The sequence below is a fragment of the Pseudomonas sp. NPDC089401 genome (assembly GCF_044749485.1).
In the GTDB taxonomy this organism is placed as follows: domain Bacteria; phylum Pseudomonadota; class Gammaproteobacteria; order Pseudomonadales; family Pseudomonadaceae; genus Aquipseudomonas.
Genome location: NZ_JBIVIA010000012.1, coordinates 30604 through 86569, shown reverse-complemented (window position 1 = coordinate 86569; position 55966 = coordinate 30604). Strand labels below are relative to the sequence as shown.

Annotated in this window: 52 protein-coding genes, 4 tRNA genes and 1 pseudogene (1 of these 57 cut by a window edge); 24 read left to right on the top strand and 33 right to left on the bottom strand. The window is 63.5% G+C overall.

All coding sequences use genetic code 11. From position 1 onward, the window contains the following. Positions 1-20: the 5' portion of a D-Ala-D-Ala carboxypeptidase family metallohydrolase gene (locus ACIP21_RS23755; protein WP_400692864.1), read on the bottom strand. Its footprint begins 598 nt before the window's first position; only the first 20 of its 618 coding nucleotides appear in the window; its start codon is at positions 18-20; the stop codon falls past the left edge of the window. A gap of 66 nt (positions 21-86) precedes the next feature. Between ACIP21_RS23755 and ACIP21_RS23750 the strand changes: the two genes are divergently transcribed. After that, on the top strand, positions 87-1244 hold the full coding sequence (locus ACIP21_RS23750) for a hypothetical protein (RefSeq protein ID WP_400692862.1): 1158 nt from the start codon (positions 87-89) through the stop codon (positions 1242-1244). Positions 1245-1345: 101 nt separating this feature from the next. Here ACIP21_RS23750 and rimI read toward each other — a convergent pair whose 3' ends face one another. Both rimI and ACIP21_RS23740 read right to left on the bottom strand, forming a co-directional pair. Next, the gene (gene rimI / locus ACIP21_RS23745) at positions 1346-1801 is read right to left on the bottom strand and encodes a ribosomal protein S18-alanine N-acetyltransferase (protein ID WP_400692859.1); all 456 of its coding nucleotides are present in this window, start codon (positions 1799-1801) and stop codon (positions 1346-1348) included. Then, entirely contained in the window at positions 1798-2586 is a 789-nt protein-coding gene (locus ACIP21_RS23740) for an energy transducer TonB (protein ID WP_400692856.1), read from the bottom strand. The genes rimI and ACIP21_RS23740 overlap by 4 nt, the downstream gene beginning before the upstream one ends. A 243-nt stretch (positions 2587-2829) precedes the next feature. Between ACIP21_RS23740 and mksB the strand changes: the two genes are divergently transcribed. From mksB to mksF, 3 genes are read left to right on the top strand one after another with little or no spacing between them, the layout of a single operon-like run. After that, positions 2830-4107, top strand: coding sequence for an Mks condensin complex protein MksB (gene mksB, locus ACIP21_RS23735; protein WP_400692853.1), 1278 nt, complete (start codon positions 2830-2832; stop codon positions 4105-4107). Continuing rightward, positions 4097-4804 carry an Mks condensin complex protein MksE gene (gene mksE, locus ACIP21_RS23730; RefSeq protein ID WP_400692850.1) on the top strand — a complete coding sequence of 236 codons (708 nt, stop codon included), beginning with the start codon at positions 4097-4099 and terminating at the stop codon, positions 4802-4804. Before mksB ends, mksE begins: the two co-directional genes overlap by 11 nt. Next, positions 4801-7632 (top strand): Mks condensin complex protein MksF, encoded by a 2832-nt coding sequence (mksF, locus tag ACIP21_RS23725; protein WP_400692848.1) that lies wholly within the window; start codon positions 4801-4803, stop codon positions 7630-7632. Before mksE ends, mksF begins: the two co-directional genes overlap by 4 nt. Positions 7633-7773: 141 nt before the next feature. Here mksF and ACIP21_RS23720 read toward each other — a convergent pair whose 3' ends face one another. The 5 genes from ACIP21_RS23720 to rplU form a co-directional block, all read right to left on the bottom strand. Beyond that, positions 7774-8235 carry a CreA family protein gene (locus ACIP21_RS23720; RefSeq protein WP_400692845.1) on the bottom strand — a complete coding sequence of 154 codons (462 nt, stop codon included), beginning with the start codon at positions 8233-8235 and terminating at the stop codon, positions 7774-7776. Further along, positions 8232-9350, bottom strand: a complete 1119-nt coding sequence (proB, locus tag ACIP21_RS23715; protein WP_400692843.1) for a glutamate 5-kinase — start codon at positions 9348-9350, stop codon at positions 8232-8234. The genes ACIP21_RS23720 and proB overlap by 4 nt, the downstream gene beginning before the upstream one ends. Before the next feature lie 85 nt (positions 9351-9435). Next, the gene (gene cgtA, locus ACIP21_RS23710) at positions 9436-10665 is read right to left on the bottom strand and encodes an Obg family GTPase CgtA (protein WP_400692841.1); all 1230 of its coding nucleotides are present in this window, start codon (positions 10663-10665) and stop codon (positions 9436-9438) included. 188 nt (positions 10666-10853) lie between these two features. Beyond that, positions 10854-11111, bottom strand: coding sequence for a 50S ribosomal protein L27 (rpmA, locus tag ACIP21_RS23705; RefSeq protein ID WP_003247464.1), 258 nt, complete (start codon positions 11109-11111; stop codon positions 10854-10856). A gap of 37 nt (positions 11112-11148) precedes the next feature. Further along, on the bottom strand, positions 11149-11463 hold the full coding sequence (gene rplU, locus ACIP21_RS23700; RefSeq protein WP_003247466.1) for a 50S ribosomal protein L21: 315 nt from the start codon (positions 11461-11463) through the stop codon (positions 11149-11151). 244 nt (positions 11464-11707) lie between these two features. Between rplU and ACIP21_RS23695 the strand changes: the two genes are divergently transcribed. The 3 genes from ACIP21_RS23695 to ACIP21_RS23685 all read left to right on the top strand — a co-directional run bounded on the left by ACIP21_RS23695 (position 11708) and on the right by ACIP21_RS23685 (position 13512). Next, positions 11708-12676 (top strand): polyprenyl synthetase family protein, encoded by a 969-nt coding sequence (locus tag ACIP21_RS23695; RefSeq protein ID WP_400692840.1) that lies wholly within the window; start codon positions 11708-11710, stop codon positions 12674-12676. A gap of 166 nt (positions 12677-12842) precedes the next feature. Continuing rightward, entirely contained in the window at positions 12843-13184 is a 342-nt protein-coding gene (locus tag ACIP21_RS23690) for a zinc ribbon domain-containing protein YjdM (protein WP_400692839.1), read from the top strand. Positions 13185-13266: 82 nt separating this feature from the next. After that, the gene (locus tag ACIP21_RS23685) at positions 13267-13512 is read left to right on the top strand and encodes a hypothetical protein (protein ID WP_400692837.1); all 246 of its coding nucleotides are present in this window, start codon (positions 13267-13269) and stop codon (positions 13510-13512) included. 99 nt (positions 13513-13611) lie between these two features. Here ACIP21_RS23685 and ACIP21_RS23680 read toward each other — a convergent pair whose 3' ends face one another. The 5 genes from ACIP21_RS23680 to ACIP21_RS23660 all read right to left on the bottom strand — a co-directional run bounded on the left by ACIP21_RS23680 (position 13612) and on the right by ACIP21_RS23660 (position 18354). Next, entirely contained in the window at positions 13612-14229 is a 618-nt protein-coding gene (locus ACIP21_RS23680; protein WP_400692835.1) for an FKBP-type peptidyl-prolyl cis-trans isomerase, read from the bottom strand. Between the two features lie 86 nt (positions 14230-14315). Beyond that, positions 14316-14621 carry a DUF6482 family protein gene (locus ACIP21_RS23675; protein WP_400692832.1) on the bottom strand — a complete coding sequence of 102 codons (306 nt, stop codon included), beginning with the start codon at positions 14619-14621 and terminating at the stop codon, positions 14316-14318. A 206-nt stretch (positions 14622-14827) separates the two neighbouring features. Beyond that, a complete protein-coding gene (locus tag ACIP21_RS23670) occupies positions 14828-15316 on the bottom strand; it encodes a TIGR00645 family protein (protein ID WP_003247486.1) in 489 nt (162 codons plus the stop codon). Between the two features lie 97 nt (positions 15317-15413). Continuing rightward, the gene (locus ACIP21_RS23665; RefSeq protein ID WP_400692830.1) at positions 15414-15752 is read right to left on the bottom strand and encodes a hypothetical protein; all 339 of its coding nucleotides are present in this window, start codon (positions 15750-15752) and stop codon (positions 15414-15416) included. A 163-nt stretch (positions 15753-15915) separates the two neighbouring features. Next, complete coding sequence (locus ACIP21_RS23660) at positions 15916-18354, bottom strand: Lon protease family protein (protein WP_400692828.1); 2439 nt, start codon at positions 18352-18354, stop codon at positions 15916-15918. Between the two features lie 254 nt (positions 18355-18608). Between ACIP21_RS23660 and ACIP21_RS23655 the strand changes: the two genes are divergently transcribed. The 4 genes from ACIP21_RS23655 to ACIP21_RS23640 all read left to right on the top strand — a co-directional run bounded on the left by ACIP21_RS23655 (position 18609) and on the right by ACIP21_RS23640 (position 22203). After that, entirely contained in the window at positions 18609-19097 is a 489-nt protein-coding gene (locus tag ACIP21_RS23655; RefSeq protein ID WP_054887210.1) for a DUF3015 domain-containing protein, read from the top strand. 75 nt (positions 19098-19172) lie between these two features. Continuing rightward, a complete protein-coding gene (locus tag ACIP21_RS23650) occupies positions 19173-21026 on the top strand; it encodes a DUF4105 domain-containing protein (RefSeq protein WP_400692825.1) in 1854 nt (617 codons plus the stop codon). Between the two features lie 256 nt (positions 21027-21282). After that, complete coding sequence (locus ACIP21_RS23645; RefSeq protein ID WP_400692823.1) at positions 21283-21639, top strand: hypothetical protein; 357 nt, start codon at positions 21283-21285, stop codon at positions 21637-21639. Positions 21640-21705: 66 nt separating this feature from the next. Beyond that, positions 21706-22203: a GreA/GreB family elongation factor gene (locus tag ACIP21_RS23640; protein ID WP_400692821.1), complete on the top strand. Its 498-nt coding sequence runs from the start codon at positions 21706-21708 to the stop codon at positions 22201-22203. 117 nt (positions 22204-22320) lie between these two features. Here the strand turns inward: ACIP21_RS23640 and gdhA are convergent, their stop codons facing one another. The 3 genes from gdhA to ACIP21_RS23625 form a co-directional block, all read right to left on the bottom strand. Then, entirely contained in the window at positions 22321-23661 is a 1341-nt protein-coding gene (gene gdhA, locus ACIP21_RS23635; protein ID WP_400692818.1) for an NADP-specific glutamate dehydrogenase, read from the bottom strand. Between the two features lie 316 nt (positions 23662-23977). Then, positions 23978-25645 carry an energy-dependent translational throttle protein EttA gene (gene ettA / locus ACIP21_RS23630; protein ID WP_400692815.1) on the bottom strand — a complete coding sequence of 556 codons (1668 nt, stop codon included), beginning with the start codon at positions 25643-25645 and terminating at the stop codon, positions 23978-23980. Between the two features lie 278 nt (positions 25646-25923). Further along, on the bottom strand, positions 25924-26328 hold the full coding sequence (locus tag ACIP21_RS23625) for a hypothetical protein (protein WP_400692813.1): 405 nt from the start codon (positions 26326-26328) through the stop codon (positions 25924-25926). Positions 26329-26567: 239 nt separating this feature from the next. On the opposite strand from ACIP21_RS23625, the gene ACIP21_RS23620 reads away from it, so the two are divergent. The 3 genes from ACIP21_RS23620 (at position 26568) to ACIP21_RS23610 (ending at position 33183) form a co-directional block, all read left to right on the top strand. After that, the gene (locus ACIP21_RS23620; RefSeq protein ID WP_400692810.1) at positions 26568-30398 is read left to right on the top strand and encodes an EAL domain-containing protein; all 3831 of its coding nucleotides are present in this window, start codon (positions 26568-26570) and stop codon (positions 30396-30398) included. 308 nt (positions 30399-30706) lie between these two features. Beyond that, positions 30707-31960, top strand: coding sequence for a serine hydroxymethyltransferase (glyA, locus tag ACIP21_RS23615; protein WP_400692808.1), 1254 nt, complete (start codon positions 30707-30709; stop codon positions 31958-31960). A gap of 257 nt (positions 31961-32217) precedes the next feature. Continuing rightward, positions 32218-33183 (top strand): arsenic resistance protein, encoded by a 966-nt coding sequence (locus ACIP21_RS23610; RefSeq protein ID WP_400692806.1) that lies wholly within the window; start codon positions 32218-32220, stop codon positions 33181-33183. 87 nt (positions 33184-33270) lie between these two features. Here the strand turns inward: ACIP21_RS23610 and ACIP21_RS23605 are convergent, their stop codons facing one another. Beyond that, on the bottom strand, positions 33271-34200 hold the full coding sequence (locus tag ACIP21_RS23605) for a malate dehydrogenase (RefSeq protein ID WP_400692803.1): 930 nt from the start codon (positions 34198-34200) through the stop codon (positions 33271-33273). Between the two features lie 419 nt (positions 34201-34619). On the opposite strand from ACIP21_RS23605, the gene ACIP21_RS23600 reads away from it, so the two are divergent. Next, on the top strand, positions 34620-34988 hold the full coding sequence (locus ACIP21_RS23600) for a hypothetical protein (RefSeq protein WP_400692801.1): 369 nt from the start codon (positions 34620-34622) through the stop codon (positions 34986-34988). A 502-nt stretch (positions 34989-35490) separates the two neighbouring features. Then, the gene (locus tag ACIP21_RS23595) at positions 35491-36876 is read left to right on the top strand and encodes a GntP family permease (protein ID WP_400692798.1); all 1386 of its coding nucleotides are present in this window, start codon (positions 35491-35493) and stop codon (positions 36874-36876) included. Between the two features lie 22 nt (positions 36877-36898). On the opposite strand, the gene ACIP21_RS23590 is transcribed toward ACIP21_RS23595, so the two are convergent. The 10 genes and pseudogenes from ACIP21_RS23590 to ACIP21_RS23545 form a co-directional block, all read right to left on the bottom strand. Beyond that, the gene (locus ACIP21_RS23590; RefSeq protein ID WP_400692795.1) at positions 36899-37699 is read right to left on the bottom strand and encodes a class I SAM-dependent methyltransferase; all 801 of its coding nucleotides are present in this window, start codon (positions 37697-37699) and stop codon (positions 36899-36901) included. Between the two features lie 55 nt (positions 37700-37754). Further along, positions 37755-38372 carry a LysE family translocator gene (locus ACIP21_RS23585; RefSeq protein ID WP_400692792.1) on the bottom strand — a complete coding sequence of 206 codons (618 nt, stop codon included), beginning with the start codon at positions 38370-38372 and terminating at the stop codon, positions 37755-37757. Between the two features lie 25 nt (positions 38373-38397). Next, on the bottom strand, positions 38398-39030 hold the full coding sequence (locus tag ACIP21_RS23580) for an alanyl-tRNA editing protein (protein WP_400692790.1): 633 nt from the start codon (positions 39028-39030) through the stop codon (positions 38398-38400). A 103-nt stretch (positions 39031-39133) separates the two neighbouring features. Next, positions 39134-39943 carry an AraC family transcriptional regulator gene (locus ACIP21_RS23575; RefSeq protein WP_400692787.1) on the bottom strand — a complete coding sequence of 270 codons (810 nt, stop codon included), beginning with the start codon at positions 39941-39943 and terminating at the stop codon, positions 39134-39136. Positions 39944-40068: 125 nt separating this feature from the next. Beyond that, a complete protein-coding gene (locus ACIP21_RS23570; RefSeq protein WP_400692785.1) occupies positions 40069-40293 on the bottom strand; it encodes a hypothetical protein in 225 nt (74 codons plus the stop codon). 496 nt (positions 40294-40789) lie between these two features. Continuing rightward, a complete protein-coding gene (locus ACIP21_RS23565) occupies positions 40790-43306 on the bottom strand; it encodes a TonB-dependent siderophore receptor (protein ID WP_400692783.1) in 2517 nt (838 codons plus the stop codon). Positions 43307-43404: 98 nt separating this feature from the next. After that, positions 43405-44388, bottom strand: a complete 984-nt coding sequence (locus ACIP21_RS23560) for a FecR domain-containing protein (protein ID WP_400692781.1) — start codon at positions 44386-44388, stop codon at positions 43405-43407. Beyond that, entirely contained in the window at positions 44385-44900 is a 516-nt protein-coding gene (locus tag ACIP21_RS23555) for a sigma-70 family RNA polymerase sigma factor (RefSeq protein WP_400692779.1), read from the bottom strand. Before ACIP21_RS23555 ends, ACIP21_RS23560 begins: the two co-directional genes overlap by 4 nt. A 158-nt stretch (positions 44901-45058) precedes the next feature. Then, positions 45059-45334, bottom strand: a complete 276-nt coding sequence (locus ACIP21_RS23550) for a hypothetical protein (protein WP_400692778.1) — start codon at positions 45332-45334, stop codon at positions 45059-45061. Beyond that, a pseudogene (locus ACIP21_RS23545) lies at positions 45331-45579 on the bottom strand (integrase); the annotation flags it as partial. The gene ACIP21_RS23550 and the pseudogene ACIP21_RS23545, both read right to left, overlap by 4 nt. 1958 nt (positions 45580-47537) lie before the next feature. Between ACIP21_RS23545 and ACIP21_RS23540 the strand changes: the two are divergent. Further along, on the top strand, positions 47538-48188 hold the full coding sequence (locus ACIP21_RS23540; protein WP_400692775.1) for a hypothetical protein: 651 nt from the start codon (positions 47538-47540) through the stop codon (positions 48186-48188). A gap of 298 nt (positions 48189-48486) precedes the next feature. Here the strand turns inward: ACIP21_RS23540 and ACIP21_RS23535 are convergent. Together ACIP21_RS23535 and ACIP21_RS23530 are read right to left on the bottom strand one after the other, a co-directional pair. After that, a tRNA-Thr gene (locus ACIP21_RS23535) sits at positions 48487-48562 on the bottom strand. A 69-nt stretch (positions 48563-48631) separates the two neighbouring features. Beyond that, positions 48632-49042: a pilin gene (locus ACIP21_RS23530; protein ID WP_400692773.1), complete on the bottom strand. Its 411-nt coding sequence runs from the start codon at positions 49040-49042 to the stop codon at positions 48632-48634. A gap of 216 nt (positions 49043-49258) precedes the next feature. Here ACIP21_RS23530 and ACIP21_RS23525 point away from each other — a divergent pair, with 216 nt between their 5' ends. Genes ACIP21_RS23525 through yacG form a run of 4 tightly spaced genes read left to right on the top strand, consistent with a single transcriptional unit; the run spans position 49259 to position 52156 of the window. Beyond that, the gene (locus ACIP21_RS23525) at positions 49259-50467 is read left to right on the top strand and encodes a type II secretion system F family protein (RefSeq protein ID WP_400692771.1); all 1209 of its coding nucleotides are present in this window, start codon (positions 49259-49261) and stop codon (positions 50465-50467) included. Between the two features lie 2 nt (positions 50468-50469). Then, complete coding sequence (locus ACIP21_RS23520; protein ID WP_400692769.1) at positions 50470-51336, top strand: prepilin peptidase; 867 nt, start codon at positions 50470-50472, stop codon at positions 51334-51336. Further along, entirely contained in the window at positions 51336-51959 is a 624-nt protein-coding gene (gene coaE / locus ACIP21_RS23515) for a dephospho-CoA kinase (RefSeq protein ID WP_400692766.1), read from the top strand. Before ACIP21_RS23520 ends, coaE begins: the two co-directional genes overlap by 1 nt. After that, the gene (gene yacG / locus ACIP21_RS23510; RefSeq protein WP_167059234.1) at positions 51956-52156 is read left to right on the top strand and encodes a DNA gyrase inhibitor YacG; all 201 of its coding nucleotides are present in this window, start codon (positions 51956-51958) and stop codon (positions 52154-52156) included. Before coaE ends, yacG begins: the two co-directional genes overlap by 4 nt. Positions 52157-52361: 205 nt before the next feature. Here yacG and ACIP21_RS23505 read toward each other — a convergent pair whose 3' ends face one another. Next, complete coding sequence (locus tag ACIP21_RS23505) at positions 52362-53045, bottom strand: energy-coupling factor ABC transporter permease (protein WP_400692764.1); 684 nt, start codon at positions 53043-53045, stop codon at positions 52362-52364. Positions 53046-53156: 111 nt separating this feature from the next. Between ACIP21_RS23505 and ACIP21_RS23500 the strand changes: the two genes are divergently transcribed. From ACIP21_RS23500 to ACIP21_RS23490, 3 genes are all read left to right on the top strand, one after another. Next, the gene (locus ACIP21_RS23500; protein WP_400692761.1) at positions 53157-53786 is read left to right on the top strand and encodes a DUF1780 domain-containing protein; all 630 of its coding nucleotides are present in this window, start codon (positions 53157-53159) and stop codon (positions 53784-53786) included. 132 nt (positions 53787-53918) lie between these two features. Beyond that, positions 53919-54092 (top strand): DUF3094 domain-containing protein, encoded by a 174-nt coding sequence (locus tag ACIP21_RS23495; protein WP_008091951.1) that lies wholly within the window; start codon positions 53919-53921, stop codon positions 54090-54092. 84 nt (positions 54093-54176) lie between these two features. Further along, positions 54177-55472, top strand: coding sequence for an NAD(P)/FAD-dependent oxidoreductase (locus tag ACIP21_RS23490; RefSeq protein WP_400692758.1), 1296 nt, complete (start codon positions 54177-54179; stop codon positions 55470-55472). Positions 55473-55665: 193 nt separating this feature from the next. Here the strand turns inward: ACIP21_RS23490 and ACIP21_RS23485 are convergent. The 3 genes from ACIP21_RS23485 to ACIP21_RS23475 form a co-directional block, all read right to left on the bottom strand. Next, positions 55666-55741: transfer RNA gene (locus ACIP21_RS23485), tRNA-Lys, on the bottom strand. A gap of 6 nt (positions 55742-55747) precedes the next feature. Further along, positions 55748-55824: transfer RNA gene (locus ACIP21_RS23480), tRNA-Pro, on the bottom strand. 49 nt (positions 55825-55873) lie between these two features. Next, positions 55874-55949, bottom strand: a tRNA-Lys gene (locus tag ACIP21_RS23475). Between the last annotated feature and the right edge of the window lie 17 nt (positions 55950-55966).

The window sequence follows — 55966 nt, the reverse complement described above, 5'->3', positions numbered from 1 at the left end:
AGCCTTTTCGCGCTTCTCATCCCCATGCCCCCTGCCCCACTATGAACACGGCCGCCGACCCTGGCGGCCCTTACAAGGAGTTAAGCATGCACAAGGTTGCCTTATCGGGCCTCGCCGCCCTCGCCTTCAGCGGCCTGGCCGCCGCCGATGCGCACATCGACCTGGGCGACGCCCAGCGCGTCACCCGCCTGTTCGCCTTCCCCAACAACTGCCACGTGATCTGTTACCGCGACTGGACCCTGGAGCAGACCGTCGAGCACTACCTGACCCAGAGCGTGCAGCGCGACGGCCACGCCACCGCCAAGGTCAAGGTCAGCCGCGAACACGACCGCCTGCACGCCACCATCAGCGACGTCCCGGCCAGCTATGCCGAGCCCCTGCGCAAGCTGCTCGACAGCGGCGAGCTGGCCTACGAGGGTGCCACCCGGCTGAACAAGGACGGCAAGTGGTCCTTTGACTGGTACCTGTTCCTGCCCTTGGGCATGGCCCTGGAGAACCGCCGCAGCATCGAGCTGCTGCACTTCCCACCGGACTATTCGCTGACCCAGGCCCAGGACTACCTGCGCTCCAACACCACCGACCGCTGGGCCGAGCTGCTGACCTCCAACGGCGTCGATGCCAGCCAGACCCCGGCCTACCAGACCATCATCGACATCGCCCCGATCGCCGCCCCGGCCAGCGCCGGCGCAACCCTGACCGACACCTACAGCTACTTCCAGGATTACCAGCTGCGCATGGTCCGCGAGATGACCCTGGAGAGCGCCGCCAAGCCCTTGCCGATGGTCGCCTTCGGCGCGCCGGTGCGCAGCTGGGTCCAGCAACAGTACGGGCCAAAGGTCGACGTGCTGGGCCTGGCCAGCATCAGCCCGCAGCCCGGCAAGCAGGTGCCGGTGCTGGGCTCCAACCACCCCAGCGCAATCTGGTATGCGGCGGACAAGGAAAGCCATGGCGGCGATCAGGACGCCGCCGATACGGCGGGCTTGAAGATGATGGGCCAGGACCTGACGGCGGCCTGCTGGCAGGCGGGGATGGGGCGTAACCCGGCGGCGGATCCGAAGGGCACGCTGCAGGCCTGCTCGACCAAGTGGCAAGTGACGCAGAAGAAGCAGACCTGCGAGCTGTTCTTCCGCACGATCCGCAAGTACACGCCGGAGCAGGCGGCGGCCAAGTGCAATACCGGAGAGATGACCCGTAGCCTGCGGGATCTGAAGAAGCCGGTCGAGGTCACGCCGCGCGAACTGTGATCGCCCTGCCGGCCTCTTCGCGGGTGAACCCGCTCCCACAGGATCTCCACGCAATACCTGTGGGAGCGGGTTTACCCGCGAAAGGGCCGGTACAGGTTCACTCAGTCTTCAAGAAGTGTACAAGCCATCACGAGGGCATCCTCACGCCCCCCGGCAACCGGGTAGTAATCACGCCGCCGACCGATCTCGTTGAAGCCATACCGCTCATACAACCGATACGCCGACTGATTGCTGGCCCGCACTTCGAGGAAGCACTCCCGGCCATTGAGCTGATACGCCCGCGCCATCAGGTGCTCGAGCAGCTTGAGCCCCAACCCGCAGCCCTGGTTCTCCGGCTTGACCGTGATGTTGAGCAGGTGCGCCTCGTCGATGATCACGTTGATCACCCCATGCCCCACCTGCTGCTGGCCATCGAACATCAACCACACTTCGTAGGACTTGAGCGCGTCCTGGAAGATGCCGCGGGTCCAGGGGTGGCTGAAGGCGGCATATTCGACCTTCAGCACGGCATCCAGATCCGCCTCGGTCATCGGGCGGAAACTGATCGAGTCACTCATTCAACGCTCTTCCAGCGCGCCATCAGCTGGCGCATCGCTTGCCAGACGTCCGCCTTGCGCTGCGGCTCGTCCATCAACAGTTCAAGGCCCGGCAGCGCCCAGGCATCGCCCAGGCCATCGACCTCGAGCACTTGGTAATAGGCGCCGTCGTCGGCGTTGGCCGCGAAGCGCAGGGCCGGCAGCCCGACCAGCCAGAGCACGCTGCTGGGCACTTCTTCCAGGCGGGCCTGGATGAAGCCCTGGACGAAGTCGCGTGCGGCGTCCGGGCCCTGGTCCATGTTGCCGCGCACCAGCAGCGGCCAGCGCACCGGCTCGCCGATGATCTGCGGCGCATCGGGCAGGCCGGCAGCGCGCAGCATGTCCTTGAGCAGCAGGTAGGACGGGTCGCGGCTCTGGAACGGCTGGCCGGTGGCCAGTTCGACCAGCAGCAGGCAACTGCCGGCGCGCAGCAGTTGCAGGGCGAAACGCGGCGGCGGCACAGGTGCCGGGCGCGGCGCGGGGGCGACCTGCTCGGCCTCGACCGGCTTGACGGCGGGCTTGGCCACGCTGCTGGGGCGCGGGATCTCGATTTTCGGGCGTTCGCCGGAACGGGCCTGGGGCACGGCCGGAGCGTCGTTGGCGGTGGGCGCGGAAGGCCGGACCTCGAACTCGATGTCATCGACCGGTGCCTGCGGCAGCAGCAGCTCGGGGCGCGAAGGTGCGGCGAACGGCAGTTCGGCGCGCGGCAGCCAGTGCACCACTTGCATGGCGGAGAGGTAGGCGCGGCGGCGGGGTTCGGTCAGCAAGGCTCGGGGGTCCGGGGTCAAAACAGGTGGGCATTCTAACCTTGTTGGGCGGCCTGTGCCGTAACTGGTCGGCGGATTTTTGTTGCCTGGGCCGGCCTCTTCGCGGGCGAACCCGCTCCCACAGGGGTCGGTGAAACCCTTACGAGGGGAAAGGTTATCCCTCATTACAGACCAAGGGGTGAAATCCTCCCCCCGGGATGAAGTACAATCGCCCCCTTTTTACTTGGCAACGAGTAGACGCCAATGATCGAACCCAAGCGCGTCCTGCGCGCCCTAGCCGAACACTGGGCCCTGATCGAGCCGCTGTGCGAGCGTTTCGACCAGGGCACCCTGAGCCTGGTGGAACTGCGCCAGCAACTGGGCCGCCAGCAGTTGGAGAGCACGCCGCAGGACATCACCCAGCTGCTCGACGTGTGGATCCGCCTGGATATCCTGGTGCCGGTGGCCAAGAGCCCGAACCGTTTCGAGCTCAACGCCCAGATCCACGACTTCCTCGCCTACCTGCGCCGCGAGCACCGGCTGGGCCTGTGCCTGGAGATCGAGGCCTACCTGCGCCACCTGGAGCGCCTCGCCGGGCACATCCAGGACGCCTTCGACAACCGCGACAGCGACGACCTGGCACGCCAGCTGCGTCTGCTCGACATGCGCGTGCGCGACGTGCTGAAGAAGCTCGACAACGACGAGCAGGCCCTGGTCGCCGTGGCCGAACGGGCCAAGACCAGCAACCGGCAGATTCCGCTGCGCCAGCGTTACGCCGAAGTGCTGGCGACCTGGGACGAGTACGTCGAGCCGATGATCCAGCTGGTCAACGCCGACGGCGCCTTCGAACAGGGCGTGCGCAAGGTCGAGACCGTGCTGCTCAAGCTGCTCGGCGAGCAGGCGCGCCTGGGCCACCTGGTCGACGACGACATGCTGCTGCGTACCCACGCGCGCATCCTCGAGATGCAGACCAGCGCCCAGCTGACCCTGCGCCACGCCCGCGAACTGCTGCTGCCGCTGCGTGAAGAAGCGCGCCGGCACAACGCCGTGACCCGCGGCGCTGCCCTGGCCCTGTCGGTGATCCGGCGCAAGGGCATCGACGCCGTGCCGCAGGCGGCCATGCCACTGTTCACCCGCCCACAGAGCACCTTCCTCGGCAGCGCCAGCCAGGTCGAGGCCTACGTCTACGCCCTGGCCAGCTTCGAGCCGAAACCGGCCAAGTTTCCCAAGGCGCACAAGACCCAGAAAGGCCCGCTGCCGCGCGCGCCGCGCACGGTCAAGGAAATGCTCGAACGCTGCGAGGACGCCCTGCCGCTGCCGGACCTCATGGTCTGGCTGCTGGACCAGGAGCCCGAAGGCGCCACCGACGAATTGCTGTACTGGTTCTCGCGCCTGTCGCGGGAGAAGCGTTTCAAGCGCGAACGCCTGGAACGGCGCGAGTACACCACCCACGAACACCTGGTCAGCCTGCGCTCCTTCGCCCTGACGTCCAGCCGCGACGCGCAACCTGAAACCACCGCGAGCCCAGCCAATGCATCTTGATCTTTCCGAACTGTCCCAGCTCGCGCCGATCTTCCGCGAGCTGTTCAAGGGTTTCCACGTCAGCCGCCGCGACCCGGAAATGTACGCCCAGCTGTCGAACTTCCAGGACCAGTACCGCACCCTGTTCAAGGCCCTGGGCTTCGAGCTGGTGTGCGACACCCGCGGCTTCTACTACTTCGTCCCCGAACAGGCCGCCGCGCAGGTCAACAAGACCGCCCAGCGCCTGTCGCTGTTCACCTTCATCATCGTCGAGCACCTGGCCGACCAGGGCCGCGACCCGATGGCCGTGCTCGACGGCGGCAGCATCGGCCGCGACGAACTGCCGTCGCTGCTGGACAAGTACCGCGACCTGTTCCTCCAGGCCGAAGTGCAGACCGTCGACGAGCTGGAAGAAAAGATCATGCGCCGCATGACCCAGCTCGGCTTCGCCCATGAGGAAGGCGGCATCTACCGCTTCCTGCCGCCGATGCACCGCTTCCTCGACGTGTGCCTGTCGGTGCAGCAGGACCGCGACCTGGCCGCCAGCCTGCACAGCGACCTGCCGCTGCCGACCCCGGTGCTGGCTGAAGAAGAAAGCCCGGAACAACTCAACCGCACCGACGACCCGCTCGACCTCAGCCCGTTCGAGGCCGAGGAAAGCGAAGAGGACGCCCTGGCCCGGGCCATCCGCGAAGAGCAACAGGAGATTGACGCATGAGCCAGGAACGCTACGGCATCCGCCGCTTCGCACTGCTCAACACCGCCGGCTACAGCCTTGGCCTGTTCCCCCTGGAACACCCGCTGTCGGTCTACGGCGCCAACAACCTGGGTAAATCGGCATCGATCAACGCCCTGCAGTTCCCGATCCTGGCGCGCATGTCCGACATGAGCTTCGGCAAGTACAGCCTGGAGCAGTCGCGCCGGTTCTACTTCGCCAGCGACACCTCGTACATCCTCTGCGAACTGAACCTGCCCCACGGCCCCCACGTGATCGGCGTGGTCGGCCGCGGCCCGGGCGGCGGCTTTGGCCACCAGTTCTTTGCCTACAAAGGCGAGCTGGACCTGGCCCACTACCAGAAGAACGACACCTGCCTGCGCCAGAAAGAGTTGTTCACCAACCTCGAGCGCCTGGGCCTGAAAGCCTATGAACTGAAGCCGGACGAACTGCGCCGGCTGCTGGTCGGCGGCCACACCTCGTGCCCGCTGGACCTGACCCTGATCCCGCTGCGCTCCACCAGCGAGCAGAGCCTGAAGACCTTCCGCGCGCTGTTCATCAACCTGCTGCACATGCGCGAGATCACCGCCGCCAAGCTCAAGCAGCTGTTCCTCGACGCTTTCGAGCACAGCCTGCGCTCGGGCAGCGTCGACTACATCGCCGCCTGCGAAGAAGCCTTCCGCGACGTGCGCCGCATGGAACAGGACTACAACGCCCTGGTCGCCGCGGGCCCGCTGGTCGAGGCCCTGGCCGGCGGCGTGGCCCAGCGCGACATCCTGCGCGGCAAGCTGCACCGCCTTTCGCCGCTGCTCGACAACCTGCTGGGCACCTGGCAGGAATACGCCATGGCGCGCAAGGAAGAGCTGGTGATCCAGGCCGAGCACTTCCGCGGCGAGCAGGACCGCCTGCAGAACGACCAGCGCGGCGGCACCCAGGAGCTGATGCGCCTGGAGCGTGAAATCACCGGCATCCAGCGCTGGCTCGGCGAGCTGTCGGTGCTCAAGCACCGCTTCGCCCTGGTCGATGACGTCAAGGTCCTGGAACAGGGGCTGCTGGCGGCCAAGGACGCCCACGACGAACTGGCCGGTGCCCTGGCCCAGTCGCGCCAGTTCAGCGCCGAAGACCTCGACGAGCGCGTGCGCGACCTGGAAAAGCGCCTGAAGCAGGTCAAGCAGCAGCTCGACCACGCCGACAACAACAGTTATGCGCGCCTGCGCGAAGAGTTCTCGCAGCAGGACGTCGACCGCCTCATGCGCCTGTTCAACGGCGCGTTGTTCAGCCTGCCGCTGGGCGATCGCGGCATCGAGCTGGACGACAGCGACCTGTGGGTGAAATCCCTGGAAGCGGTGCTCGACGGCTTCAAGGGCGAGCGTTTCGAGGCCCCTGGCCTGTCCATCGACCTCACCCACATCGACCCGCCGGCCCTGCAGGCCCTGGCCGACCGCGCCGCCCTGCGCGACCAGAAGGAGCGCCTGGAAAAGGAGCTCAAGCAGCTCAAGACCCAGCAGCAGGTGGCCGCCGACCGCACCGCCTCCAAGGCCCAGACCGAGGCGCTGTACCAGGAAGTGCTGGACGCCCAGAAAGCCCTGGAAGATTTCCGTCGCAGCGAAACCCTCAGCGCCGAAGAGCCGGAGAAGCTGGAGCAACTGGCGCAGCTGGAAGCCGCCCAGGACGAACTCAAGCGCTCCAGCGACGCCTTCACCGAGCGCGTCCAGCAGCTGTCGGCCAAGCTGCAGTTGGTCGGCCGCCAGATCGGTGACCTGGAGTCCAAGCAGCGCACCCTGGAAGACGCCCTGCGCCGCCGCCAGCTGCTGCCGGCCGACCTGCCGTTCGGCACGCCGTTCATGGAAGCGGTGGACGACTCCATGGACAACCTGCTGCCGATGCTCAACGACTACCAGGACAGCTGGCAGGCCCTGCAGCGGGTCGACAACCAGATCGAGGCGCTGTACGCCCAGGTGCGCCTCAAGGGCGTGGCCAAGTTCGACAGCGAAGACGACATGGAGCGCCGCCTGCAACTGCTGGTGAACGCCTACGCGCACCGTACCGACGAGGCCCTGACCCTGGCCAAGGCGCGCCGCGCGGCGGTCACCGACATCGCCCGGACCCTGCGCAACATCCGCAGCGACTACGACAGCCTCGAACACCAGCTGGCCCTGTTCAACCGCGAGATCAACAAGCGCCAGGTGTCCAACCTGGAAAGCTTCCGCGTGGTGCTGGCGCCGAACAAGGAAGCGCTCAGGCACATCGACCAGATCATCCACAGTGCCGGCCAGTACGAGGAAGGCGAAACCCTGTCGGTGTTCGACCTGACCCAGAGCGCCGACCAGGACAACAAGAACGAAGAGGCCAAGGAATACCTGGCACGGCTGGTGGCGGCCAACCACAACCAGCTGGGCCTGAAGGACCTGTTCGAGCTGGCGTTCGAGATCACCAAGGTCAATGGCCAGCCGATCATCCACGCCGACATCGACGGCGCGGCATCCAACGGCACCACCATGACCATCAAGGCGCTGACCAACATGTACCTGTTGCTGCACCTGATGGACCGCGACCTGGCCGGGCGCATTCGCCTGCCGTACTACCTGGACGAGGCGGCGGACATCGACGAACGCAACCAGGCGGCGCTGCTGGAAACCAGCCTGCAGCTGGGCTTCGTACCGATCCTGGCGAGCGTGAAGCCGCAGGTGTCGGCGCGCGTGGCGATCGACCTGGAAGGTGGCAGCGGGCCGAATGGCATCTACATCGACGAAGCGGACTGGAAGTACATCAGCCGGCTGGATGAGGTGAAGGCGGTTGTGCGTGAGGATCAGGCCGAGGAGTTGGCCTGATCTACAGGTGTATGGGGCCGCGCTGCGGCCCATTCGCGGGTAAACCCGCTCCCACAGGTACTGCGCTACCCCTGAGGCTTGCGCAACACCTGTGGGAGCGGGTTTACCCGCGAATGGAGGCTGAAGGCCTCCCCAGGGCCATCAATGATTCCAAGGCAGAATCGGGATTGCGGTCACCGCATTCTGCGGGCTGCCTTCGATCATGCGGTCGCTATACACCAGGTACACCAAGGTATTGCGCTTCTTGTCCAGGAAGCGCACCACCTGCATGGTCTTGAACACCAGCGAGGTGCGCTCCTTGAACACCTCCTCGCCATCCTTGAGCTCACCCTTGAAGTTGATCGGCCCGACCTGACGGCAAGCGATCGACGCCTCCGCGCGGTCTTCCGCCAACCCCAGCCCACCCTTCACGCCGCCGGTCTTGGCCCGCGACAGGTAGCAGGTGACGCCCTCGACCTTGGGATCATCGAACGCCTCGACCACGATGCGGTCGTTCGGCCCGAGGAACTTGAACACGGTGGACACCTGGCCGACTTCCTCGGCCCCGGCCAGCATCGGCAGGGCAAAGGCTGCCAGGGCGACCGCCCGCTTGAGCCACTTCATACCAGAACCAGGTTGTCGCGGTGCACCAGCTCCGGCTCGGCGATGTAGCCCAGCACCGATTCGATGGCGTCGGACGGCTGGCCAATGATCTTCTGCGCTTCCAGCGCGCTGTAGTTGGCCAGGCCACGGGCCACCTCGACGCCATCCGGGCCGACGCAGACCACCATCTCGCCGCGGCGGAAGCTGCCCTGCACGGTCTTCACGCCGACCGGCAGCAGGCTCTTGTTGGCCTGGCGCAGCGCCTGCACGGCACCGGCATCGAGCACCAGGGTGCCACGGGTCTGCAGGTGGCCGGCCAGCCATTGCTTGCGCGCCGCCAGCATGCCGCGCTCGGGCGACAGCAGCGTGCCCAGGCGCTCGCCGGCTTTCAGGCGGTCCAGCACGCGCTCGATGCGCCCGCCGATGATGATGGTGTGGGCACCGGAGCGGGCAGCCAGGCGCGCGGCGCGCAGCTTGGTCTGCATGCCACCGCGGCCCAGCGCGCCACCAGTGCCGCCGGCCACGGCGTCGAGCGACGGGTCGTCGGCACGGGCTTCGTAGATGAGCTGGGCTTCGGGGTTGTTGCGCGGGTCGGCGTCGAACATGCCGTCGCGGTCGGTGAGGATCACCAGCAGGTCGGCCTCCACCAGGTTGGCCACCAGCGCGGCCAGGGTGTCGTTGTCGCCGAAGCGGATCTCGTCGGTGACCACGGTGTCGTTCTCGTTGATCACCGGCACCACGCCCAGGTCCACCAGGGTACGCAGGGTGCTGCGGGCGTTCAGGTAACGCTTGCGGTCGGACAGGTCGTCATGGGTCAGGAGGATCTGCGCGGTGTGCTTGCCGTGCTCGCCGAAGCTCGACTCCCAGGCCTGCACCAGGCGCATCTGGCCGATCGAGGCGGCCGCCTGCAGCTCGTTCATCGCGCTCGGTCGGGAAGTCCAGCCCAGCTGGCTCATGCCGGCAGCCACGGCCCCGGAGGAGACCAGTACCAACTCCACGCCCGCTTCCCGCAGCGCGACCATCTGCTCGACCCACACGGCCATCGCGCCGCGGTCGAGGCCCTTGCCATCGGCGGTCAGCAGGGCACTGCCAATCTTCACGACCCAGCGCTTGGCGCCCGTCACCTTGCTTCGCATCTTCTTCCAACCTATGTCGAATCTGTAGATACCGTGGATACAAAAACGCCGCTCTCGTGAGCGGCGTTCAGTGTACTGCAACCGGTCAGTCGCGCACGTAAATGATTTCCGGGCCGTCTTCGTCGTCCTCGAAATCATCGTCCCAGGCATCGTCGTCGTCGCCGATGTCGTGCACGCTCTTGACGCCAGTGCGACGCAGGGTACGGGCGTCGTCCAGGGCCTGCAGCTGGGCACGGGCTTCGTCTTCGATGCGCTGGTCGAGGTCGGCCAGTTCTTCGGCGTAGGCCGGGTCGTTGGCCAGGCGGTCGGCGCGGTCTTCGAGGTAGCGCATCAGGTCGTGGCTGAGCTTGTCGGTGCCCTGCTTGGAGATGGCCGAGATCACGTAGACCGGGCCTTCCCATTCCAGGCGGTCGATCACTTCCTGGACGCGCTCGTCGCGCTCGTCGTCCATGACCATGTCCGCCTTGTTCAGCACCAGCCAGCGCTCACGCTCGGCCAGCGACGGGCTGAAGCGGGTCAGCTCGTTGACGATCACTTCGGCGGCATCGGCCGGGCTGCTCTCGTCCAGCGGCGCGATGTCGACCAGGTGCAGCAACACGCGAGTACGCGCCAGGTGCTTGAGGAAGCGGATACCCAGGCCGGCACCGTCGGAGGCACCTTCGATCAGGCCGGGAATGTCGGCGATGACGAAGCTTTTCCAGCGGTCGACGCTGACCACGCCCAGGTTCGGTACCAGGGTGGTGAACGGGTAGTCGGCGACTTTCGGCTTGGCGGCCGACACCGAGCGGATGAAGGTGCTCTTGCCGGCGTTCGGCAGGCCCAGCAGGCCGACGTCGGCCAACACCTTCATTTCCATCTTCAGGTCGCGCTGGTCGCCCGGCTTGCCTGGAGTGGTCTGGCGTGGCGCACGGTTGGTGCTGGACTTGAAGCGGGTGTTGCCCAGGCCGTGCCAGCCGCCTTGGGCGACCATCAGCTTCTGGCCAGGGGTGATCAGGTCGCCGATCACTTCCTGGGTCGAGGCGTCGATCACGGTGGTGCCGACCGGCACGCGCAGGAACAGGTCTTCACCCTTCTTGCCGGTGCAGTCGGTGCTGCCACCGTTGGAGCCGCGCTGGGCTTCGTGGTGACGGGTGTAGCGGTAGTCGACCAGGGTGTTGAGGTTTTCGTCGGCCACCATGTAGACCGAACCACCGTCACCGCCGTCGCCACCGTTGGGGCCGCCGTTCTCGATGAACTTCTCGCGACGGAAGCTCATGCAACCGTTGCCGCCGTCACCGGCCTTGACCCGAATGGATACTTCGTCAACAAACTTCATTCAAAACCGCCTCTCGCCTGTGGGCGAGTTGAATACTGAAAAACCTGAGGCTCTTGCAAAAATGAGCGCGGCGGCCCCGTACGACCGTAGAAACCCACGCCGGCAGCCCAAACAAACAGCTTTGCAAGAGGCTCACCACAAACGAAAAAGCCCCGTCGCATGACGGGGCTTCTGGAGCGACGTCGCGATCAGGCGGCGACGATGCTCACGTAACGGCGCATGAACTCGCCTTTTTTCTCGAACTTGATCACGCCTTCGATCTTGGCGAACAAGGTGTGATCCTTGCCCATGCCAACGCCGTAGCCAGCGTGGAATTCGGTGCCGCGCTGACGGACGATGATGTTGCCTGGCTTGATAACCTGGCCGCCATACATCTTCACGCCAAGGCGTTTCGATTCTGAGTCGCGACCGTTACGAGTACTACCACCAGCCTTCTTGTGAGCCATGGTTCAATTCTCCAGTAGATTCAGGGGAACCGGGCGATTAAGCCTGGATACCGGTGATTTTGATCTCGGTGAACCACTGGCGGTGGCCCATACGCTTCATGTGGTGCTTACGACGACGGAACTTGATGATGCGAACCTTGTCGTGACGGCCTTGCGAAACGACTTCGGCAACCACTTTAGCGCCGGCGACGACTGGTGCGCCGATGGTGACTTCTTCACCGTTGGCAACCAGCAGAACGCGATCGAAGGTCACGGATTCGCCAGTGGCGACTTCCAGTTTCTCGATCTTGAGGAATTCACCTTCAGCGACTTTGTACTGCTTGCCGCCGGTAACGATTACTGCGTAAGACATGGTATTTCTCCGATAATCCTGCTCACCCAGCGCTTTATATGATGAGTATTGGCTGGCATGGCTGCATGGGGCTGGAACGGCCCTGTGCAATTGCGTAAGGCAGGTGCTGCCCAGGAAGTTAGGGTGCGCGATTGTACGCAACCGGAGTTTTGCTTGCAAGGGGTGCCCCCTTCCCTCAGGCACCGCGCCTTGACACACCGGGACCCGCGACCTAGCATGCCGCGCAACCTCACTGGAGCAACCGATGCAACCCCAATCTTTCTACCGCGCGGTCGCTGACGATTTCAGCGCCGTCGACGAGATCATCAAGAAGCAGCTGACCTCGCGCGTGCCGCTGGTATCGAAGATCGGCGATTATATCACTTCGGCCGGTGGCAAGCGCCTGCGCCCACTGCTGGTGCTGCTGTGCGGCAAGGCCTTGGGCCGCGAAGGCGACGACCTGCGCCTGCTGGCCGCGACCATCGAGTTCCTGCACACCGCCACCCTGCTGCACGACGACGTGGTCGACATGTCCGGCATGCGCCGTGGCCGCTCCACCGCCAATGCCCTGTGGGGCAATGCGCCAAGCGTGCTGGTGGGCGACTTCCTCTATTCGCGTTCGTTCGAGATGATGGTCGAGCTGGGCTCGATGCCGGTCATGCAGATCCTTTCCAAGGCCACCCGGGTGATCGCCGAAGGCGAAGTGCTGCAGCTGTCGCGAGTACGCGACGCCAGCACCACCGAAGAGGTGTACATGGACGTCATCCGCGGCAAGACCGCGATGCTGTTCGAGGCGTCGACCCACAGCGCCGCGGCGCTGGCCGGTGCCAGCGAGGCCCAGCGTGAAGCCCTGCGCACCTTCGGCGACCACCTGGGCGTGGCCTTCCAGCTGGTCGACGACCTGCTCGACTACGAAGGCGACGCCGAAGCCCTGGGCAAGAACGTCGGCGACGACCTGGCCGAAGGCAAGCCGACCCTGCCGTTGATCTACACCATGCGCGAAGGCACCCCGGAGCAGGCGGCGCTGGTGCGCCAGGCGATCCAGAAAGGTGGCCTGGAGGACCTCGAGTCGATTCGCCAGGCGGTCAAGGATTCCGGTGCACTGAAGTACACCGCGGAACTGGCGCGTGACTACGTCAAGCGGGCGATCGAGTGCCTGGAAGTGCTGCCGGCGGGTGAATGCCGGGATGCACTGGTCGAGCTGAGCGAGTTTGCTGTAGCCCGTACCCACTGACAGACCGAGTCGCCTTCATTCGCGGGTAAACCCGCTCCCACAGGGCCCCCACAAGCCCTGTGGGAGCGGGTTTACCCGCGAATGCATTTGTACGGACAAAAACACTTCAACGGCAAAACCTTATACAATGTGGGCTTTTAACCGCCCGTCTGTTTAAGGATCCGAAGTGAGCACGCTGCCACCCTGCCCCAACTGCAATTCCGAATACACCTACGAAGATGGCGCCCAGCTGGTTTGCCCCGAGTGCGCCCACGAGTGGTCGGCCAACGGCGAAACCGAAGCCGCCGGCGATGACGTGGTGAAAAAGGATGCGGTGGGCAATACCCTGCAGGACGGCGACACCGTCACCGTGATCAAGGACCTCAAGGTCAAGGGCTCGTCCCTGGTGGTCAAGGTCGGCACCAAGGTCAAGAACATCCGCCTGTGCGACGGCGACCACGACATCGACTGCAAGATCGACGGCATCGGCGCGATGAAGCTCAAGTCGGAATTCGTGCGAAAGGTCTGATTACAAAATCCGCCAATTGGCGCTTGCTATTCTGATAATAAGAATTATTCTCATTGGAAACCGCTATCCAAGGAGAATAGCCATGACTTATCTGATCGACGCCTGGCTGGACCGCCCCCACCCTTACCTGCGCATTCTTCACCGGGAAACCGGTGAGGTGTGCGCGGTGCTCGAGCAGGAAGCGCTCGACGAGCTGCGTGACCAGGGTGACCTGGATTTGAACGGGTTGAATTCGAGCGAGCCGATCGTGCTCAAGGAGCTGGTGCGTAATCTGTTTCTGTTCTGCTATGCGCGGGCGTTGCGCCCCGGGGGAACGGACTGGAATTGAGGCTGGCAGGCCCGGCCTCTTCGCGGGTAAACCCGCTCCCACAGGGGAACGCTAATCACTGTGGGAGCGGGTTTACCCGCGAATGGCCTTGAGCAGGTCTTACAGAACGTCGAGCAGCTCGACGTCGAACACCAGGGTGCTGTGCGGCGGGATGCTGCCAACGCCTTGGGCGCCGTAGGCCAGCTCGCTCGGCACGTACAGGCGCCATTTGCTGCCAGCGTTCATCAGCTGCAGGGCTTCGGTCCAGCCAGCGATCACGCCGCCAACCGGGAATTCGGCCGGCTGGCCACGGTCGTAGGAGCTGTCGAACACGGTGCCGTCGATCAGGGTGCCGTGGTAGTGGGTGCGCACATTGCTTTCGCGGGTCGGCTTGGCGCCTTCACCTGCGGTCAGCACTTCGAACTGCAGGCCCGAAGCCAGGGTGGTGATGCCGTCACGCTTGGCGTTCTCGACCAGGAATTCCTTGCCGGCAGCAGCGGCGGCTTCGGCCTTGGCGGCAGCTTCGGCTTGCATCACTTCGCGGATGACCTTGAAGCTGGCCGACAGGTCGGCTTCGCTGACGCGGCTGTCGGCACCGTTGAAGGCGTCGGTCAGGCCAGCCAGGATGGCTTCCAGGCTCACGCCTGGTGGCGGGTTGTCACGCAGTTGGCCGCCCAGCTGACGGCCGATGCCGTAGCTGACGCGCAGTTCGTCGGTGGACAGGTTGAGTTCGGACATGGTCGTGCTCCACTGCAGGACGCAGCGAGGCCGCGCCCTTGATGAAAAGGGCGAGCAGCCTAGCACACTGGAAGCGGCGCGAGCAGCTACCAGGCCGAACGCTGGGAAATCGGGACCTTGAGGTCTTCCTCGGGGTGCGAGCCCATGCCGCACATTTCGTCCTGCACCGACCAGTGCACCAGGTTCATCGAAACCATCGGGATGGTCTTGAGCACGGTGCGCGCGTCTTCCACCGAACGCACCCGCAGGCGCTGACCGCTGTCGTCGGCCAAGGGGTGGGCATGGCCTTTGACCCGGGCCTCGAGCAGGTAGTCGCCACCTTCGATGGCAATCAGGTTGAGTTCGTCGACGTGGCCGGCCCTGGCCTCGGTGTTGAGTTGATGTAGATTCATGAGATCACCTCGCGATGGGAACCACGCATGAGTGCTCATTTTTTGTACGGGGCGGGGGATTACACAAGGTATTGCTGACGCCGCTCGTCAGTTGGACCGCGTCGCCTGCTTCGCGGGTAAACCCGCTCCCACAGGTACTGCGCAAAGTTCGAACCTGTGCGGTACCTGTGGGAGCGGCTTTAGCCGCGAAAGGGGCCTGCCAGGACTCAGTGCTTGGTCAGCTTGTCCAGGTAGCCCATGCAGAAGGCCGAGACCACGAAGGTCATGTGGATGATCACGTACCACATCAGGTAATCGGTGGAGATGTTCTGCGCATCCATGAACACCCGCAGCAGGTGGATGGAGGAAATCGCCACGATCGACGCGGCGACCTTCATCTTCAGCGACGAAGAGTCCATCTTGCCCAGCCAGTTGAGCTTTTCCTTGCTCTCGTCGATGTCCAGCTGCGAGACGAAGTTCTCGTAGCCCGAGATCATCACCATCACCAGCAGGCCGCCCACCAGCGACATGTCGATCAGCGACAGGATCACCAGGATCAGGTCGGCTTCGCTGAGGGCGAAGACGTTGGGCAGCACGTGCACGACTTCCTGGAAGAACTTCAGCGCAAGCGCCAGCAGGCCAAGGGACAGGCCAAAGTAGATAGGTGCGAGCAGCCAGCGCGAGGCATACATCGCATTTTCGAGAATACGTTCCATGAAGGGTTTGGGACTCGTCAGGTGACTGAAAAAGCGAGCGCGAGTATAGCCAGCCATCTGTGACAGCAAAAGCCTAAGCGGCTACTGCCCTGCCCTTTCAGGTTTCCGGATGAAACTGGTAGTCCCCCAGGTTGCGACAGCGCTCGCCATTGATCCGGCGCAGTTGTGCCTGCAGGTGCAGGCACCAGATCTGCGGATCCTCGGCCACCTGGTACCCGTGCAGGGTCAGGCTGTCGACGATGGCACTGAGCACCGATTCGGCCACCAGCGGGCCATGGAACGGCCCCTGGGCCTTGATGGCCGAGGGTTGCTCACCGGCCATGCCGGCGGCGAACAGCAAGGTCCACATGCCGTTGTCGCCGGCCAATGGACGGATGCTGCATTCGATGCGGGTCACCAGGCCCAGGCACTGGCGAGTAAGGCTGAGGTTGCGCATGGCCGCGTCCCCTCCAATGAGCCCTGTGTCAGCCCGGAACACCCAGGCTGTTTCCATCCTGAACCCTGATACCGTCCTAAGTTCCAGCATAGAAGAACGGCAGGAAAAGATGGAAAACCGGCGCTGAACGGTAGCACATGGCCGCCAACGCCGATTTATTGACTCAGGCCGGCTTGGCCTGGGCAATCACCTCTTCCAGGCGCTCCTTTTCTGCCTTCTCGATCTCTTCCTCGCTGATCATCTCGGCGATCTCGCGCAGGCGCTCGACCACGCGGGCGTTGACGCTGCCTTCGCTGAACTGGCCCTTGTCGTCCAGCTCACCGGCGTCCTCGCCCACCAGCAGGCTCAGCGCCTCGTCGGCCTGGCTCACCGCGTAGACGTGGAAGATGCCGCTCTCCACCGCCTGCAGCACACGCTCGTCGAGCATCAGCGTGGCAACGTTGGCGCGCGGGATGATCACCCCTTGCTCGCCGGTCAGGCCACGGGCCTCGCAGAGGCGGAAGAAGCCCTCGATCTTCTCGTTGACCCCACCCACCGCCTGCACTTCGCCGAACTGGTTGATCGAGCCGGTGATGGCGAAACACTGCTTGAGCGGTGTGCGCGACAGTGCCGAGATCAGCGTGCAGGCCTCGCCCAGGGACGCACTGTCGCCGTCCACGTAGCCGTAGGACTGTTCCAGGGCGATGCTGGCGGAAATCGCCAGCGGGAACTCCTGGGCATAGCGGCTGCCCAGGTACCCGGTGAGAATCATCACGCCCTTGGAGTGGATCGGCTGGCCGAGGTTGACCTCGCGCTCGATGTCGACGATGCCGCTGCCGCCCGGGTACACGGTGGCGGAAATGCGCGCCGGCATGCCGAACGCCGAATCGCCGACTTCCAGCACGGTGAGGCCGTTGCACTTGCCGATGGCCGCGCCTTCGGTGTCGATCAGGATGATGCCGGCGAGCATGTCGTCGAGCACCCGCTGCGACACACGCCCGGTGCGCGTGGCCTTGGCCTTGAGCGCACGCTCGATGTGGCCGGCGTCGGTCATTTCGTCACTGGCCAGCTGGCGGATGAAATCGGCTTCGCTGACCAGCTGGAACAGGTCGCCGATGCGTGCCGACAGGCGCGACTGGTTTTCCGCCAGGCGGGCGCTGTAGGTGGCCAGGCGCGCCACCGCGTCGCTGGTCAGCGGCGCCATGCCTTCTTCGTTGGTGCGGGTGCGCAGCAACTGGGCGAACTGCTCGAGGTTCTCGTCGACCATCGGCATGTCTTCGTCGAAGTCGACCAGCACGCGGAACATCTCCTGGAAGTCCGAGTCGTGGTCCTGCAGCGCGTAGTACAGCTGGCGCGAGCCGATGATCACCAGCTTCACGTTGAGCGGGATCATCTGGGGCTGCAGGCTCACCGTGGCGACACGGCCCAGTTCGCCGATCGGCGATTCCATCTTCAGCTTGCGCGACTGCAGGGCGCGCTTGAGGGCGTCCCAGACGAACGGCTCGCCGAGCATCTTCTCCGCTTCGAGGATCAGGAAGCCGCCGTTGGCGCGGTGCAGCGCCCCCGGGCGCAACTGGCGGTAGGAGGTGTACAGCGCGCCCTGGTCGGTGCTGTATTCGATGCGGCCGAACAGGTTGTCGTAGGTCGGGTGTGGCTCGAACACCACCGGCGCGCCGCCATCGGCATGGTGGCCGACCACCAGGCTCGGCGCGTACTGCTCTTCGAGCAGTTTGCGCGCCACGGCGTCGGTCTTGCTGTCTTCGACCAGTTGCTCGACCACAGTGCGCAGCAGGTTCAGCTGCACGGATTGCAGGTAGGCGCAGACCGCTGCGTTCTCCGCGTACTTTTCCGACAACGGCGCCAGCAAAGGCTGCAGGGCCAGGGTGATGGTTTCTTCGTTGAGCTGGCGCAGCTGATTGTTCGATTCGCGCTTCCACTGGGGCAGGCTGGCCAGCTCTTCGTTGAGGCGCTCCTCGAGCAGGGCGATGTCCTCGTGGAACTGCTCGCGCACCTCTTCCGGCAGCTGGGCGAACTCGGCTTCGTCCAGCGCCTTGCCGTCGGCCATCGGAGTGAAGGCGACGTTGCTGGCGTCGCGGTACAGGGCCACGTCCTTTTCCAGCGAGGCGCGCTCGATCACGTCCAGGGCGCGGTCGTAGCGCTGGTTGAAGGCGCGGTCGATGGCGCCCTTCTTCTGCTGGTAGGACGGGTGCTCGAAGACCGCCGGGAAGGTCGCCAGCAGGTTGTCGATCAACCCGCCCATGTCGCTGATGAACGCGGCTGCGCTGCCGGACGGCAGCTCCAGGGCGCGGGGCTCGCGGGTATCGTCGAAGTGGTTGACGTAGACCCAGTCGGCCGGGGTGTGCTGACGCTTGCCCTCGGCCTTGAGGTAGCGTTTGACGAACGAGAAGCGGCCGGTACCGGGCTCGCCCATCACATACACGTTGTAACCGGGGCGCGGCATGGCCACGCCGAACTGCAGGGCCTCGACAGCACGTTCCTGGCCCAGGACTCCGCGAAACGGCTCCAGATCGTCGGTATTGGTAAAGGCAAACTGCTCGGGGGAGAAACGCCGGGTCAGGGCTTCAGGCGCGAGACGCAGGCGCGCAGCGACAGGATCGGGCATTGGGTTTCCTTACTTCGGCGGGGCAGATACGCAGCATTCTGGCGCTGCCCGCGCGCGCCTTGCAAGGCTCGGCAGGACTTTATGTCGCAGCCGGGATAGCGTCATGTACGTGCAAATTTTTCGCAATCAACAACGCAACCTTTAGATCGTGCCTAAACTCCAAGCTGCGCGGGTGGGTGAAACGCTTTCCCGACCTGGCAACCGAGTTGCCAGTAACCCTGACCCTTGGTTAAGACAAATAGAGAACAACTGCTATGAAACGGATTCTTCTGGGTACTCTGTTCACCGTGGTCTCCCTCAACGCCCTGGCCGAAGCACCAGGCGGCCCGAACTGCGGCTGGGGCAACATGCTGTTCGAAGGCCAGCGCGGCACCCCGGCCCACTTCCTGGCCTCCACCACCAACGGCACCTCCGGCAACGCCACCTTCGGCATGACCTCGGGCACCAACGGCTGCTCGACCAAGGCTTCGCTGACCTACGGCGGCAAGTCGTGGTTCGCCATGAACGGCATGATGAACGAGCTGTCCGAAGACATGGCCATGGGCCAGGGCGAAGCCCTGACCACCTACGCCGTGGTCCTCGGCGTGGCGCCGGAAGATCGCGGCTACTTCGCCTCGGTCACCCACCAGCACTTCAACCAGATCTTCAGCAGCGCCGACGTGACTGCCGAGACTGTGCACAGCAACACCCTGGCCGTTCTGAAGAACGACCCACGCCTGGCCAAATACGCCACCGAGGCCTGAGTGCAGTTGTTCCCGCCCCAGCCTCTGGGGCGGGCTTGACCTTTTTTCGGCATCGTTCAGAAGTAGTTGCCCGATATGCTCAAACGCCTCGCTTACCTGGCGCCGCTGGCCTGCGCCACCGTTCATGCCGCGCCCGCGCTCGATGACAGCCGCGTGCAACAGTTGGCCAACACCCCGTACTGGATCGCCCTGGGCCATTACGAAACCGCCAAGCTCGGCGGCTGGCGCAGCTATGTCGACGACCGCAAGTTCTTTCTCGCCGACGACGGCGCGCATCACCCGGACCAGGAGCTGCGGGCCACGGTGCAGGCGCTGTACGCCCCGGCCAATCTGGGCGACAAGCATGCCCAGTGCGTGTTCCCCGCGCGTACCCGCTGGCTGCGCGAGCAGCTCGACCTGCACGACCTGCCGCAACCGGACTGCCAGGAATTCAAGACCTGGTACCAGTCGATCGACCCGCACAGCGCCGCGCTGATCTTCCCGGCGGCCTACCTGAACAGCCCCTCGTCGATGTTCGGCCACACCTTGCTGCGCATCGACCAGTCCAGCACCCGCAGCGACGACACCACGCTGTTGAGCTACGCGATCAATTTCGGCGCCTACATCGAGGGCAGCGACAACAGCATCCTGTATGCCTGGAAAGGCCTGATGGGCGGCTACCCGGGCCTGTTCGCGCTGATGCCCTACCAGGAAAAACTCTCCGAATACCGCAGCCTGGAGAACCGCGACCTGTGGGAATACCAGCTGGACCTGACGCCCCAGGAGACCGGGCGCATGGTCGAGCACGTGTGGGAGCTGAAGCAGGTCCAGTTCGACTACTTCTTCTTCGACGAGAACTGCTCCTACCGCTTGCTGGAACTGCTGCAGGTGGCCCGGCCAAGCCTCGACCTGACCTCGCAGTTCCCGCTCACCGCCATCCCCACCGACACGGTCAAGGCGGTGAAACAGTCGGGCCTGGTCGCCAGCGAGACGTACCGGCCCTCCCGCGAGCGCGAGTTGCTGGCCCGCGCCGAACCGTTGGATATCGATGAAAAACACCAGGTGCTGGCGGTGAGCGCCGACACCACGCAATTGCACAGCCCCGCCTTCCAGGCCCTGCCCCGCGAGCGCCAGGCCCTGGTGCAGGACGCCGCCTACCGCCTGGAGCGCTACCGGGCCAACGGCCAGGAACGCGACCCCGGGCAGGCCAAGCGCAGCTTCGAGCTGCTGCGGGCGATCAACGCCAACCCGCCGCCCCCCTTGCAGATCGAACGCCCCGGCCTGCCCGAGGACGGCCACGACTCGCGCACCTGGCAGTTGGGCGTCGGCACCCGCGAAGACCGTGCCTATGCCGAGTACGGCCTGCGCATGGCCTACCACGACCTCAACGACAACGCCGATGGCTTCCCCCTGGGCGCACAGATCGAGATCCTCCAGCTCAAGCTGCGCCAGTACGAAGGCAACGACTGGCAGGTGCAGCGCCTGGACCTGGCCACCATCCGCTCGCTGACCCCGCGCAACGAATTGCTCAAGCCTTGGTCCTGGCAGGTGGCAGGCGGCCTTGAGCGGGTGCCGGGCAAGCATGACGACGAGGTGCTGGTAAGCCATGTGAATGGTGGCGCCGGTGGCACCTGGCAGCTGGCCGACGGCTTGCTGGGCTTTGCCCTGGGCACGGTGCGGGTCGAGCACCACAACGACTTCTCCCAGTTCATCGCCCCGGCGGCGGGGTTCAATGGCGGGCTGTTGTGGCGCAACGGGCTGGGCAACATGACCCTGGAGGCCAAGGGCGATTACTTCACCAATGGCGAAGTGCGGCGCAGCCTGAGCCTGAACCAGCAGTGGGAGATCAGCCAGAACCTGGGGCTGAGGTTGAGCGCCTCGCGGGAATTCAGCCACCTGGCGACGGCGCAGAATGAAGTGATGCTGGAGGTGAAGTGGTATCACTACTGACGCGGCCATTGCTGGAGCGACTGCCTTACTCGATGTCTAAAAGCGGGCGCGATCCCTGTGGGAGCGGGTTCACCCGCGAACACGGGCGAAGCCCGTGCCATCCATCGCGGCGCCTGCTTCGCGGGTAAACCCGCTCCCACACTGACCGCATGAAGGCCGGCAATGTGATCCAACCGACTCTTTGACACTGTTTTGACAGCCCCCCGACAAACCGCCACCTAGACTTTGCGGTATCTCCCCAAGGGTCCAGGTGGTCATGTCGCGGTACGTGTTCGGCTTGTGCGTTGCCTTGCTGCTGGCGGGTTGCGAAACCACCCACGAGCAGATGGTCAGCCACGGCTATCCCCCCGCCTATGCCGACGGTTTCCAGGACGGTTGCAGCAGTGGCCGCCAGGCGGCCGGGCTGATGGTCGGCGCGTTTCGCAAGAACGTGCCGCGCTACCTGCACGAGCGCCCGTATGAAAGCGGCTGGGACGACGGCTTCCGCCAGTGCCAGGCGATGCAGAACAGCGAGGACGAGCGCCAGTACCGCGAACGGTTCTGGGATGAGCGTGATCGCCAGTGGCAGCAGGAAAAGAACCGCGACGAGGGGCGCGCCTACCGCCGTAATTGAGTCGCAAACGGACATTCACTGAAACCGCCAACCTGCCACCATGGTCTCCTGTACCAGGAGGCCTCCATGAGCCGAGCATTCGTCAACGAAGACCAGGCTGCCGCCCAGGCGGACCAGCCGGTGGAGCGGCGCGTCAGCGACCAGCCCAACTACGTCACCGCCAATGGCCTGCGCCAGCTGCAACAGCGGGTGGCCGAGCTCAATGCCTTGCGCAGCGAATTGCAGGCGCTGGGCGAGCGTGCTGACAAGCAGCGACTGGCCGATACCGAACGCGACCTGCGCTATTTCAGCGCGCGGGTGCAGAGTGCCCAGGTGGTGCCAGCGGCGACGTCACGCAGCAAGGCGCAGATCGGTAGCCGGGTGCGGTTCGTCGATGAACACGACCAGGAACAGGTGGTGCAGCTGGTGGGCGAGGACGAGGCCGATGCCGGGCGCGGGATGATCAACTGGGGCTCGCCGCTGGGGCGGGCGTTGCTCGGGGCGGGGCCTGGGGATGAGGTGGTGTGGCGCAGGCCGGTGGGGGATCAGCTGATCGAAGTAGTAGCCATCGAGAATGATGCCTGAGAAATTCATTCGCCCTCTTCGCGGGTAAACCCGCTCCCACAGGGATAGCACCGGGCCGAAGCCAGTGGAAACCCTGTGGGAGCGGGTTTACCCGCGAAGAAGCAAACGCGGATCTTTTTAGACCACGCCTTGCGCCAGCATGGCATCGGCCACTTTCACGAAGCCCGCAATGTTCGCGCCCTTCACGTAGTTGACCGTGCCATCGGCCTCTTCACCGTAATGCACGCAGGCATGGTGAATCGACTGCATGATGTGGTGCAGCTTGCTGTCCACTTCACCGGCAGTCCACAGCAGGCGCATGGCGTTCTGCGACATCTCCAGGCCCGACACGGCCACGCCACCGGCGTTGGACGCCTTGCCCGGCGCATACAGGATGCCCGCTTCGATGAACAGGTCCACCGCCGCCAGGGTGGTCGGCATGTTGGCGCCTTCGGCCACACAGATGCAGCCGTTGCGCAGCAGGGTGCGGGCGTCTTCCAGGTCCAGCTCGTTCTGGGTGGCGCACGGCAGGGCGATGTCGCACGGCAGGCTCCATGGAGTCTGGCCCTTGCGGAACTCCAGGCCGAACTGCTCGGCCAGCGCACTGATGCGGCCGCGCTTGACGTTCTTCAGCTCCATCAACGCATCCCACTGGGCGTCGGTCAGGCCAGCTTCGGCGTACAGGGTGCCTTCGGAGTCGGACAGCGAAATCACCTTGCCGCCCAGGTCCATGACCTTGCGCGCAGCGTATTGGGCAACGTTGCCGGAACCGGAGATGGCCACGCGACGGCCATCGATGCGCTGGTCCTTGCGCTTGAGCATTTCCTCGGCGAAGTACACGCAGCCATAGCCGGTGGCTTCAGGGCGGATCAGGCTGCCGCCGTAGGTCATGCCCTTGCCGGTCAGCACCGAGGTGAACTGGTTGGCCAGGCGCTTGTACTGGCCGAACATGAAGCCGATCTCGCGGGCACCGACACCGATGTCACCGGCCGGTACGTCGCAGTCTGCGCCGATGTGGCGGTACAGCTCGCTCATGAAGGCCTGGCAGAAGCGCATCACTTCAGCGTCGCTCTTGCCTTTCGGGTCGAAGTCCGAGCCGCCCTTGCCGCCGCCCATGGGCAGCGAAGTGAGGGAGTTCTTGAAGGTCTGCTCGAAGGCCAGGAACTTGAGCACGCTCAGGTTCACCGACGGGTGGAAGCGCAGGCCGCCCTTGTACGGGCCGATGGCGCTGTTCATCTGGATGCGGTAGCCGCGGTTGACCTGGACCTTGCCCTGGTCATCCACCCACGACACGCGGAACAGCACCGCGCGCTCAGGCTCGACGATGCGCTCGAGGATGCCGGACTGCAGGTAGTGAGGGTTGGCTTCGAGGAACGGCCACAGGGTGCGCAGCACCTCTTCCACCGCCTGGTGGAATTCCGGTTGGCCGGGGTCGCGTTGCTGCAGGCGTGCGAGGAAATTGTCGACAGATTCGATCATGATAGACATCTCACCAAGAGGATTGGACTTATTGGTTTTTTCCGGAATGTACCAAGAAGCAATCGCACTGGAACAGGGCAGAATGTCGTTTTTATGAAATTATTTGGTGCGTTTTATATAAATGTATACAAAACCACCCTTCACTGAATCGCTTCTTCGCGGGTAAACCCGCTCCCACAGGGGTCGTGCACAAGCCTTGCAGGCATTGAATTTCCTGTGGGAGCGGGTTTACCCGCGAAGAAGCCAACAGCGCTTTTCAGCCAGGCACAAAAATGGGGCCGACGATGGCCCCATTCCTGTGCATCAAAAGCCTGGCTTACTGGGCCAGCTTCTTGTGCCGTACACGGTGCGGCTGTGCAGCGGCATCGCCCAGGCGCTTCTTGCGGTCGGCTTCGTACTCGGTGTAGTTGCCTTCGAAGAACTGCACGTTCGAGTCGTCTTCGTACGCCAGGATGTGGGTGGCCACACGGTCCAGGAACCAACGGTCGTGGGAAATCACGATGGCGGCGCCGGGGAAGTCCAGCAGGGCTTCTTCCAGGGAACGCAGGGTTTCGACGTCGAGGTCGTTGGACGGTTCGTCGAGCAGCAGGACGTTGCCGCCCTCCTTCAGGGTCAGGGCCAGGTGCAGGCGGCCACGCTCACCACCGGACAGGTCCTTGACGAACTTCTGCTGGTCGCCGCCCTTGAAGTTGAAGCGGCCGACGTAGGTGCGCGACGGGATCTCGTAGTTGCCGATCTTGATCATGTCGGAACCGTCGGAAACCTGCTGGAACACCGTCTTGCCGCCGTCCAGGTCCTCGCGGCTCTGGTCGACGCAGGCCAGCTGCACGGTTTCACCGATCTCGATGCTGCCCGAGTCCGGCTGTTCCTTGCCCATCAGCATGCGGAACAGGGTCGACTTACCGGCACCGTTACCGCCGATCACGCCGACGATGGCGCCTTTGGGCATGGCGAACGACAGGTTGTCGATCAGCACGCGATCGCCGTAGCCCTTGCTGACGTTCTTGAACTCGATGACCTTGTCGCCCAGGCGTGGGCCGGCCGGGATGTAGATCTCGTTGGTTTCGCTGCGCTTCTGGAATTCCTGCGACTGCATTTCCTCGAAGCGCTGCAGGCGGGCCTTGGACTTGGACTGGCGGGCCTTGGCGCCTTTGCGCACCCACTCCAGTTCCTCTTTCATGGCCTTCTCGTGGGCGCTCTGCTGCTTGGATTCCTGCGCCAGGCGGTCCGACTTGGCTTCCAGCCAGCCCGAGTAGTTGCCTTCGTACGGGATACCGGCACCGCGGTCCAGCTCGAGGATCCAGCCAGCGACGTTGTCGAGGAAGTAACGGTCGTGGGTGATCGCCACCACGGTGCCCGGGAAGTCGTGCAGGAAGCGCTCCAGCCAGGCCACCGAGTCGGCGTCCAGGTGGTTGGTCGGTTCGTCGAGCAGGAGCATGTCGGGGGCCGACAGCAGCAGGCGGCACAGGGCCACACGGCGCTTCTCGCCACCGGACAGGTGTTCGATGCGCGCGTCCCAGGCCGGCAGGCGCAGGGCGTCGGCGGCGACGTCCAGCTGGCGCTCGAGGTTGTGGCCGTCGGCGGCCTGCAGGATGGCTTCGAGCTTGGCCTGTTCGGCGGCCAGCTTGTCGAAGTCGGCGTCCGGGTCGGCGTAGGCAGCGTAGACCTCGTCCAGGCGAGCCTGGGCGTCCTTGATCACGCTGACGGCTTCCTCGACCACTTCACGCACGGACTTGGTCGGGTCCAGTTGCGGTTCCTGGGGCAGGTAGCCAACGTTGATGTCGGGCATCGGGCGTGCTTCGCCGTCGAATTCCTTGTCGACGCCCGCCATGATCCGCAGCAGCGTCGATTTACCGGCGCCGTTCAGGCCGAGCACGCCGATCTTGGCGCCAGGGAAGAACGACAGGGAAATGTTCTTGAGAATTTCCCGCTTCGGCGGCACGACCTTGCTCAGCCGATGCATGGTGTAGACGTATTGAGCCAAAACCAAGCCCTCTAATCAGATAGGTAAAGACATCGACGATCGCCCTGGCGGATGGCCAAGGGGATGTGTTGACGGGGTGTAGTGAAGAAAGTGGACCATTCTACGCCAACGCGCGGCGTTGCACAGGGTGGTCGGCGGGTGGGGTGGGATCGGGGTGATCCTGGGAGGTCTTAATTGTCTGTGCTGGCCTCTTCGCGGCTAAAGCCGCTCCCACAGGGATATCACCGCCCTTGAGGGCATGTGGGAGCGGGTTTACCCGCGAAGAGGCCGGCGAAGGCTCAGACGTGACGCTGCTTGCCCGCCTTGCCCCGCGGCAGGCGGCAGCGGTCGCCCTGCTCGGCCAGGCGTGCGGCATAGGCGGCCTTGACGCTGAAACCACCGCTGCGGGCCGGTTGTTCGGCCGCCTTGGCAGGCTTGGCCGCAGCAGGCGTATTCACAACCTTGCCAGCGGGCTTGGCCACGGCCGCCACAGGTGCCGCCTCTGCGGGTGCCGCCTTGGCGGTCTTGCGCAGTTCAGCCAGCGATGGCGTCTTGTTTTTCGCGGCCGCAGCCGCCTCTGGCTTGACCAGCGAGCGCTGGCACGATTTGCAGGATACGTCCGCGGTCACGGCAGTGCTGACAAGGGTCTGACTGCTGCGCCCACAGGCGGAATCGAGGCCATTGGAGGAAAAGTGAGTAACCAAATCCGAACATCTCCGATGCGTTGTCATGTGAAGCGGGCGGCATTCTCGCACAGGAAGCAGGGCCTTGCCGAACACCCCACCCGCACCGCGACCACTGGCACTCGTCACACAAAGCTGGCACATAGCCATAATCACAGGCATGCTAGCCCGTTTCGGGCGTCCGCCCCGCGTGCACCACTGCGGCATACACCGTGCATGTTCCCTCCCTGCCATCGCCAGCCCAATCGCAGGACCGACGCTTGACCAATCTCAATCATCCATCCCCGCTGAGCACCGCCCCCACGGCCACGGTCACTTCGCTGCGCGGTTCGGTGAAGGGTGCGCTGGCGCTGCTGGCCCTGATTCTGCTGGGCTTGCTGCTGTGGCAGCTGTTCGCCCAGTTCCGCCACACCCAGGCCGAGCAGCGCCAGCAGACCCTGGTTGCCAGCGCGGAACTGGCCGACCACCTGAGCCTGAACATGGCGCTCAAGGCCCAGCAGGCGCTGAATGTGGTCCAGCCCTACGTCAAGGCGCCGTCACCTGCCGCCCTGCCCAGCCTGCTCGGCACCCTGCGCGAACGCCTGCCGGCCTTGCGCGAGCTGGCCTGGCTGGACCACAGCGGGCAGCTGCGCAGCGACAGCCTGGCCGGCAGCCCCGACCGTCAGTTGATTGACGAACTGCTGCAACTGAACCAGGGCCGCAGCTACTTCTTCGCCAACTCGGCGGACAACCGCACCGTTTACCTGCTGCTGCGCCAGGCCGCCGAGCAGGACCGCGGTTACTGGCTGCTGCGCCTGTCCAACGCCTACTACCATGACCTCACCGGGCACCTGGACGGCCCCTCCCACCCGCTGTGGCTGCTGGAAAACAGCCGCAATGGCGAGGTGCTGGAGCGTCACGCCCCGGCCCACACCAGTGGCGAGCCACTGCAAAGCGTGTTGCTGGCGTACATCGACAACAGCGCCTGGCAACTGCGTGGCCTGTTCGACGCAGGCCTGGCCCAGCAGAAGCTGCTGCCGGCACTGCTCGGCAAGTGCCTGCTGGCGTTGTTCTGCGCCCTGTTGCCGGTGTTGGCGCTGTTCAACATGCGCCGCCGCCAGCGCGCCCTGCAAGAGGACCGCCGGCGCTACCAGGAAATCTTCGAAGGCACCGGCGTGGCCCTGTGCGTGCTCGACCTGTCTAGCCTGCCCGGGCAGCTCGACCGCTACCACCTGCGCAACCACGCCGCGCTCAAGCAGAGCCTGGCCCTGGACCCGAACCTGCGGCGCACCCTGCTGCTGGAGCTGAAGATCACCGAAATCAACCAGGTGGCGCGCCAGCTGCTCAACGTCGACTGCCACGAAGGTGCCTGGCAGCGGCTGATCGACGGCAGCGGCGATGGCCGCGAAAGCATCGGCATGCAACTGATCGACGCGCTGATCGAACAACGCCCGCTGCTGGAACTGGAGGTACGCCTGCCCGCGCCGCTGGGCGGCGAGCTGCACCTATGGCTGATGGCGCGCCTGCCGGAGCAGCGCCGCGACTACCAGGCGGTGATCCTCAGCATCAGCGACATCACCAGCCGCAAGCAGGTCGAGCTGTCGCTGCTGGAGCGCGAAAGCTTCTGGTCGGACGTGGTGCGCACCGTGCCCGACCAACTCTACGTGCAGGACGTGTTCAGCCAGCGGATGATCTTCAGCAACCGCCACCTCGGCCAGACCCTCGGTTACGACCGCACCGAACTGGCCCAGATGGGCGACCGCTTCTGGGAGTTGCTGCTGCACCCCGAGGACGCCGCCGAATATCGGGCCATGCGCCAGCGCCAGCGCGACAATGGCCACAGCCAGTCGCTGCACACCCAGCTGCGCTTCCGCCACCGCGACGGCGGCTGGCGCTGCTACGACATCCGCGAGCAGGTACTGACCCGCGACGGCGATGGCCAGGTCACGCGGATCATCGGCGTGGGCAAGGACGTCACCGTGCAGATCGAGGCCAGCCAGTCGCTGCGTGACAGCGAGCAGCGCTACCGCATGCTCGCCGAAAGCATCAGCGACGTGATCTTCTCCACCGACAGCCAGCTGCAGCTCAACTACGTCAGCCCCTCGGTGCACGCCGTGCTGGGCTACCAGGCCGACTGGATCTTCAGCAACGGCTGGCAATCGATCGTCGCCAACCCGGCCCAGCTCACCGGCATCTACAGCTTGCTGGAGCGCGTCAGCCGGGCCATGGGCGACAGCGCGCAGCTGGCCCAGCTGCGCCAGCACCTGCCCACCCAGCTGTTCCTGTTCGACTGCCTGCGCGCCGACGGGCGCAAGATCCCCATCGAGCTGCGCCTGGTGCTGGTGTGGGACGAGCACGAGCGCTTCGAGGGCGTGCTGGGCGTGGGCCGCGACATCAGCCAGCAACGTCGCGCGGAAAAAGACCTGCGCATGGCCGCGACGGTGTTCGAGCACTCCACCTCGGCCATCCTCATCACCGACCCGGCCGGCTACATCGTGCAGGCCAACGAGGCCTTCAGCCGGGTCAGCGGCTACGCAGTCAGCGACGTGCTCGACCAGCTGCCAGGCATGCTGGTGGTGGAAGAGCAGCAGGAAGGCCACCTGGGCTACATCCTCAAGCAACTCAACCAGCGCCGCAGCTGGGAAGGCGAAGTATGGCTCCGCCGCCGCGCCGGCGACCACTACCCGGCCTGGGTCGGCATCACCGCGGTGCTGGACGACGAGGGCGACCTGGCCAGCTACGTGTGCTTCTTCACCGACATCAGCGAGCGCAAGGCCAGCGAGCAGCGCATCCACCGCCTGGCGTACTACGACGCCCTCACCCACCTGCCCAACCGCACGCTGTTCCAGGACCGCCTGCACACCGCGCTGCAGCAGGCCGAGCGGCAAAAGGCCTGGGTGGTGCTGATGTTCCTCGACCTCGATCGCTTCAAGCCGATCAACGACTCCCTCGGCCACGCCGCAGGCGATCGCATGCTCAAGGACATGGCCCTGCGCCTGCTGGCCTGCGTCGACGACGACGACACCGTGGCGCGCATGGGCGGCGACGAGTTCACCCTGCTGCTGCAACCGCGCGCCAGCCGCGAGATGGCCCTGAACAGCGCCATCCATGTGGCCGAGAACATCCTCGCCAGCCTGGTGACGCCGTTCGTGCTCGAGGGCCGCGAGTTCTTCGTCACCGCCAGCATCGGCATCGCCCTCAGCCCGCAGGACGGCAACGAGCTGAGCCAGCTGATGAAGAACGCCGACACCGCCATGTACCACGCCAAGGAGCGCGGCAAGAACAACTTCCAGTTCTACCAGGCCGAGATGAACGCCAGCGCCCTGGAGCGCCTGGAGCTGGAAAGCGACCTGCGCCACGCCCTGGAGCAGAACGAGTTCATCCTCTACTACCAGCCGCAGTTCAGTGGCGACGGCAAGCGCCTGACCGGCGCCGAGGCCCTGCTGCGCTGGCGCCACCCGACCCGCGGCCTGGTGCCGCCGGGCGATTTCATCCCGGTGATCGAGGAGCTGGGCCTGGTGGTGGACATCGGCGACTGGGTGCTGCGCGAGGCCAGCCGCCAGCTCAAGGCCTGGCACAAGGCCAAGGTGCGGGTGCCGAAGGTGTCGGTGAACATCTCGGCGCGGCAGTTCTCCGACGGCCAGCTGGGCACGCGCATCGCCACCATCCTCGACGAGTCCGGGCTGCCGCCGGCGTGCCTGGAACTGGAGCTGACCGAGAGCATCCTGATGCGCGAGGTCAACGAAGCGCTGCAGATCCTCGCCAGCCTGAAAAACCTTGGCCTGAGCATCGCGGTCGACGACTTCGGCACTGGCTACTCGTCGTTGAACTACCTCAAGCAGTTCCCGATCGACGTGCTGAAGATCGACCGCACCTTCGTCGACGGCCTGCCCGAGGGCGAGCAGGACGCGCAGATCGCCCGGGCGATCATCGCCATGGCCCACAGCCTCAACCTGGCGGTGATCGCCGAGGGCGTGGAGACCCACGAGCAGCTGGAATTCCTGCGCGAGCATGGTTGCGACGAGGTGCAGGGCTACCTGTTCGGGCGGCCGATGCCGGCGAACCAGTTCGAGGCGCAGTTCGCCAACGAAACCCTGTTCATGTTCCAGTAACCCGCCGCAGCCTCCAGTAACCCCTGTGGGAGCGGGTTCACCCGCGAACACCGGCGCAGCCGGTGCCATCCACCGCGTCGCACTCTTCGCGGCGGTTCGACGCCTCGATGAACCCGCTCCCACAGGGGCCCGCGTCGCGGCTGAAATCCAGGTGAAAAAAGCGGACCTCCAAGTCAACTCCAGCCCAGAAACGGCGCGGGATGCAACATGAGGCCCATTGGTCCGCGACTTGACGCCACTTCATATGCCAGGCGCGGATCAATCGGTTAGAATGCCCCCCCAAATTACCCCGATCCTTGAGGACCGCCATGTTCAGCCGTGATTTGACCATTGCCAAGTACGACGCCGAGCTCTTCGAAGCCATGCAGCAAGAAGCCCTGCGCCAGGAAGAGCATATCGAGCTGATCGCTTCGGAAAACTACACCAGCCCGGCAGTCATGGAAGCTCAGGGCTCGGTCCTGACCAACAAGTACGCCGAAGGCTACCCAGGCAAGCGCTACTACGGTGGTTGCGAGTACGTCGACGTCGTCGAGCAACTGGCCATCGACCGCGCCAAGGAGCTGTTCGGCGCCGACTACGCCAACGTCCAGCCGCACGCCGGCTCGCAAGCCAACGCCGCTGTCTACCTGGCCCTGCTGTCGGCCGGTGACACCATCCTGGGCATGAGCCTGGCCCACGGTGGCCACCTGACCCACGGTGCTTCGGTGAGCTCGTCGGGCAAGCTGTACAACGCCATCCAATACGGCATCGACGGCAACGGCCTGATCGACTACGACGAAGTCGAGCGCCTGGCTGTCGAGCACAAGCCGAAGATGATCGTCGCCGGCTTCTCGGCCTACTCGCAGGTGCTGGACTTCGCCCGCTTCCGCGCCATCGCCGACAAGGTCGGTGCCTACCTGTTCGTCGACATGGCCCACGTCGCCGGCCTGGTTGCCGCTGGCGTCTACCCGAACCCGGTGCCGTTCGCCGACGTGGTCACCACCACCACCCACAAGACCCTGCGCGGCCCGCGCGGCGGCCTGATCCTGGCCCGTGCCAACGCCGACATCGAGAAGAAGCTGAACTCCGCCGTCTTCCCTGGCGCCCAGGGCGGCCCGCTGGAGCACGTGATCGCCGCCAAGGCCATCTGCTTCAAGGAAGCGCTGCAGCCTGAGTTCAAGGCTTACCAGCAGCAAGTGGTGAAGAACGCCCAGGCCATGGCCGAAGTGTTCATCGAGCGTGGTTTCGACGTGGTGTCCGGCGGCACCCAGAACCACCTGTTCCTGCTGTCGCTGATCAAGCAGGAAATCTCCGGCAAGGACGCTGACGCGGCCCTGGGCAAAGCCTTCATCACCGTCAACAAGAACTCGGTGCCGAACGACCCACGTTCCCCGTTCGTCACCTCGGGCCTGCGTTTCGGCACCCCAGCCGTCACCACCCGTGGCTTCAAGGAAACCGAGTGCCGCGAGCTGGCCGGCTGGATCTGCGACATCCTGGCCGACCTGAACAACGACGCGGTGATCGACGCCGTGCGTGAGAAGGTCAAGGCCATCTGCAAGCAGCTGCCGGTGTACGGCAACTGATTGGCAAACGCCTGACGTGAAAAAGCCCGGCCCAGTGCCGGGCTTTTTCATTTCTGCGGATTCGCAGCGCCACCATGAAATCCTGTGGGAGCGGGTTTACCCGCGAACACGGGCGGAGCCCGTGCCAGCCACCGAGTCGCCTGCTTCGCGGGTAAACCCGCTCCCACAGGGGCGGTGCCAGACGGCAAAATCGAGCAACCCGCCGCGCTTGCGTATTACCCTGTGCCCCTTTCAGCCCGTCAGACACAGGCCCCACCTTGACCCGAGAACAACTCGAAACCCGGCAGATCCCGATCTATTTCGCCGCCGTGCTAGCCGCCCTGGCCTTCGGCCTGCTGGCCAGCGACACCGCGCGCCAGCTGCAGAGCCTGGTCACCCCCGCCATCGCCGTGCTGATGTACGCCATGTTCCTGCAAATCCCCTTCCTCGACCTGCGCCAGAACCTGGGCAACCGCCGCTTCATGGCCGCCCTGCTGCTCGCCAACTTCATCCTCGTGCCCTTGCTGGTCTGGGCCCTCACCCGCGGCCTGGTCAGCCACCCGGCCATCCTGGTCGGCGCCCTGCTGGTGCTGCTGACGCCCTGCATCGACTACGTGGTGGTGTTCACCCACATCGGCAAAGGCGACTCGCGCCTGACCCTCGCCGCCACCCCCGTGCTGTTGCTGGTGCAGTTGCTGCTGTTGCCGCTGTACCTGGCACTGATGCTCGGCGACGGCAGCAACGTGACCATCGCCATCGCCCCGTTCGTGGAGGCCTTCGTGCTGTTGATCGTGCTGCCGATGCTGCTCGCCGTGCTCACCAGCGCCAGCGCCCGCCGCTCCCGCGCGGTGGCGGCCTGGAACGACGCCTGGGCGTGGATGCCGGTACCGGCGATGGCGCTGGTGCTGGTGGCGGTGATCGGCTCGCAGATTGCCGTGGTATCGCGGGATTTCGAGCGGTTGCTGCCGGTGGTCCCGGTGTACATCGGCTTCATGCTGCTGGCACCACTGCTCGGGTTCGTGTCGGCACGGTTGCTGCGCTTGCCGGTGGCCGAAGCACGCTCGGTGACCTTCAGCGCGGCGACGCGCAATTCGCTGGTGGTGTTGCCGTTGGCGCTGGCATTGCCAGAGGATCTGCGCGGGTTGGCGGCCGCAGCGGTGATTACCCAGACGCTGATCGAGCTGGTGTGCGAGTTGATCTACATCCGGCTGGTGCCAGCGCTGATACGCCCAGGCCAAGCCTGACCGCTATCCCCTGTAGGAGCGGCCTTCAGCCGCGAAGGGCTGCAAAGCAGCCCCGGTTTCCCGACAACTGGCGCCGCTCCTTCTTGCTTACAACGCCTTCATCTCCGCAATATCCCGCGCCACCTGATCCGCAGAGTGATCGAACATCGCCTGCTCCTGCGCATCCAGCGGCAACTCGATCACCCGGGCAATGCCCTCCCCTGCCAACACGCAGGGAACGCCCATGGCGATGTCGGTGCGCCCGTATTCCCCTTCGAGAATCGCCACCGTCGGCAAGATGCGGTTACGTCCATTGGCAATCGCATCCACCATCTGCGCGATGGCCACACCCGGCGCATCGCAGGCGCTGCCAACCTTCTTCAAGCCGAGGATCTCACCGCCACCCTTGCGCGTGCGCTCGACGATCCGCTCGATCTGCTCATCGCCCAGGAAGTGCGACAACGGCACCGAGCCGACCTGGCAGTAGCGCATCAGCGGCACCATGCTGTCGCCATGCCCGCCGAGCACCAGTGCCGTGATGTCCCGGGCAGAAAACCCCGTCTCCTCGGCGATGAAGCACTTCATGCGCGCGGTATCCAGCACCCCCGCCTGCCCGAATACCTTGCCGCGCCCCAGCCCGCTGAGCGACCAGGCCCGGTAGGTGAGCACGTCGACCGGGTTGGACACTACCAGCACCGTCGCCGCCGGCGCGAAGCGGTTGATGTCCTGCATGATGCCGTCGATGATCGGCAGGTTGATGCTCAACACATCCTGGCGCGACTGGCCAGGCTTGCGCGGCACGCCCGCGGTGATCACCACCAGGTCGGAATCCTGCAGCATCTCGGCCTTGGCGCCGCCGTAAACCCGGGTATCGGACCCCGACTCCACGGCCGCCTGCCAAACATCCAGCGCCTTGCCCTGCGCCAGCTCGCCCTGCACGTCTAGCAACACCAGCTCACGGCAGTATTCTTCCCGGGCAATGACCTGGGCTGCTGCCTCGCCCACGATCCCGGCACCCACGATGGATAACTTGTTCACCTGAGACCTCCCAGCGGCGTGCGCCAACCGGGGCACGCCGACTTGTAGAGAGAAGTATTGCCCGCCGGGGCCAAAAGGCTACCCGCGCCGGACACAAGGTCTGGCACGCAGCGTCGCCGGGAAGCATGCCCGTCAGCGGGATTGACAGGTGCAGTGGTGAATGCTCACATACGCCCCGCCAAAACGCTTCGGCGGGATGCGCACAGGGAGTGCTGCAGTTCAAGGATGATCCGGCTCGGGAAGCTTCACTGTTCCCACCTTCGCATGCAAAACGATCCAGGCAATCTGCCTTGCCAACTTGCGTGCTCTGTTCCTGCTCCATGGTTGGTTCCTGCACACGAACCGCCCCTCCCTCATGTGCGCCGTTCCCAGTGTCGATGCGAAGCCACGTTTCGTTCCACTAAGGATGGTTGTTTCACATGATCCGTAAATTTCTGAAAATCGGCCTTATCTCGGCAGTTGCCGCTACGGCGGCGTGCAGCAACGGGCTTACCCAACCTGCGCCTCCGGCAAAACCAGCACCTGCAGGCACCCCCTTCGCCAAGATCAAGCCAGGGATGTCGCTGCAGCAGGTACATGACCTGATCGGCCAGCCGACTGAAAACATCAACACCATCACCGGCAAGGCCTACATCCCGTTCTATTTCGGTAATGACGCCACCCGCATCATCGACCTGTACAAAGGGCAAGGCCGCATCGTGTACACCGGCGCTGGCGCGACCGGCGTGAACTTCCGGGTGCATGAGGTCCGTTACGACAAAAGCGAAAGCGGTTACAACAGCCAGTAAGCTGCGAAGCCTCCAGGCCTTTAGCCCTACGCCGAATCCCGCCACCGTGCGGGATTTTTTTCAGAAGGCGAGCCAGGTGTACTGGGTTCAAGGCTGGCGGGCCCCCTCTGAGACGTTGGGGCCCGAATTGTGCCGGCAGATGACATTTGTCGGCGGATGCACTACAGGCCTGCTAATGAGATGGCCGATGTCGCTCAGCACGCCCCACACGGCACAACCACATCCCCTTGACAGCATCCCACCGTCCCGGAAATACTTTGCAACGATTCATATAGATGACCAAATAACAAGGTGAATCGTTCCATGACCGTACTGCCCTGCCCTAGGCGCATGCCTGGCGCGACTACGTCCGCCTGTCCCACCCCTGAGAAATTCGAAGTTTGCGCACCCCGTCGGCCATCTGCCCACGCCAGACAGCGGCTCACCGCTGCCCGCAGAACCGCCCGTCACGCCCGCAATTCCTGAGCGCCGCTAGCGCGCCAGGCCAACCGAGATTCCCTGAATGACTCCCTTAGATATACAGCTGTTGCTGACCGCTCTGGTCAGTGTCCTGGTGCTGGTAGCGCTGATCGTGTCCCGCCTGAAGATGCACCCGCTGCTGGCCTTGCTGGTGGTGTCCATTGGCGTGGGCTTCGCTACCCGCATGGAGCCCGGCAGTATCGTCTCGCACCTGCTCACCGGCGCCGGCAAGACACTCGGTGCGGTCGGGGTGGTGATCGCGCTGGGCGCGATGCTCGGCAAGATCCTGGCTGACGCCGGGGTCACGGAACAGGTCGCGGATGTGATCCTCAAGCGCACCTCGGACCGGATGATCCCCTGGGCGATGATGCTGGTTGCCTTCGTCATCGGCATCCCGATGTTCTTCGAAGTGGGCCTGGTGATCATGCTGCCGTTGATCTTCAGCGTGGCGCGCAAGCTGGAAAGCAAGGCCCGCTTCAAGGGCTCGGCGTATGTGTACGTCGGTGTGCCGGTGATTTCCGCGCTGGCCGCGATGCACGGCATGGTACCGCCGCACCCTGGCCCCTTGACCGCCATCGCCGTGCTCAAGACCTCGGTCGGGCCGACCATGCTCTATGGCTTCCTGGCCGCGATCCCGGCCATGATCCTGGGCGGCCCGCTGTATGGCCTGTTCATTTCGCAGCGCATGAGCACCCGGCCCGATCAGGCCTTGCTGGACCAGTTCACACTGGCTGAGAAAGCCGACGATCAACGCCGCCCCGGCGTGGTGGTGGGCATGCTGGCCGCGTTGCTGCCGGCGATCCTGATGCTGGTGCATGCCGTCGCCGAAATGCTGCTGCCCAAGGACAATGCGCTGCTGCAGATGGCCAGCTTCCTCGGCAACCCGTTGATCGCCATGCTGCTGGGCGTGCTGTTCGCCGGCGCGAGCCTGGTGCTGGCGCGCGGCGGCGATGCCGAACAGCTGCGCGATGCACTGGGCAAAAGCCTCAAGCCGATCGCCTCGATCATCATGATCATCGCCGGCGGCGGGGCCTTCCAGGAGATGCTGACCAGCGCCAAGGTCGGCGATGCCATCGTGCACCTGACCCAGCAATCGGCCTTCCCGCCGTTGATCCTGGGCTGGCTGATCGCGATGCTGCTGTCGGTGTCCACCGGCTCCGCCACGGTCGGCATCGTCGGCGCTGCGGGCTTGCTGGCGCCGCTTGCCGGTGCCGATCCGAGCCTGAACCTGCCGTTGCTGGCCCTGTCCATCGGCTGCGGTTCACTGTTCTTCAACTATGCCAACCATGCAGGTTTCTGGATGGTGAAGGAGTCCTTTGGCATGACCATGGGTGAGGCCACCAAGACCATCTCGGTGGTTCAGTCCATCGTGGCGGTGGTCGGCCTGATCGTGGTGTTGATGCTGAATGCGGCGATTGCGGTGGGCTGAGCCGGAACCCGGCCCCCCTTCCTCAGCGCTTTTCTGCGAGCAGGGTGTAGCACATGGGTATCTGTGCCACACCCTGCACATAGACGTCGTAGAGATCCTCACGATTGGAATGCGGGTACTCGGTGAATGCACGCAGCTGCAAACCCGCGTTGATGATCCCCGTGAGCACATCGCCCAGCCGGTGGATATGCCAATAGGATGGCTGCCCGCTCGGCTCACCCTTGCCTTCGTAAACAATGGCGCCTAGTTCGACCACCGGCTCCGTCTGGAAGTAGGACCCGTGGACACGCCAAGGGTCGTCGGCTTCGGGATCGAGCAATTCCAGGAACGGGTGAGTCTCGTAGATCACCAGCGCCCCGCCCGGCTTCAGCGTCCTGGCAACATGGCGGAAGAACACCGCGAGGTCGGGCATCCAGTTCAGGACACCGATGGTGATCAAGGCCACATCGAAACGCGCGTCGAGGCTTGCCGGTAGCGCGTGGATATCGGCCTCGACGAACTCCGGCAAATATGCGGACCGCTCGGCCAGCTCCCGCGCCTGCTTGAGAAACTCGCAGGACTGATCGACCCCGACCACCTCCAGCGCACCAAGCGCGAACAAAGAGATTGCTTCGCGGCCATTGTTGCAGCCCATCTGCACGACCGACTTCCCGGTTACGCCCACCTGCTGCAACACCTCGGTCAGGGTCGCGTCGAGGCAGGAAAAGTCCTTGTGAGGCACCGCTTCGATCAGCTCGCGCCAGCTTGCGCTGCGCCGGTGGTGATCGGCAGAGGCATTCCAGGCATCACGATTGCTGGCGATGACATCCTTGTGAACAACCATTTCGAACCTCGTACTGGATCGGTGAGGTAACTGACATTAGCAGCTTGGCCTGGCGTTATCGAACCAGGGCCAGCCGCAAGCCAAGCCCCACCAGTGCCGCGCCCATGGCGGCATCGATCGGCCGACGCACCTTCGCGTAACACGCCCGCACCCGGTCCGTGGAGAACATCAGTGCCAGCGTCGAAAACCAGGCGAACGAGACAACCGTGACGACAATCACCGCAGCGGCGAGCACCCACCACGGGGCCTGCGCAGGCAGCACTGTGATGAAAAAGCTACCGAAAAACGCCGCGGCTTTCGGGTTTGTCGCGGACACCAGCAACCCGACGCGGGGAGCTGGTGTGCTGGTGTTCTGCGTCCTGCTGATTTCAAGGTCACCATAAGGACGCCGCGCGCCAAGCAGCATCTTGATGCCCATGTACATCAGATACCCCGCGCCCACGACGCGAATCGCGTCATAGAGCCAGGCCACCGTGCTCAGCAAAACACCCAGGCCGACGATGGCCAGCACCGCCCAGAGGGTGATGCCCGCGCTGGTGCCCAATGCAACACCAATCCCCCGCCTGCGGCTCACCAAGGCGTTGGACGTGACGGCGATGAAGTCGGGGCCGGGGCTTACGCAGGCCAGGAGCATGACGGCGCCAATGGTCAACAGTTGGGGAAGGTAGTCCACGTGATGTCTCCAGGAATTTCGTTGTCTATCGCGCTACGTCGTAATGCACCGACAGCAGGCCTTTCTTCTCTTTGAGCTTGAGCACCTTGATCGGCCCCACCAAGCCCGTCGAAGCGACATGCGTGCCGCCACAGCCGTGCATCGGCAAGTCGCCGAAACACACTGACCGGACCCCGTCCTGGTCGATCAGCTGACGCGGCATATCACGCTCGATCAGCGCGTTCACCGCCGCCTCGAGGTCTTCGGCCGTGAGCGGCTCGCAGCCATCCTGGCGCTCGAACACCACCCGGCACTCCCCCGGCCAGTGATGGCCCTTGCTGGGGAGCCAGCCCAAGGCCTGCCCGACACAAGCAATCAGGTGCCCAGCCGAATGAAGGCGAGCATGCAACGCACGCACCTCCGGCGAGACGGCAATCTCGACGCTGCCCAGGGGCACGGCTTGCCCGACGATATGCGCCACATCGCCCTCGACATTCAGCACGTCCTCTACCCGGATGCCCGCGATGGTTCCCTGGTCCGCCAGCTGCCCGCCGCCCTGTGGATGAAAGAGGGTCTCGGCCAGCTCGACCCGGAAGCGCCCATCCTCCATCGGCGTGCAACGCACCACGTGCGTGCTCAAGGTCAACTCATCGCTGGTGTAGTACGCCCGTTGCGTCATCGATCAAAATCCTTGGTTCTTTCCAGGGCAACGCCCGATCAAGACTCAAGGCTAAAGGGCGAGGGTTTCGCGCACTTGTAAAAAATTGATGGGCTGACAGCGATCAGTAACGAGACGGTGCAACCCCGAAGGCTTGCTTGAAGGCCCGGTTGAAGTGGCTCTGGTCGTAGAAGCCCACCTCTTGCGCGACCCGGGTCAAGTCCCACTGGGTATGGCTCAGCAGCACACAGGCGCGCTCCAGGCGCAAACGCACCAGCCAGGCATGGGGCGTCATGCCGACCGTTTGCTTGAACAGCTTGAGGAAGTGGAAACGCTCCAGGCCGCACAACGCAGCCAGTTCTTCGAGGGTGATCTTGTCGGCGAGGTGTTCGTTGCAGTAGTCCCGCACACGGTGCCACTGCACTATGGAAAGCGTACCTTTGACGAACTGCGGCTTGACCATACGGGCTTCGGCGAACAACCGCCCGAGCAGCGTGAGCCATTGAGAGTCGACAAACAGCGGGTCGGTTGGCAGCCCCTCGGCGAGCGCGTCGTGCAGCCGGGAAAGCTGGATGGCGAGGCTGGCATCCTGCAACAGCGCGCCACCCAGGGCGGAAAACTGGTCACGGCCCGTGAGCTCTTCGGTGACGCTGCGCAACAGGTCGGCGGATACGCGGAAAGTCTTGAGTGTGTAGGCGTCGTCGCCCGCACTGAAGCCATCGTGGATTTCGCCGGGTGGCATCAGCTGGATGGTGCCCGGCGCGAGCAGCGTCGTCTCGCCGTTGAGCACCTGGCGCTGTACGCCCTCGGTGATCAGGCCGACGTGGAAATCCAGATGGTAGTGGCGGCCGAAACGGAAGCTCGAGAAGCGCGCCTCGCTCAGCACCAGCCCGGGGATTTCGCTGTTGCGTTTGTAATCGACGTGGTCTGCCATCTGCCGCCTCCTGCCACACCGGGGTGATCATCTCATACCTGATGGTGCCGGGTGCTGGCGTGGTTAGCGGGTTGAGGGCTTGGCAAGGCTGCGCCAGCGCTTGGCTGGCGGCAGCGTTGGGGGCCTCAGTCAGTGGGTGATGGCGCGGGGGTGATCAGCTTTGCGCAGTGCTCGCTGGCCAGGCGGCTGATGATGCGGATGGCCTGGTGGATGCCGGCGGTGTTGCGGAAGCTCAGGTGGGGGTTGTGTTCGCATTCCAGCATGTCGTCGTGCTGGACCAGGGCTTCGCCTAGGAGTTCTAGGGTCCAGGTGTAGCTTTGGATGGTGGTTAGGCGGTCTTGGTCAGTCATGGGGGACCTGCCTTGGGGTGGCGGCGGGGCGGCGGAGAACGAATGCGAGGATCCTGGACGGACTTACGGTAAGCATGCATGAGGTCCTTTTCGGTTGAAGCACCACGCTGACCGTCGCCAAACGGTTAGGGTGGCAGCTGTACGCAGGTTGGCGAACCGAGGAAAAGGAACCCGGCAGACCCGAAGGTCTCCCACGCACAGCCGCCATTACACGAAACTGCGGACGCAAAAAAAGCGCCTGCAATCGTGGTCGGGGCGCCGTTGGCCAACCGATTCTTGATAGCTATGAAATTAGCAAGCACAGCGCTCTGAGGGGTACTATTCAGGCCGAACCATTAATGCGACTCGAGTTACTCCATACTTAGATCGGAAGCGTACATCCACCCCTGGATAATTAATACTTAGTCAGGAGCGGAGACTATAAAGCCGAAGTCTTGAGACGTAACTGTAGTGCAGTTTCGACCGCTACATTTTGTATGTATTTCGATGCGAACTACTAGAAATCACCTCGCAAAGTGAGCATGTAATTGCGCGGATCTCCATAGAAGTTACCGTTCGCCGCACTGGAGACCGTTTGGTAATAGGACTTGTCGAACAGGTTGTTTGCATTGAGCGACACCGTCCAGTGATCATCCACACGGTACTTTAACAGGGCGTTCCAGACGGCATAGCCACTTTGCTTGTAATCGAACGGAATGTTCGACTGAACCACGTTGCCATTGCCGTCCACCCGCACCGTGGTCCCGCTGACATAGGTGGCGCTTTGCAGATCGACCCCGCCGCCCACGGTCCAGTCCGAGAATTCGCCAGGCAGCTGGTAAGTCGACCACACCTTGAATTGATGCTTGGGCGTGATCGTGCTCAATGCCGTGCTGTCGGTTTCGTTCTTGTTGTAGTTATAGACATAGCTGGCCATGAGGTTCCAATCCTTGAGGATTTCGCCCGTCGCTTCTAGCTCGATCCCCTTGCTGACTACCTCGCCCTGGTTCACGTAGCAGCAACTACCGCCATACAGCACCGATGCCTGCGGATAGTTGGTGTCCTGCACAGCGCCGTTGTTGCGCTTGGTGTAGAACACCGCAAGGCTGGTGTTCAAGCGGCCATCGAACAGCTCGCCCTTGATGCCCATCTCAGAGGTCTTGCCCTCGAGCGGTTCCAGCACCTCGTTACTGCCCACCGGCCCGCGCAGGTAGCTTTGCTGAGGCTTGAAGATCTTCGAATAGCTGCCATACAGCGACCATTGCTCATCGAGATCGTAGATCGCGCCGAAGTACGGCACGAAGCGCGTGGGTTCGCGCATGTCTATATCGCTCTGCACTACACCGGCGTTGGTGTAGACCTGCTCGAAGTGGTAACGGGCCGCGCGGCCACCCAGAATGACCTTGAGTGGGTCGGCCACCTGTAGCGTCAAGCGCCCGTACAGGCCGTACTGCTCCTGGGTGTTGGGGCTGTAGTCACGCGGAGTCTGCAGCGAGGTTGTGGTGGGCTTCCAGTAACCTGGGTCGAACGGATTGATCGCCACACCGGTCCCGGTGAACACGCCCGACCCCTGCCAGCGGCTGGTGACGCGCTGGTAGTCGGCACCCAGGACGAATTGGTGCTCGCGACCGAAAGCATCGAAGCTGCCAGACAAGTTGCTGTCGATCAGGTCTTGGCTGGTGGAGTAGACGTTATAACTGGCTCGCCACACAGGCCCCGCCAACGTCACGGGGTTAACGGCGTTGCCCGATACCGCTGCCAGCGCCTTGCCGGCGTCACGGGTATTGGTATATGAGACGTTCAGCTTCCAGTCGTTGTCGAAGTAGTGGTCGACTTTGGTGAAAATCTCCTGGGAAATATTGTCCATGTAGGACCAGTTTTGCCCGAAGTTGGTGTGCCGTGCGAGCCCGATGTCAGCACCGGTGGTGTAGCGTGGCAGGCCTAACGACGAGTTGGAGTGGGTGCTTTCGTACATGCCACCCAGCGTGAAGATGGTCTGCGGACCCAAGTCGACCTCGAATACTCCATAGACCGTGGGTTTCTGCGTGGCCAGCTTGTCCGTAAAGTACTGGCGGTCGGTATAGGCCGTGACCAGCCGGCCGCGTACATTGCCGCTGTCGGTCAACGGGCCGGTCAAGTCGACTTGCGAACGGTAGTTGTCCCAGGAGCCGGCGGCGGCTTCGAACTTCAATTGGAAGTCAGACAGCGGACGCTTGCGCACCAGGTTGATGACGCCACCGGGATCACCCACACCGCCGAACAGCGCACCTGAACCACGCAGTACTTCGACATGGTCGAATTCGGCCAGGTTGTACAACCGGCGCGAGTAGAAGCTGGTGGCCACCGACGACAACGCCATGGGCGCGGCGCCGTCGATCTGGATGCTGTCGATGTTGAAACCGCGCGAGTAGAACTCGTAGGTATCGCTGGTGGTTTTCTGCACCGTCACCCCAGGGGCCATTTTCAGCGCGTCCTGCAAGCTGGTGACACTGCGGTCTTCGATCAGCTGGCTGGACAACACCGAAACCGACTGTGGCGTGTAGCGCAGGCTGGTCGGACTCTTGGAGCCCACGCTCACTGCACCCGTGGTATATGACCCACTGTTCTCGGTCATCTCGCCCATCCCTTGGCCGCTGACCAACGTGCTCCCCAGCTCCAGTGCCGTGCCCCCAGTGGTGACCACAGGGTCCAGTATCCAGTTGCCATTGGCGGCTTGAGTGGCAACGAGGTTAGAACCTTGTAGCAGCTGATCCAGTCCCTGCTGGACGGTGTAGTCGCCATTCAGAGCGGTAGCATACTTGCCACGTACCAGCGCAGGGTCGAATGGGAGATTGATGGCGGCAACCTGTGCAAACGCACTCAGCGATTGCTCCAATGCACCTGCGGGCAGATCGTAATACAGTGTTCCACGCTGTTCGGCGTGTACCGCGCAAATCTGCAATGCACTGCATGCTGCGCTGGCAAGCAGCACGCCACGCAGCGCTATGGCAAGGCGGGTCCTGGGTACATGGCGAGGCGAGAACGCGGATAACATGTGAATCGAGCTCCATTCGTTTGGCAGGTTGTTTACCCTGTTAGCCGAAGTGCTCGGAAAAACCCGCAGCCTGAAACCAATGTTTTTGCAAATTATCCTCAGCGAGCAACGACGCGACGCCAGAATCGCGTGAAGCGCTCGACCCTGACAGGCATCGAATCGCCGAGGGCATCCAGTGCCCGGTCGATATCATCAAGCAGGAAAACGCCAGACACTCTCAACTCTGCAACTTGCGGCGCACAGGTAAGCCAGCCTCGCTGGTAGCGCGCCAGCTCCATGAGCAGCGCCTGCAATGGCAAGCTGCGCGCCACCAACTGACCCCGGGTCCAGGCGCTAGCATCCATCTCGCGGTGCTGAAGTTTGCGGCTACCTGCGGCGCTGATCGAGTACTCCTCGCCGGCGGCAACCAGTTGCTGCCCCGAGGCTTGGTGGATGAGGACCTTGCTCGCTTCGACCGACAGCTGTGTATGCGAATCCTCCTGGCGTACTGCAAACGCAGTACCCAGCGCCTGCAATCGAGCCTGGGCGGTCTGCACCCAAAAGCTGCGGCGCCCGTCGGGCGCACCTTCATCCGGCCCAGTGTCGATGAATATTTCACCCTGCAACAGGTTGATCAGGCGCTGGCTGTTGGTGAATGACACATCGACGGCGGTATGAGTATTGAGCTGCAGCCGGGTACCGTCGGCGAGCATCACCGTTCGTCGCTCGCCCACGCGGGTACTATAGTCGGCTCCCCATAGACGAATTTGCTCCTGGCCCTGCCAGCCCATTGTGCCAACGATCAGCCCCGTGCCCAGCACCTGAAGCAGCTGTCGACGGCCCAGTTGACGATGCTGCATGCGCTCCAGAGTGGTGCGCGCGACACCACCCGGTACGCCTGGCAGGCTGGAGAGGTTGTGGAAGGTAGCCTCGTTGTTCTGCAACGCCTGCCAAGCGGCCTCGTGGACCGGATGAAGCGTGCGCCATTGTTGGCAACCTTGCAGGGCATGCTCGTCAGCGTATCCAGACTGGAGGCGGACCATCCACATGATCGCCTGGTCGAGTACATCATCCGGTACCTCAGGACGCGGTGCGCGGGTCATGAGCTGGCAAAATAGCAATGGCGGATAGCTTTCGCCATATAGCTCTCCACCGACCTCAGGCTGACCCCCAGCCGCGCAGCAATTTCCTTGTAGCCCAGCCCGTCCAGGCGCGAAAGCAGAAAAGCGCTACGTACCTTGGTCGGTAAGCCATCGAGCAAGGCATCCACCTTGGCCAGGGTTTCAAGTAGGATCATCTGCGCTTCCGGGGACGGCATCAACGGCTCCGGCAAATTGGCCACTGCATCCAGGTAAGCCCTTTCGACACGATCGCGGCGCGCACGGTCGATCACCAGAGCGCGAGCGATGGTACTCAGCCAGGCACGCGGTTGTCGGACATCCTGTATTCGTTCAAGTTTGCCCAGCACATTAACGAACGTATCCTGAGCCAAGTCGGCCGCGTTATCCCCTTGGCGCAGGCGTTTGCGCAACCAGTCGACCAACCAGGCATGGTGGTCGACGTAGAGGGATTGAACATCAGCCTTCGTTAAAGATGAAACGGGCGGTGTCGACACTGCAGCCCTCTTGTTGGCATAAGATTGCGTTTGAGAATTTATCTCATCTTATATGGGCTTAATCGCGCCTGACAAGCTGCTGTGGAAAGTGCGACTGGCAAAGGGTAGAACTGGTGGCTACATGCTGCCGGTTGAGATTATAGAAATCAGATAGTCGTTCAGAGTTTGAATTCCCATGACCTTTTTAATCTTCGAGCCAGCAAGCGTGCGGTCAGCAGGTAGTAATACCGCGTCGCCTGACTGTTCCGGTCTAGGCGATGCTCAAGAAACCAAACCACATGCTTCCGTTGCCAGGCCCAAGGCGTCTGCCACTGCCAGTGCTCTGAGATTTCAGCTTGGATGATCCTCGCCTGCCGCAAATGGCGTTGCCGGGTGACGTGCGATCCGGTCAGCACGCCAGCTAAGAACAACTCCATATCGAATGGCTTACTCATGTGCGTCCTCCGATATAGGTGGCGACCACATCTACCCGGCCGTGCCCCAGCTCATGACTGATTTGCCTTCGCGCCTCACGATCAAGGTTCCTATCGATCTGGCAACATTGACCGCCGTTGATAGGCACGCGGTGATGGGTGATTTGCACATAGCGCTCACATGCGTATGCCGCTCGTAGCTCATGGAAACCTTTGAGGTTGTGTGCATGCAGGAAGTCTCGCGCAGGTCGGATGATTTCTTTCAGCGCTTGCGGTCCTGCATAGCTCAGTTGCCTGCCATAGCCGAATTTGCGGCCATCGCGTCTACCCACCAATGCCATGGCAGTCTCCTCATCGTTCGCTCTCCGATCCTCGCCCCACGTCATCCCGCCAGGATTGCTGAGTGTTATCAGGGATCAAGGCCCCTGCGACCTGTGGGGAATGTCCACTGCGCGGGACTGGCGGCTCCTTACGTCCGGGAGCAAGGGCATCTCATGATCTGGCCTCCTGAACACCGTTACCGGTGGGCGGGTGGAGGCAGCACTGGCTGACGAGACCAGCGCCTGAAGATCCTGAGCCGGGTGAACGCAGCGATGCGATGACCGGGGCATGCCTGACTGTCAGTCAGGTGCCGTCCATTCCCTGGTCTGCGGCACCATCATCTAGATGGCTATTGCTGCTGACATCGGCGTTTGTCACACCGTTTGTCACGAGGAGAGTTACCACAAAGCCATGTGCAATCAGTGCTGCAGCGGTGTTAGAGGCGCTGAATTCAGCGAAGGGGATAGCCTGCCGCTGAGCATCGACGTATCAGATGCTGGCAAGCGAACGACAGCCGTTTGTTGTAGGAATTCATCACTGGGAGGATGATCAGGGGAAGGTGCCAGACGCGGGTTGCCATGTAGGAGCCACCGGAGAGAGCAGGGTAAGGACGACAGTTCGGACGATCAAATTTACTGGCATCGACAGCGCCAGCATGGCCGACTCTGCTTTTGTGGCTAGCCCTAGGACACGAATCGTCATGAGCATCTGAAGTTATCCATTGATAGTAATCTGCGGTAGGTCCTCGCAGTGCGCCGCTTACTGATGCCAGATGGCGCATCGGCCGACCACGGCCTAACCCTACAAGCAGCTGGCCCTGCAGCAGCGTAGGGCGATCCTGAGCGGCTTCATCATGCAGTGCAGCAGCTAGCGGTACTGAGTAAGCGAACTGTACGTCAGCATGCTCACCAATTACTGAAGCAAATTCCTTCCGATGCTGGATGGCACGGGCTTGGCCCGTGTTCGCGGGTAAACCCGCTCCCACAAGGGTTGCGCCTGCTTTCGAAATTTCGGCAAGACAGTTCCTCCCACGGGGATGGCCCTCGCCACAGTTGTTGCCACAAAGCTCGCGTGGACCGATACCCTCACTGGTACGGTGTCATGTACTGCTGCCTGGAAATTTATCGTGCCTCGGTGGGCAGCTTTCTGATAGTGCCCCGGGCAGCTTGGTGGCCATGAGCTACCATTTTTTAGCCTCACACCATGTTGTCTACAGGAGTTCACATGTTCACTGACATCAAACCCGGCCCGAAGCCTAAGCGCGAAGATGGAAATGACGACCGCAGACGGCACGTAACCCCACCTAATGAAAAGAAGCACCCGACTCTGCCTGTCCACAAGCACAAGCCAGGTGACTGATTTAACGTAGCCTGCTTTAGAACTCCGCCATCAAGTATGGCGGAGGGCCTGCCCGCGAAGCAGGCGCTGCGGTGGATGGCACCGTCTTCGTCGGTGTTCGCGGGCAAGCCCGCTCCCACATAGGGGGCGTCATGTTCAAGAAATCAGCAAGGCAGTTGCTTCTACTCGGAATGCGCTCGGCCAGCGCGTTTGTGCCAAGGGCGGTAGAGCGCTCAGCGCTTTCACACAGGCTGCCGGGTGGCTCTGTCATGACCCCTGCTCTTATCCGGGCCAGTGCAAAGCTTCACTGGTGTGGATGGCGATGAGACAACATATTTATCCAGGAATTATCTTTAGCGGCTGAAAGCATTATCTAGAAAAATCGGGAAAAACCGCCCGAAAATACTGGGAAAAACCAAGTGACGAAAAAGCATTATCTGGAAACTCGTCCGACCGTAACCCGAAAGCACGCAGATTCATCCGACATCGCTCCGATAACCTTGTCGCATTTGGTGTTGGCAACGAGCAAGGTGATCGGCAGCAGTTAGCTGCCACGAACCACAGCTTGGCATTCCTCAAAGCGAAACACGCAGCAACTGTTCTCAAGGGAACACCTGCCAAAAATTTTCTTACCATAGCGGCCAGCAAAGGAGCCGCTGTGGTCACCACCCCATCCCCCATCTTCAAGATGAAGCCCGCCGATCTGGTAGAGCACCCCACAGGCGGCATCGTCTTCGGCGTGATTCCGCCCATTTCAGCCATGAACCTCAACCTCACCGAGGGCAGGGTCTACGTCAAAGTGGGCCAGCACTTTCAGGGCAAGGGCGGCCAAGCTAGTGGTCATGGCATCCTGCACATCTGGCACGGCAAGAAAGTGTTTCTGCGCAAGAGGGGCATCAACAGCCCGGATCACCTGGCAGCGTTCATTGCTTCGCTCATGGCACTGGGCACAGAGATCTACCACGACGCCAACCACCCTGCGGCTGCCAAAAAGCGCATCACGCTGCTGCGAACGGTAGACGGGACGCTAACGCTGGAACCACGCAAGGGCGACCGGGTGCTCGGCTTCCATTACTCGGTGGTGACCTGGACGCCCCAGCCCACTCCGCGAGGAACCAAAGTCGGTGAAATCACCGTCGATTGGGCAAAAGAAAAGGCGACCCTTTCGGGGTCGCCTTCGGATGTTACTGAGGCTGTAGTCGCAGCGATTCTTTAGTTTCCGGATCCAGGATCCATCAGGTCAGAACCCAGTCGAATCATCGGCCGTATGGTGGGGCCTATCGACTGTCCCTACGTCAGTGAGTGCCAGTTTCACTGCTGCCAGATCCGGGGGGCCAATTGCTGGCAAGCCATGCCCGAAAATGCGCGTTTGCAGTCCTCGGGCAAGATTGTCGAAGATTTGCCCTGAAAGGTCAAACCACCTGATTTCGGCAATTTGTTTCAACGGGCAGGCGGACCCCCGCACCTTTTCTCAAGACACAAAAAAGGCCTGCATCGCTGCAAGCCTTGATATGTGGTGCCGGAGACAGGAATCGAACCTGCGACCTTCGCGTTACGAGTGCGCTGCTCTACCGACTGAGCTACACCGGCGTGTAGCGCAACGTACCACTGCCGCACCCGTTACGCAAACCCCTGTTTCTAGGGCTTTATTGCCATCCCTCAGGACGCCTTGCAGCCTTTGGGGGCCAAGTCTTCCTCGATGTTGGTCGCGCAGCTCCACCCGGTGGCGCTACGCGACAGGGTCAAGGTCTTGCCCAGCACACTGGCCGGTGCATCGGCCAGGGTGCAGGTGATCGCGGCCGTGCCGTCCGAGGCCTTGCCCGTGGCGGTGATCGCGCAATGCGCTGTCGCCGGCTGGCCACCCAGCGTGGCGACGTCGGCTACGTCCTTGCCTTCGTTCAGGCGCAGGTCCATGGCGGTCTTCAGCGCGCTGATTTCCAGCAAGCCGGCGGCGGCCTTGGTGCGGGACTGGTGGTTGGTGTACATCGGTAAGGCGATGGTCGCCAGAATGCCGATGATCGCGACGACGATCATCAGTTCGATCAGGGTGATACCGCGTTGCCCTTTCATGAACAATTTCCTTTGTGAATGCGTGTACTCGTGGAGGTCAGGCTCGCCCCCAGCGGACAGCGGCGCAGTAGGCCTGAACAGACACCTTTTGTCACCCCTGCCCGCTTGGGCGTCATCTTCGCTGAACTACTCTAGTGAGCATCACGGACGCACGCCCGCCCAGGGAGGCGGCAAGCTGTTTCCAGGCTTGTCGCGGGGGCAGGAAGGGACTTTTGCATGACGACTTCGACACAGCTCTACAACTGGCACGGCACTGATGCCAACGGCGTGGCCGTCAGCGGCCAGGTCAGCGGGCGCAGCCCGGCCTATGCGCGGGCGGGGTTGCTGCGCCAGGGTATTCGCGTGGCCAGTTTGCGGCCGGCGGGCGGGGTTGCATGGCGTTTGCCGAAGGCTCGGGAGAAGACTGATGCACCGGGGTTCAGCCGGCAGTTGGCGACCTTGCTCAAGGCCGGGGTGCCGCTGTTGCAGGCCTTCGAGGTGATGGGGCGCAGTGGGTGCAGCGCGGGGCAGGCGGCGTTGCTGGATAGATTGAAACAGGATGTGGCGTCGGGGCTGGGGCTGGCGGATGCGCTGCAACGGCATCCGGCGTGGTTCGATGGTTTGTATTGCAACTTGATTCGCGTGGGGGAGCAGTCGGGTACGCTGGATCGGCAGCTGGAGCAGTTGGCGGGGATGCTGGAGCAGCGCCAGCAACTGCGCAAACGCGTGCGCAAGGCGATGCTCTATCCGCTGCTGCTGTTGCTGACCGGGCTGGGAGTGTCGGCGGTTTTGTTGCTGGAGGTGATTCCGCGCTTCGAGAGCCTGTTTGCGGGCTTCGATGCGGCGTTGCCGGCGTTCACCCAGTGGGTGATCGACTTGTCCACAGGGCTGGGGCGCTCTGCGCCACTGCTGTTGATAACCGGGCTGGTGCTGGGTGTAGCGATCACTCGGCTTTATCGCAAGCATGCGCCAGCACGCCTGTGGATATCTCGGCAGGCCTTGCGCTTGCCGGTGTTTGGCAAGCTTTTGAGCCAGGCCGCCCTGGCCCGCTTCGCCCGTACCCTGGGCACGTCCTACGCCGCTGGCGTGCCGTTGCTGGATGCGCTGACGACGGTGGCCAAGGCGACTGGCGGCGACCTGCATGAACAAGCGATCCTGCGGTTGCGCCAGGGCATGGCCAATGGGCAGGCGCTGAACCAGGCGATGGCGCTTGAACCGCTGTTCCCGCCGTTGCTGGTGCAACTCACCGCCATCGGTGAATCCAGCGGCACGCTGGACCAGATGCTGGAGAAATCCGCCAGCCATTACGAGGAACAGGTCAGCCAGACGCTGGACCAGTTGACCAGCCTGCTGGAGCCGGCCATCGTGCTGGTCCTGGGGCTGCTGGTCGGTGGCCTGGTGGTGGCGATGTACCTGCCGATCTTCCAGTTGGGTAGCTTGATCTGAACATGACTTTATGGACTTTCCTGGCCGGGCAGCCGGCGTATTTCATCACCCTGGCGACGGTACTTGGCCTGCTGGTGGGCAGTTTTCTCAACGTGCTGGTGCATCGCCTGCCGATCATGCTCGAGCGCCAGTGGCAGCGTGAGGCGCAGGAAGTGCTGGGCCTGCCGACTACCGAGCACGAGCGCTTCAACCTGTCGCTGCCCGCCTCCCACTGCCCCCATTGCAACCACGCGATCCGCGCCTGGGAGAACATTCCGCTGCTGAGCTACCTGGCGCTGCGTGGGCGCTGTTCTGCCTGCAAGCAGCCGATCAGCAAGCGTTATCCACTGACCGAAATGGCCTGCGCGGTGATGTCGCTGGTGGTGGCCTGGCAGGTGGGGCCGGGGGTCGCAGCCTTGGTGTTGCTGCTGTTCACCTGGAGCCTGCTGGCGCTGAGCCTGATCGACCATGACAAGCAAATTCTCCCCGACGTGCTGGTGCTGCCGACGCTGTGGCTGGGGCTGATGGTCAATGCCTTCGACACGCTGGTGCCGTTGCCCGACGCGCTGTGGGGCGCGGTGGCCGGTTACCTGAGCCTGTGGTCGGTGTACTGGCTGTTCAAGCTGCTCACCGGCAAGGAAGGCATGGGCTATGGCGACTTCAAGCTGCTGGCGCTGATCGGTGCCTGGGGCGGCTGGCAGGTGTTGCCGCTGACCTTGCTGCTGTCGTCGGTGATCGGGGTGGTGGCCGGCCTGTGCCTGCTGCGGGTGCGGCGGCAATCGGTGGGCACGGCGATACCCTTTGGGCCGTATCTGGCGATTGCGGGGTGGATTGCCGTGCTCTGGGGTGATGAAATAAGCACCTCCTACCTGCAACTGTTTGGAATGTGATGACCACAAAGGCCTTCACCCCCTGGATTCTCGGGCTCACCGGCGGCATCGGCAGCGGCAAGAGCGCGGCGGCCGAGCGTTTCGTGGCGCTTGGTGTGCACCTGGTCGATGCCGACCAGGCGGCGCGCTGGGTGGTCGAGCCCGGTCGGCCGGCGCTGGCCAGCATCGTCGAGCGCTTCGGCCCTGGCGTGTTGCTGGAGGATGGCCAGCTCGATCGCGCGGCGCTGCGCCAGCTGATCTTCGCCGACCCGGCCCAGCGCAAGTGGCTGGAGCAACTGCTGCACCCGCTGATCGGGCAGGAGATTTTCAGCTACCTGGCCAAGGCCGAGTCGCCCTATGCGGTGTATGTGTCGCCGCTGCTGGTCGAGTCGGGGCAGTACCAGAAGGTCCAGCGCGTGCTGGTCATCGACGTGCCGCAGGAGTTGCAGGTGGCGCGTACCCTGGCGCGGGACAACACCAGCGCCGAGCAGGTGCAGGCGATTCTCAAGGCCCAGCTGGGGCGCGAGGAACGCCTGGCGCATGCCGACGATGTGGTGGTCAACGACGGCGACCTCGCCGCGCTGCATGAGCAGATTGACCGCCTGCACCACTTTTACCTGACTTTACGAGGAGGCCAGCCATGAGCCAGCCATTGACCGTCGATTGCCCGACCTGTGGCGCACCTGTGGAATGGAACGAGAAGAGCGCGTTCCGGCCGTTCTGTTCTGATCGTTGCAAGCTGATTGATCTGGGGGCCTGGGCGGCCGAGGAGCACAAGATTCCGGTGGCGCCGGATTCGGAGGATGAGCTGTTCTCCGGGGATCTGGAGCCGCGGCATTGAGCTGATTTTTGCGGGGCCTGTGCTGGCCTCTTCGCGGGTAAACCCGCTCCCACAGGTACTGCACTGCCTTCGGGTTTGCGTGGTCCGTGTAGGAGCGAGCGTTGCTCGCGATGGGCTGCAAGGCAGCCCCGGCACTATCGGCTGCGAAGCTGAAAACCTGGGGCCGCTGCGCGCCCCATCGCGAGCAACGCTCGCTCCTACCAGCCTATCGCTCGTCATCCTTCCACGGCGCCTGCAGATACCGGGTACGGTTGAACGTCTCCAGCCACTCCGGGCAAAACACCACCAGCGCACTGATCACCATGCCGTTGATGAACGCCTCCGGGAACATCATCAACCACAGGTAGCCGACAAAGTCGCTCAGCCACTCCGGCATCGCGAAACGCCCGTCCAGCCACAACACCCCCAGCGCCACCGGCACGCACACCAGCACCGTCAATGCAGCGGGGAAAAAACCCGAACAGAAGATATACACGAACAGGTTCCGCGGCTGCGCCCGTTCGACCAGGATCGCGCACACCTCGGTGACCAGCACCGGCAAGCCCACCAGCAGCAAGCCATTGACCCCAAGCGCCGCCAGGTCCTGGCGCCCCAGCGCCAGCAATCCCAGCTGGGCAAAGAAGCCACCGAGTACCGCCAGCGGCCAGTCCAGCAGCAAGGTCACCGCCGTCATGCCGATGAAGTGATAGGACACGCCCGTTTCAAAATCTCGCCTGACCAGCCACAAGGCAAACAGGCAGAACACCGTGCCGAACAGCAGGTGCTGGCGGCGCCGGTCGGTCACCAGTTCCACCCAGCGCGTGCGGCTGGCGGCCCAGATCAGCAACGGCACGTAACCGAGCCAACCCACGGCAAGCGTGGTTGTGGATAACACCTGCGCGCTGATCACCTGCTACATACCCCTGTCGCCCCTGTGGATAAACCTGAGTCTATACCCTGCCCCGTTTCCCACGCACAAACAGCATCTTACCGTCATCGATTAGCGACTAAGCTTGTTCCCATGGATGACTCAGACTACCTGCGCCTGCTTACCATCCAGGCCGAACAAGCCAATGCCTTTCTCTCCAACGCCCGCAAGTGGGAGCGGGAGCGGTGGGTGTGCCAGCGCCTCTTGCAGGGGCTGAACATCCCCTACCGCAGCGAGGACTTCACCCCGGCCGGCCAGGAGCCGCCAGACGTGCTGTTCCGCGATGCCGCGTTCGAGGTGTTCTTCGTGCTCGATGAAGGCCGCCGCCTCAACGATGAATGGCGCGAAGAGCTGCAGCGCCGGCGCAGCGCGTTTTCCCTGGCCCAGCTGGTGCGCCGCGAGGCCCGCCCGCGGCGCATCGCCGCCGCCGAACTGCTGGCGCGCCTGGCGCCGACCCTGCGCAAGAAGGCGCACAACTACCGCGAACGCGGGCTGGACCTGAGCGAGCTGGACATCATCGCTTTCTCCAGCCTCAAGCGCGAAGTGCTCGACCTCAACACCCACTTCCCGCCGCCCACCGAATACCTGCGCCAGGGCTGGCGGTCACTTTCGCTGGTGGGGCCGACCTTTGCCCGGGTGCTGTTCGCCCACCCCGACGCGCCGGATTTCCTGCGCGGCAACCTGGGCCGCAGCATCGTCTTCGACGTGGGCATCAGTCTTTGATCCAGTGCCGAGTGTCATTGCGATGGCGTACACTCGGCGCCAGGGATAGAAAGCATTATCATTTGTTGCAAGCGCCTGCATGAACGCTGTGGCGTTCGTGCAGTCACAAACGTCTACCTGACGAGGCCCACCATGACCAGCCGTCTGAATCCTGAAGATCAGCGTCGTGTCGATGAGTATCTGCGAGCCCCCCAGCACCAAGTCGAGCGCCGGCCTTTCCGGCCCTGGCTGCTCCTTGTGCTGGTACTTGCGGTGACCATCGGGTTGGGCCTCATCAGCCGCCTGCTGAGTGGACTGGTGCTATGAGCTGCCTCGCGCTCGCCCTCCTCTCCGGCAGATTGCGGCCGGCCCCTGGGGCCACGGATTCTTTTAACCTTATGAGATATCCCCATGACTCATCGCATCGTGATTGTCGGCGGCGGCGCCGGCGGCCTGGAACTGGCGACCCGCCTGGGTAAGAGCCTCGGCAAGCGCAAACAGGCCGAGATCACCCTGGTCGACGCCAACCTCACGCACATCTGGAAGCCACTGCTGCACGAAGTGGCCGCCGGCTCGCTGAACTCCTCGGAAGACGAACTGAACTACGTGGCCCAGGCCAAGTGGAACCACTTCAATTTCCAGCTGGGGCGCATGAGCGGCCTGGACCGTGAAGGCAAGCAGATCCAGCTGGCCGCCACCCTCGACGAAGAGGGCCGCGAGCTGCTGCCTGCGCGTACCCTGGGCTACGACACCCTGGTCATCGCCGTGGGCTCCAACACCAACGACTTCGGCACCCTGGGCGCGGCGCAGCACTGCCTGTTCCTTGACACCCGCAAGCAGGCCGAGCGCTTCCACCAGCAGTTGCTCAACCATTACCTGCGTGCCCACGCCGGTGACGTGGCCAGCGAGCAGATCAGCGTGGCCATCGTCGGCGCCGGTGCCACCGGCGTGGAGCTGGCGGCCGAGCTGCACCACGCGGCCCACGAGCTGGCGGCCTATGGCCTGGACCGCATCCAGCCCAAGGACATGCACATCACCATCATCGAGGCCGGCCCGCGCGTGCTGCCGGCGCTGCCGGAGCGCATCAGTGTGCCGGTGCACAAGACCCTGGAAAAACTCGGGGTGAAGGTGATGACCAACGCGGCGGTCAGCGAAGTGACCGAAGATGGCCTGAAAACCAAGGACGGCGAAGTGATCCAGGCCAGCCTGAAAGTCTGGGCGGCCGGCATTCGCGCGCCGGGCTTCCTCAAGGACATCGACGGCCTGGAGACCAACCGCATCAACCAGTTGGTAGTACGCCCGACCCTGCAGACCACCCGTGACGACAACATCTTCGCCTTCGGCGACTGCGCCGCCTGCCCGCAACCGGGCAGCGACCGCAACGTGCCGCCACGCGCCCAGGCGGCGCACCAGCAGGCTTCGATGCTGGCGCAGAGCCTGAAGGCGCGGCTGGAGAACAAGCCGCTGCCGACCTACGAGTACAAGGACTACGGCTCGCTGGTGTCGCTGTCGCGCTTCTCGGCGGTGGGCAACCTGATGGGTAACTTGATGGGCAGCGTGAAGCTGGAGGGCTGGCTGGCGCGGATGTTCTATGTGTCGCTGTACCGCATGCACCAGATGGCGCTGTATGGGTTCTTCCGCACGGCGTTGATGATGCTGGGCAGCAAGATTGGCCGGGGTACCGAGCCACGCCTGAAACTGCACTGACAGGCACCGACAATCCCTGTGGGAGCGGGTTTACCCGCGAATGCGATGGTGGCTCCACTGCCGCATTCGCGGGTGAACCCGCTCCCACAGGGGGGACGGTGTGGCAACAATAGAGAGGGAAGGCCTGCACCGAATCGTGCATTTTCCCAAGGCAAAGAAAAAGGGCATCTCATGCGAGATGCCCTTTTTTACATGGTGGGTCGTGTAGGATTCGAACCTACGACCAATTGGTTAAAAGCCAACTGCTCTACCAACTGAGCTAACGACCCGGAAAATGGTCGGGGTGAGGGGATTCGAACTCCTGACATCCTGCTCCCAAAGCAGGCGCGCTACCGGACTGCGCTACACCCCGAGGTCTTGCTAAAAAAAAGGGCACCTCAATCGAGATGCCCCTTCTTACATGGTGGGTCGTGTAGGATTCGAACCTACGACCAATTGGTTAAAAGCCAACTGCTCTACCAACTGAGCTAACGACCCGGAAAATGGTCGGGGTG

What these genes read in the sequence shown, in the direction of transcription:
- ACIP21_RS23750 (WP_400692862.1), top strand. Translation starts at nt 87, where the DNA reads ATGCACAAGGTTGCCTTATCGGGCCTCGCCGCCCTCGCCTTCAGCGGC.
- rimI (WP_400692859.1), bottom strand. Translation starts at nt 1,801, where the DNA reads ATGAGTGACTCGATCAGTTTCCGCCCGATGACCGAGGCGGATCTGGAT.
- mksB (WP_400692853.1), top strand. Translation starts at nt 2,830, where the DNA reads ATGATCGAACCCAAGCGCGTCCTGCGCGCCCTAGCCGAACACTGGGCC.
- mksE (WP_400692850.1), top strand. Translation starts at nt 4,097, where the DNA reads ATGCATCTTGATCTTTCCGAACTGTCCCAGCTCGCGCCGATCTTCCGC.
- mksF (WP_400692848.1), top strand. Translation starts at nt 4,801, where the DNA reads ATGAGCCAGGAACGCTACGGCATCCGCCGCTTCGCACTGCTCAACACC.
- ACIP21_RS23720 (WP_400692845.1), bottom strand. Translation starts at nt 8,235, where the DNA reads ATGAAGTGGCTCAAGCGGGCGGTCGCCCTGGCAGCCTTTGCCCTGCCG.
- proB (WP_400692843.1), bottom strand. Translation starts at nt 9,350, where the DNA reads ATGCGAAGCAAGGTGACGGGCGCCAAGCGCTGGGTCGTGAAGATTGGC.
- cgtA (WP_400692841.1), bottom strand. Translation starts at nt 10,665, where the DNA reads ATGAAGTTTGTTGACGAAGTATCCATTCGGGTCAAGGCCGGTGACGGC.
- rpmA (WP_003247464.1), bottom strand. Translation starts at nt 11,111, where the DNA reads ATGGCTCACAAGAAGGCTGGTGGTAGTACTCGTAACGGTCGCGACTCA.
- rplU (WP_003247466.1), bottom strand. Translation starts at nt 11,463, where the DNA reads ATGTCTTACGCAGTAATCGTTACCGGCGGCAAGCAGTACAAAGTCGCT.
- ACIP21_RS23695 (WP_400692840.1), top strand. Translation starts at nt 11,708, where the DNA reads ATGCAACCCCAATCTTTCTACCGCGCGGTCGCTGACGATTTCAGCGCC.
- ACIP21_RS23685 (WP_400692837.1), top strand. Translation starts at nt 13,267, where the DNA reads ATGACTTATCTGATCGACGCCTGGCTGGACCGCCCCCACCCTTACCTG.
- ACIP21_RS23680 (WP_400692835.1), bottom strand. Translation starts at nt 14,229, where the DNA reads ATGTCCGAACTCAACCTGTCCACCGACGAACTGCGCGTCAGCTACGGC.
- ACIP21_RS23675 (WP_400692832.1), bottom strand. Translation starts at nt 14,621, where the DNA reads ATGAATCTACATCAACTCAACACCGAGGCCAGGGCCGGCCACGTCGAC.
- ACIP21_RS23670 (WP_003247486.1), bottom strand. Translation starts at nt 15,316, where the DNA reads ATGGAACGTATTCTCGAAAATGCGATGTATGCCTCGCGCTGGCTGCTC.
- ACIP21_RS23665 (WP_400692830.1), bottom strand. Translation starts at nt 15,752, where the DNA reads ATGCGCAACCTCAGCCTTACTCGCCAGTGCCTGGGCCTGGTGACCCGC.
- ACIP21_RS23660 (WP_400692828.1), bottom strand. Translation starts at nt 18,354, where the DNA reads ATGCCCGATCCTGTCGCTGCGCGCCTGCGTCTCGCGCCTGAAGCCCTG.
- ACIP21_RS23655 (WP_054887210.1), top strand. Translation starts at nt 18,609, where the DNA reads ATGAAACGGATTCTTCTGGGTACTCTGTTCACCGTGGTCTCCCTCAAC.
- ACIP21_RS23650 (WP_400692825.1), top strand. Translation starts at nt 19,173, where the DNA reads ATGCTCAAACGCCTCGCTTACCTGGCGCCGCTGGCCTGCGCCACCGTT.
- ACIP21_RS23645 (WP_400692823.1), top strand. Translation starts at nt 21,283, where the DNA reads ATGTCGCGGTACGTGTTCGGCTTGTGCGTTGCCTTGCTGCTGGCGGGT.
- ACIP21_RS23640 (WP_400692821.1), top strand. Translation starts at nt 21,706, where the DNA reads ATGAGCCGAGCATTCGTCAACGAAGACCAGGCTGCCGCCCAGGCGGAC.
- gdhA (WP_400692818.1), bottom strand. Translation starts at nt 23,661, where the DNA reads ATGATCGAATCTGTCGACAATTTCCTCGCACGCCTGCAGCAACGCGAC.
- glyA (WP_400692808.1), top strand. Translation starts at nt 30,707, where the DNA reads ATGTTCAGCCGTGATTTGACCATTGCCAAGTACGACGCCGAGCTCTTC.
- ACIP21_RS23600 (WP_400692801.1), top strand. Translation starts at nt 34,620, where the DNA reads ATGATCCGTAAATTTCTGAAAATCGGCCTTATCTCGGCAGTTGCCGCT.
- ACIP21_RS23595 (WP_400692798.1), top strand. Translation starts at nt 35,491, where the DNA reads ATGACTCCCTTAGATATACAGCTGTTGCTGACCGCTCTGGTCAGTGTC.
- ACIP21_RS23590 (WP_400692795.1), bottom strand. Translation starts at nt 37,699, where the DNA reads ATGGTTGTTCACAAGGATGTCATCGCCAGCAATCGTGATGCCTGGAAT.
- ACIP21_RS23580 (WP_400692790.1), bottom strand. Translation starts at nt 39,030, where the DNA reads ATGACGCAACGGGCGTACTACACCAGCGATGAGTTGACCTTGAGCACG.
- ACIP21_RS23575 (WP_400692787.1), bottom strand. Translation starts at nt 39,943, where the DNA reads ATGGCAGACCACGTCGATTACAAACGCAACAGCGAAATCCCCGGGCTG.
- ACIP21_RS23570 (WP_400692785.1), bottom strand. Translation starts at nt 40,293, where the DNA reads ATGACTGACCAAGACCGCCTAACCACCATCCAAAGCTACACCTGGACC.
- ACIP21_RS23565 (WP_400692783.1), bottom strand. Translation starts at nt 43,306, where the DNA reads ATGTTATCCGCGTTCTCGCCTCGCCATGTACCCAGGACCCGCCTTGCC.
- ACIP21_RS23560 (WP_400692781.1), bottom strand. Translation starts at nt 44,388, where the DNA reads ATGACCCGCGCACCGCGTCCTGAGGTACCGGATGATGTACTCGACCAG.
- ACIP21_RS23550 (WP_400692778.1), bottom strand. Translation starts at nt 45,334, where the DNA reads ATGAGTAAGCCATTCGATATGGAGTTGTTCTTAGCTGGCGTGCTGACC.
- ACIP21_RS23530 (WP_400692773.1), bottom strand. Translation starts at nt 49,042, where the DNA reads ATGAAAGGGCAACGCGGTATCACCCTGATCGAACTGATGATCGTCGTC.
- ACIP21_RS23525 (WP_400692771.1), top strand. Translation starts at nt 49,259, where the DNA reads ATGACGACTTCGACACAGCTCTACAACTGGCACGGCACTGATGCCAAC.
- ACIP21_RS23520 (WP_400692769.1), top strand. Translation starts at nt 50,470, where the DNA reads ATGACTTTATGGACTTTCCTGGCCGGGCAGCCGGCGTATTTCATCACC.
- coaE (WP_400692766.1), top strand. Translation starts at nt 51,336, where the DNA reads ATGACCACAAAGGCCTTCACCCCCTGGATTCTCGGGCTCACCGGCGGC.
- yacG (WP_167059234.1), top strand. Translation starts at nt 51,956, where the DNA reads ATGAGCCAGCCATTGACCGTCGATTGCCCGACCTGTGGCGCACCTGTG.
- ACIP21_RS23500 (WP_400692761.1), top strand. Translation starts at nt 53,157, where the DNA reads ATGGATGACTCAGACTACCTGCGCCTGCTTACCATCCAGGCCGAACAA.
- ACIP21_RS23495 (WP_008091951.1), top strand. Translation starts at nt 53,919, where the DNA reads ATGACCAGCCGTCTGAATCCTGAAGATCAGCGTCGTGTCGATGAGTAT.
- ACIP21_RS23490 (WP_400692758.1), top strand. Translation starts at nt 54,177, where the DNA reads ATGACTCATCGCATCGTGATTGTCGGCGGCGGCGCCGGCGGCCTGGAA.